The organism is Telluria sp. ZB2R32 (assembly GCF_059685715.1).
Genome location: NZ_JCASIG010000007.1, coordinates 1 through 56,022, shown reverse-complemented (window position 1 = coordinate 56,022; position 56,022 = coordinate 1). Strand labels below are relative to the sequence as shown.

The window sequence follows — 56,022 nt, the reverse complement described above, 5'->3', positions numbered from 1 at the left end:
CTGATGTCGCAAAGCAGGCCATTTTTCGCCACAGGCTTGTCCACTCTCTTTAAACATGCCAGGGGCACTTCATTTTATGAAAGGAACATCCCAATGAGCAAACGAGCTGTCATCGTCGTTGACCTCCAAAACGAGTATCTTCCTACCGGGAAGCTGGCGCTGGCAGGCATACACGACGCGTTGAACAATGCTGCACGTGTCATTGCCGATGCCAGAACCAAAGGTGACATGGTCGTCAATATTCGCCATGAATCCCCTGATCCGGACGTACCGTTCTTTAAGCGGGGGACGGACGGCGTCCAGATCCACGAGTCCGTCGCACCGGCGCAAGGTGAACCCGTCATCGTCAAGAATTTCCCGAATTCGTTTTTGAAGACCAACCTCAAGGAAATGCTCGAAGCAAAAGAAATCGAGGAAGTAACGGTCGTTGGCGCCATGAGCCATATGTGCATCGACGCGACGACACGTGCCGCCTCGGATTTCGGCTACAAGACAACGGTCGTGCACGATGCCTGCGCCACGCGCGACCTCGAGTTCCTCGGAGAGACCGTGCCGGCCGCGCAGGTCCACACTGCGCTCATGTCGGCGCTTGCGTTCGGTTATGCGTCAGTGGTCACGACCGACGAATACCTGGCGCGCTGATCAAGCGCCAGGACGTCCGGGGCGGGCGGGGCATGGGCTACTTGCAAGCCGATGCCTTGCTACGCAGCCGGTCGCGGTCCGGAATGCCGGCCTGGCCCCTTTCCTGCACCGTCTCCTCCGCCTTTTCCTTTGCAGGATCTTCCAGCGTTGCCAGGATGGGGCAGTCGGGCAGATCGTCGCCGGCACAACAACTGATCAGCTCTTGCAAGGTATCCGCCATCTCGCGCAAATGCCGGATCCTGTCCTCCAATTCCACGATATGGGCCTGGGCCAGGCGTTTGACGTCGGCGCTCTGGCGCGACCGGTCGTTCCACAACCCGAGCAGTTCACTGATTTCAGCCACCGAGAACCCAAGATCGCGCGCGCGCCGGATGAAGCGCAGGCGATGCACGTCGTTGCGGGCATAGGCCCGGTAGCCCGATTCGCTGCGCGCCGCGGGCGGAATGAGTGCGATGTCCTCGTAGTAGCGAATCATCTTTGCCGAGACGCCTGAAGCTTTCGATGCTTCACCAATGTTCATGTCGGTCTCCTTATGAGCGACTGGGTGGGGGTGCAAAGCCGCGCAGGCGCAGTGCGTTACCAAGCACGAATACGCTGGACAGTGCCATTGCGCCCGCAGCAAAAGCGGGCGACATCAGCAGGCCCCAGGCCGGGTAGAGCACGCCGGCGGCGACCGGGATGAGCGCCGTGTTGTAGGCGAAGGCCCAGAACAGATTTTGCCGGATGTTGCCGATGGTGGCCTTCGATAGCGCGATCGCATTCGGGACGCCCTGCAGGTTGCCCGACATTAGCACCACGTCGGCTGCTTCCATCGCGACATCGGTACCGGTGCCGATCGCCAGGCCAACGTCGGCCTCGGCCAGCGCCGGCGCATCATTGATGCCGTCACCGACAAACGCAACGGCACCATGTTCGGCCCGGAGCCGCTGGATCGCCTTCACTTTCCCCTCGGGCAGCACCTCGGCGACGACCTCGTCGATACCGAGGCTAGCCGCAATTGCCTTCGCCGTGCATTCGTGATCGCCGGTAATCATTGCCACCTTCAAGCCCAGCTGGTGAAGCGCAGCGATGGCGGCCGGGGTCGACGTCTTGACCGGATCGGCCACGGCGACGATGGCGGCCAAGCGTCCATCGATCGCAGCATACAGCGGAGACTTCGCTTCCCGGCCCAGCCTGTCGGCCGTTTTCCGGAAACGATCGACATCGATGCCCAGCAAGCGCATGTAGCGGTCGGCCCCCACCTCCACACGTGCGCCGTCGACGATGGCGCGAATACCCATGCCCGTCACGGAATCGAATCCCGTTATCGCAGGGAGATCGATGCCTTCCCGCTCGGCGGCCAGCGCGATTGCGCGGGCGATCGGATGCTCGGAACGCGACTCTGCCGCTGCAATCATTGCCAATACCGGCTTGCGTTCGAATCCAGCAGCCACTTCCAGGTCGGTCAGCGCTGGCCGGCCCTCGGTCAGCGTACCGGTCTTGTCGATCGCCACGACCCGGGCGTCCTTCAGGAGTTGCAGGGCTTCGCCTTTTCGGAACAGCACACCGAGCTCCGCACCACGCCCGGTCCCGACCATGATCGAGGTCGGCGTCGCCAGTCCCATCGCGCAGGGGCAGGCGATCATCAGCACCGCCACGGCGTTGACCAGGGCAAAGCTGAGCGCCGGCGAGGGACCGGACGTGAGCCAAACAAGGAAAGTGATAAGCGCGGCAAGCATCACCGCCGGCACGAACCACATGGTGATTTTGTCGACGACCGCCTGGATCGGCAGCTTCGAGCACTGCGCCTGTTCGACCAGGCGGATGATCTGGGCGAGGACGGTTTGTCCGCCGACGGCCGTGGCGCGCAGGGTCAATGCACCTTTCTGGTTGACGGTTCCGCCCACCACCGCACTGCCCTGATTTTTCCTGACCGGCACCGGTTCGCCGCTGATCATGGATTCATCGACGTAGCTTTCCCCCTCCGTCACCTCGCCATCGACCGGAATGCGCTCGCCTGGACGCACCTCGATTCGGTTGCCCGCTGCCACATCGCCGATCGGAATATCGGTCGTGCCTCCGTCGCGCACCACGTGGGCCAGCTTCGCCTGCAGGCCCATCAGCCTCCCGATGGCCTGTGAGGTACGGCCTTTTGCCTGAACTTCCAGGAAGCGGCCGAGCAGGATCAGCGCAACGATGACGACAGCCGCCTCGTAGTAGACGTTGACCGTACCCGCCGGCAGCAGGCCAGGTGCGAAGGTGGCGACGATCGAGTAGCCATACGCTGCCAACGTACCGACCGCGACGAGCGAATTCATGTCCGGCGCAAGCCGCAGCAGTGCCGGTAAACCCTTTATGTAGAAGCGACGGCCAGGAACCAGCAGCACCAGCGAGGTCAGGAGGAACTGGAAGGTCCAGCTCCGTCCTTGACCGATGTTTTCCATGACCCAGTGGTGCAGGGCCGGAATCAGGTGCGAGCCCATTTCGAGGATGAAGACGGGCAGGGCCAGCGCCGTTGCAAGCAGCAAATCGCGCCTGAGCGCCAACCGCTCCCCATCATTCCTGGCCGAGGTGCCGCCCTCAGGAGCGCCTGCAACAGGATCGAGCAAACGCGCTTCATAGCCGGCCTTGCCAGCTGCCGCCAGCAGCGCGTCAGGCGCCGCCATGCCGCGAACCGTAGCGCGTCCGGTTGCCAAGTTGACCGTTGCCTGTGCCACACCCGGGATTGCCCGGAGTGCACGCTCGACCCGCCCGACGCAGGAAGCACAGGTCATGCCCTCAACAGAAAGCTCAACCGTCTGCGGGGGAACCTCGTATCCCGCCTTCTCGATTGCCTGCACCAGCGCCACGCGGTCGACTGTACCGTTCCCGCTCGGCCGGACTTCGGCCCGTTTCGTGGCGAGGTTGACCGTGACGCTCCCGACACCTTCGACTTTCCGAAGCGCCGCTTCGACACGTCCGACGCAGGAAGCGCAGGTCATGCCCTCGATCGGCAGACTCAGGGCTGGCCTACCAGTACCTGACAACTGTTTGCTTGTGACGCTCATGCTTCGATCCTGTATATGTGTTCGACTGACTGCCAGCGTACACATTCCCATCGTGGGAAGGTCAAGCGGAAGTATGGCGACATCACGAGATGAGTGCTGCGCTGCGTCACGCCCTGAAGGTGCGTGTTATCTTGTTAACACCTTGGTTCGCGGACCTGGCAATCTGGCCGGGCACACCCGCGGCGCACACTCACCTTCAGGAAGACGAGCATGCAACAACTTTCCCCAGCCGGGCAGCAGATCATCGACGGCATCGCCCAGCGCTATGGGTACAGCACGGAAGCAGTCCTGAGCATGCTGCAATCGGTCATCAACGGCAATGGCAGCATGGCCCAGTTCAACCATCCGGAATTCGCCGGCTCCGGCCAGTGGATGCGTGGCGGCATGACGATGGTGTCGGACATGTTCAACAACAACCTCAAGAACACCATCAACAACCTGTGTTCCGAACTGGCGCAACTGGTGGCGACGCAACCGGATCTGATCAGGAGCGGCAGTTTTCAATCGCAAAGCCAGGGCGGGCAGCAGCAGAACAGCTATGCCGGCGGTGCGCCTGTCAGCGGTGCAGCCAGCAGCGGCGCGAGCCTGTTCGTCGCGCCGGCCTCCGGCAGCGGCGACTGGTGGGGGCCCGACCTGCGCTGGCCGAACAGCACCGGCGCGCAGAACGGCGTGCGCTACGCCTACTTCGCCCAGGCGCGCCGCCTGGCGATCGAGGTCAATGGCAGGGTCACGATCTACGACACGCAGGACCATCAGATCGGCGGCTTTTCGCAGCAGCAGTCGTATGGCGGTTCGCTCAGTTTTAATAGCCAGTACGGCCTGGTCGACGTGGCGCGCCTGCCGGTCGTGTCGGTCGACGGCGTGGCGCCAGTTGCGGAAGCGGGCCAGGCAGCGCAGCCGGCCCCGGCGTCAGCCCCGGCCGCCGCGCAGCCGTCCAATCCGGGCATGGCGGGCGACCTCGACATTTTCGCGACGATCGACAAGCTGGCCGAACTGCGCAGCCGGAACATCCTGACCGACACGGAATTCGAGACCAAGAAGGCGGAGTTGCTGGCGCGTTTGTAAGCGGTCTCTGGGTTCAGACACGTAAGGTGGGCGGCTGCACCCGGGTGGGGGCTCGGTCGCTGCCTGATTGCCGCCCACGCGTTCAACCACACTCTGAAACTTCGCGACGCATCACCGGCTGGTTGAACGCGTGGGCGGCGCACACGCCGCTGGTCCGAAAACTGGAGAGGTGCAGCCGCCCACCTTACGGGTCCGCGCTTCTCAAGCCGCGCCCGGCAGCGGCAGCGGCGTCACCGTCACCTGCACGTCGAGCTCCTGCTGGCCGCCGCCGAGCACGATGCCGCGCATCGGGGTGACGTCGCTGAAGTCGCGCCCCCAGCCCAGCGTGATGTGTTCGTGCTGCACCAGGCAGCGGTTGGTCGGGTCGAAATCGACCCAGCCCAGCGCCGGACAATACACCGACACCCAGGCATGCGAGGCGTCGGCGCCGATCAGGCGCGGCTTGCCGGCCGGCGGGTGGGTCAGGATGTAGCCGCTGATGTAGCGCGCCGGCAGGCCGAGGCTGCGCAGGCAGCCGATCATCAGCTGGGCGAAATCCTGGCAGACGCCGCGCCGGATGCGCAGCACCTGTTCCAGCGGCGTCGAGATGTCGGTCGCCTTGACGTCGAATTCGAAATCGTCGAAGATCCGCTGCGTCAGGTCGAGCGCCGCGTCGAGCTGCGGCCGGCCCGGCGTGTAGCTCAGGCGCGCATAGGCTTGCAGCGCCGGGAAGCAGGTGACGTGGGGCGAGGCGTACAGGTAGCGGCAGGCTTCCAGCGTCGCCGCGCTTTTTTCCTTGCCCATCATGTCGCGCAGGCTTTCCCACGGCAGCGTGCCGGCGATCTGCGCCAGGGTCGGGCGGGCGCGCAGGGCGACCGTCGATTCCGCATGCACCAGCAGGCTGTCGTGCGGCACGGTGATCGACACGTGGCGGGTGCCGTTGCCGAAGTAATCGACGCCATCCCGGCTTTCGTTGACGGCCGGATCGAGCCAGATCAGGTGCGATTCGGTCTGCTGGAACGCGAACGAACGCGGCGTCAGGTGCAGGTATTGCTGCGACAGGCTGACCGAGCTCTGGTAGTTGTAGCGGGTTTCATGCACCACGCGATAGCGCGCGCACACCGCGGCGCCCGTCGCAAGATCGGTCATGATGAGTGGTTCCTTTGCTGGCCATGGTCGGTATAGCTGAAAAATTGTACGCTGATCTGCTCCGACAGGGCCGCGCTGGCCAGCTCGATCCGGTTCAACAAATCGCTCAGTTTGGTATTGCCGTGCTTGAGGTCGGCGTCGGGCTGCAGCGCCAGCACTTCTTCCCTGAGCGGCGCCAGCAGGTCCGCGCCGCAGGGGCCGTGGATCTGCGCGACCTTGTTCAGGGTGCGCAGGATGCCGTCGAGCTGGAACAGCACCGAGCGCGGATTCGATTCGTCGCACAGCAGCAGGTCGAGCACCGGCAGCCACTCGGGCTGGGCGCGGTAACGCACGCGGTAGGTGATGCTGCTGTCGGACAGGTCGAGCAGCCAGTCGAGGCTGCCGTTCGGGTCCATCGCCAGCGCGCGCTGCAGCGCCAGGCTCTGGAATTGCAGCCGCTCGAGGCGGCGCCCGAGCGACATGAAGCGCCAGCCGAGGTCGCGCGTCATGCCGTCGAGTGCGAAGCCGGCCAGCGTCATCAGCGCGCTGGCGGCGTCGTCGAGGATCGTCATCACTTCCGACTGCGACGGCCGCTTGCCGGGCAGGGCGGCCGGCTGCGCCATCCGGTGCAGGGCGCGCCAGTTGTCGGCCGAGAAGCGTTCGTGCAGCTGGCCGGCGATCCGGTGCAACTGCTGCTGTTGCATGGCCAGGCCGGGAACGGCGGGGGACACCACCGCCTGCAGCAGCGCCGACTCGATTTCGGCATCGGTCGGGGGAACGACGGGCGGAGCACCCGGCGCATCCGGCTGCGGCTCCGCGTCGACCAGCTGGAACCAGCCGCACAGCGCCTCGACCGTCGCCCATTCCGCGCCGCGCTGCTCGACGGGCACGTTGAACAGGATCGTGAGCGCGACCCGCAGCAGGCGGCAGATATTGTCGCAGCGTTCGGTATGGCGCCCGAACCAGAGCAGGTCTTCCGCCACCCGGCTCGACAGGTTGGTGTCTTCGCGCACCAGGTCTTCGGCCCGGATGCTGTGTTTTTGCAGGCGGTGCTGTTCCACCCCGGCGCAGGCCTGCACCCAGGTGTCCTTGCTGGCGCCGCCGCGCTGGATCGTCAGCACGCGCGCATCGGGCCCGGTGGCGACCCGGGTCAGGCCACCCGGCATCACGACGTAACCGTTCGGGGTGGCGCAGGCGAACACGCGCAAGCCGATGGCGCGCGCCTGCAGGCCAGGCACCGCGCCGGCGATCGTGCCCGATGCGGCGGTATCGGTCCACACCGGCGCCTGCGACAGCCGCACCACTTCCTGCGCGATGTAATTGTTCGGGTTGGCGCGCAGCTCGGCGATGAAGGCAGCGCGCGCATCGCCGCTCAAATCCTGGCCGAACACGGAAAACGGCCGCAGCTGCGAAAAGCTCGGTTTGATGACCAGCCGCTCCAGCCTGGCGATGACGGCTTCCAGCGCCGGCGCTTCGCCGCACCACCAGGTGGCCACCGACGGCATTTTCAGGGGTTCGCCCAGCAGCCGCCGCGACAGCGCCGGCAGGAAGCCGAGCAGGGCGCCCGATTCGAGCAGGCTCGAACCGAGACTGTTGGCGACCAGCACATTGCCGCGCCGGGCGGCCTGCGTCAACCCCGCCACCCCCAGCATCGAGCCTTGCAGTTCGAGTGGATCGCAGGCTTCGTCGTCGACCCGGCGCATGATCACGTGCACCCGGTGCAGGCCAGCCAGGGTTTTGAGGTAGACCACGCCGTCGCGCACGGTGAGGTCTTCGCCTTCGACCAGCGGCAAGCCGAGATAGCGTGCCAGGTAGGCTTGTTCGTAATAGGTTTCGGTGCTCGGACCCGGGGTCAATACCACGATCAGCGGCATCTCTCCCTCGCGCAGCGGGCTGGGCGCATCGCCCCTGGCCGCGCACAGGCGTCCCCAGTGCACCAGGCTGTCGTGCATGGTGCGGAAAAACCCGGCGGGCGAGCGCACCTTCAGTTCGCGCAGCAGGTCGGGGAAGATCGGCGTCAGGATGGAGCGGTTTTCCAGCGCATAGCCGGCGCCCGACGGCGCCTGGGTGCGGTCGGCCACCACCCACCAGCGGCCATCGGGTGCGCGCGCCAGGTCGACCGCATAGAAATGCAGGGCGACGTCGTCGTGGTGGCGCATGCCGTGGCAGGGGCGCAGGAAGCCGGCGTGGCCGTGGATCAGCGCCGGCGGCAGCAAGCCTTCGCGCAGCATGTCCTGCTTGCCGTAGACGTCGCCAAGGATTTTATTAAGCAAGGTGGCGCGCTGGACCACGGCCGCCTCGATGCCGCTCCATTCCTCGTGCGGCAGGATCAGCGGCAGCGGGTTCAGGTCCCAGGGACGTTGCGTGCCCACGGCGTCGATCTGGACGTTGTAGGTCACGCCGTTTTCGCGGATCTGGCGCTGCACCATCTCCGTGCGCTGGCGCATCACCTCGGGCGCTTCGTGCTCCAGGCTGGCGAGCAGGGCGCGCCAGTGCGCGCGCGGCACCCTGGCCGCGTCGAGCATTTCATCGTAGCCATCCGGCGCGGCCAGATAGCGGGCTAGTAGTTGATCAGGCATGACGCGCGCAGCTGGGCAGTGGGAACGGAACGATACGTCAATACGGCTGCCAGCGCAAATCGAGCGTCATCGGGAAGCTCGGATTATGCTCTTCCTTGTACACCGTCATCGGGCCGGGCGTATGGCCATGCGGCCAGAAACGCGCGAAGCGGCGCGCCTCGGCCGCATTCGCATTCACCGGCGAACCGGTTTCGTTGCGCCCGCCCGGATGCACCACGTGATAGGTGCAGCCGCCGATCGAGCGGCCGTTCCAGGTGTCGACCAGGTCGAACACCAGCGGCGCCTGCACGCCGATGCTCGGGTGCAGGGCCGACCACGGGCTCCAGGCGCGGAAGCGCACGCCGGCCACGTATTCGCCGGGAATGCCGGTCGGATGCAGCGGCAGCATGCGGCCGTTGCAGGCGACCACGTGGCGCCCGTCGGTCAGCCCGCGCACCCGCAATTGCATCCGCTCGACCGACGAGTCGACGTAGCGTGCGGTGCCGCCGCCGGTGACTTCCTCGCCGAGCACGTTCCACGGTTCGATCGCCTGGCGCAGCTCCATCTCGACGCCTTCGTAGACGACGGTGCCGAAGCGCGGGAAGCGGAATTCGATGAAGGGCTCGAACCAGTGGTCTTCGAACGCATAGCCGGCAGCACGCAGGTCTTTGGCCACGTCGCGGATGTCCTGGGCGACGAAATGCGGCAGCATCCAGCGGTCGTGCAGCGCGGTGCCCCAGTGCACCAGTTTGGCGTTGAAGGGCTGGTTCCAGAAGCGCGCCACCAGTGCGCGCAGCAGCAGCATTTGCAGCAAGCTCATGCGTTCGTGCGGCGGCATCTCGAAGGCGCGGAATTCGACCAGGCCGAGGCGGCCGGTCGGGCCGTCCGGCGAATACAGTTTGTCGATCGAGAACTCGGAGCGGTGCGTGTTGCCGGTCAGGTCGACCAGCAAATTGCGCAGCAGGCGGTCGACCATCCACGGCTTGTCGCCCGGGTGCATGGTCGGCAGCACCTTGTCCATCTGCTGGAAGGCGATCGCCAGTTCGTACAGGTTGTCGTCGCGCGCTTCGTCGACCCGCGGCGCCTGGCTGGTCGGTCCGATGAAGGTGCCCGAGAACAGGTACGAGAGGGCCGGATGCACCTGCCAGTAGGTGATCAGGCTTTTCAGGAGGTCCGGGCGGCGCAGCATCGGGCTGTCTTCGGGCGTGGCGCCGCCGAGGGTGGCGTGGTTGCCGCCGCCGGTGCCGGTATGGCGGCCATCGTGCATGAATTTCTCGGTCCCCAGGCGGGTCAGGCGCGCCTCCTGGTACAGGGTCGTCATGTTGGAGACCAGTTCGGACCAAGACGCCGCCGGATGGATGTTCACTTCGATCACACCCGGATCTGGCGTGACGCTGAGCAGCTTGATGCGCGGATCGCGCGGCGGCGCATAGCCTTCGAGGCGCAGCTTCATCTGCAGCTTGGCGGCGGTGTTTTCGATCGCCGTCACCAGCGCAAGGTAATCCTCGATGCGTTTCAAGGGCGGCATGAAGATGTACAGGCGGCCGGCGCGCACTTCGGCGCACAGCGCGGTATGAATGACTTCGCGCGCGCTTGGGTCGGCTGGTGCTTCGCGTTTTGCCACCGAGTTGGCAACGGCGTTTTTGGCTGCATTCGCCGCCATCTCGGCCGCTGCCGCCGCCGCCGGGTTGGCCGGTGGCTTGGCAGCCGCTTTGCCGCCTACGCCCAGGACCGGGCGCTTGTTCTTCTTGTCGTTCTCCTTTTGCCCATTGTCCTGCTTGTGCTTTTCCGCAGCCGGCAGCGCGCCGCGCGGTGCGAACGGGTCGACGTCGAACTCCGGATCGCGTTCTTCCGGCAGCACCCAGGGCAGCGTGGACAGCGGCAGGCGCAGGCCGATCGGCGAGTCGCCTTCGAGCAGGTACAGGTGCTCGCGCCGGATCGGCCAGGCCGAGGTTTGCCAGTTGGTGCCGAGCATGACGCTCGGGTCGTAATCCTTGGCTTTCAAAGGCAGTACGTAGCCGGCCACCGTGCCCAGGCCGCGCCCGAGCAGGCGCGCGAGGCGGCGCCGTTCTTCCGGCGCATTCAGGTCGGCCTGCAAGGGGTCGAGGTTGCGTGGCAGCGCCTCTTCGCGGCGCGCCTGCTGCAGCACGTCCTCGTAGGCGGGAATGGCGCTGCCGTCGGGCAGGCCGAGCATTTTCACCAGTTCCGTGACGAAGCGGCCGGCCTCATCGGGGCCATAGCCTTCGGCGACGTGTTCGTCCGAGAACAGGTTCGGATCGAACCACATCGGCTGGCCGTCGACGCGCCAGAAGATATTCAGCGCCCAGCGCGGCAGCGGCTCGCCCGGATACCATTTGCCCTGGCCGTAGTGCAGCATGCCGCCCGGTGCAAAATGGTTCTTCAGCCGGTGCATCAGGTTGCCAGCCAGCTCGCGCTTCTTGTCGCCGTGGGCGAGGGTGTTCCATTCGGGACCGTCCATGTCGTCGATCGAAACGAAGGTCGGCTCGCCGCCCTGGGTCAGGCGCACGTCCTGGCGTTGCAGGTCGGCGTCGACCTGCTGGCCGAGGCGGTCGATTTTCTGCCAGTCGTCTTCCGTATACGGTTTGGTCACGCGCGGGTCTTCGTGGATGCGGGTGACCGTCATCTCGTGGAAGAATTCGACCTCGGCCTTGTCGGTATAGCCCGTGACCGGCGCCGCCGACGACGGCATCGCCGTGCAGGCGAGCGGAATATGGCCTTCGCCGGTCAGCATGCCCGAAGTCGGATCGAGCCCGATCCAGCCGGCGCCGGGCACGTACACCTCGGTCCACGCATGCAGGTCGGTAAAGTCGACAGCGGTGCCGCTGGGGCCGTCGAGGGCTTCCTGGTCGGCGCGCAATTGAATCAGGTAACCGGACACGAAGCGCGCCGCCAGCCCGAATTCGCGCAGGATCTGCACCAGCAGCCAGCCGCTGTCGCGGCAGGAGCCCGAGCGCAACTGCAAGGTTTCTTCCGGCGTCTGCACGCCCGGTTCCATCCGCAGCAGGTAGCCGATGTCGCGCTGCAGGCGCTGATTGATGGCCACCAGGAAGTCGTTCGTTCCCATCGAATACTCGAGCAGATCACGGCGTGCCGCCGCTACCCATTCGGTGAGCAGCGGGCCGGGCGGCTCCATTTTCAGGTAGGGACTCAGTTCCGTCGTGAGTTGCTTCGGGTACGCGAACGGAAACGTTTGTGCATAGTCCTCGACGAAGAAATCGAAGGGATTAATGACCGTCATGTCGGCCACCAGGTCGACCGTGAACTCGAGCATGTCCGCTTTTTCCGGGAACACGAACCGGCCGATGTAGTTGCCGTACGGGTCTTGCTGCCAGTTGATGAAGTGGTTGTGCGGCTGCACCGTCAGCGAATACGACAGGATCGGGGTGCGCGCATGCGGTGCCGGGCGCAGGCGGACTTCATGGGGTGACAGGCTGACGAGACGGTCGTAGCGGTAACTGGTTTTATGGTGGAGTGCGATGCGGATTGCCATGCAAGACTGCCTTTCGATGTGGGCGCGATCGATGTGGGCGCGATCGGGTGGCGTAATGTAAATTAACGCAATTATATGAGCGCAATTATATGAACGTCATTTTATAGACGTAATGCTATCTATTTAAGCATGATTGCCCCTCCGATTCGATTGACTTGCCATTTGAACTATAGGCTGGCACGTTTCTTGTTAATATTCCGACATGGAGGAGACGATGCCGAACTTTTACGACGAAATGTATTCAAATGGGGAAACTGTACGGCCTCATTACACCGCGTTTGCCGAGTGGCTTGCGCAACAGCCGCCGAATCTGATCGAACAAAAAAGGGCGGAAGCCGAGCTGAACTTTCAACGCGTCGGCATCACGTTTGCTGTGTACGGCGACAATGCCGGCAAGGAGCGCCTGATCCCCTTCGATATCATTCCGCGCGTGATCAACGCCGCCGAATGGGCCAAATTGCGCGCGGGCCTGGTCCAGCGCGTCACTGCGCTGAACCGCTTCCTGCACGACGTCTACCATGACCAGGCCATCCTCAAGGCCGGTGTCATCCCGCGCGAGCAGGTGCTCAACAATGCGCAGTACCGGCCCGCCATGCAAGGCGTCAAGGTTCCGTCCGACATCTACGCCCACATTGCCGGCGTCGATATCGTGCGCGCGGGCGAGGGCGAGTTCTACGTGTTGGAAGACAACCTGCGCGTGCCGTCCGGTGTGTCGTACATGCTGGAAAACCGCAAGATGATGATGCGCCTGTTCCCCGAACTGTTCGCGCGCAACCGCGTGGCGCCGGTGGACCATTATCCCGACATGCTGCTCGACAATTTGCGCTCGGCGGCGCCGCAAGGCACCGACGATCCGACCGTGGTCGTCCTGACGCCCGGCATGTACAACTCGGCCTATTTCGAGCACGCTTTCCTGGCCCAGCAAATGGGCGTGTCGCTGGTGCAGGGGCAGGACCTGTACGTCGACGACGACACCGTCTACATGCGCACCACGCGCGGACCGCAGCGGGTCGACGTCATCTATCGCCGCATCGACGACGATTATCTCGATCCGCACGCATTCCGTCCGGAGTCCACCCTGGGCGTGCCGGGGCTGCTGCGCGCGGTGCAGGCCGGCCGGGTCGGCCTGGCCAATGCGATCGGCACCGGCGTCGCCGACGACAAGTCGATCTACCCGTTCGTGCCCGACATGATCGAGTTTTATCTGGGCGAAAAGCCGATCCTGAACAACGTGCCGACCTACCAATGCCGCAAGAAGGAACAGCTCGACTACACCTTGGCGAATTTGTCCGAACTGGTGGTGAAAGAAGTCCACGGCGCCGGCGGCTACGGCATGCTGATCGGACCGGCCTCGACCCAGGCCGAGATCGAAGCCTTTCGCGCGCGCCTGCTGGCCAATCCGGAAGGTTATATCGCCCAGCCGACGCTGGCGCTGTCCGCGTGCCCGACGTTCGTGGAAGCGGGCATCGCGCCGCGCCATATCGACCTGCGCCCGTTCGTCCTGTCGGGCAAGACGGTGTCGATGGTGCCGGGCGGACTGACGCGCGTAGCGCTGAACGAAGGGTCGCTGGTGGTCAACTCGTCCCAGGGCGGCGGGACAAAAGATACCTGGATATTGGAGAATTAGTATGTTGAGCCGCACCGCAGACCACTTGTTCTGGATGGCCCGCTATACCGAACGGGCTGAAAACACCGCGCGCATGCTCGACGTGCGCGTGCAGTACTCGCTGATGCCGCAATCGGCACAGGCCGAGCAGCAGGGCTGGCGCACGATGCTGGGCGTGTCCGAGCTGCAGTCGCAATTCGATGCCAAATATGCCTCGCTGACCCAGAAGGAAGTGCTCGACTTCATGGTGCGCGATCCGGACAACCCGTCCTCGATCGCCAGTTGCCTGCGCGCTGCGCGCGAGAATGCGCGCGCCGTGCGCGGTACCCTGACCACGGAAGTGTGGGAAATCGTCAACTCGACCTGGCTGGCGCTGCAGCAGCACCTGAAAAGCCGCACCTTCGAACACAACCCGGGCCAGTTCCTGGAATGGGTCAAGTACCGCTCGCACATGTCGCGCGGCGTTACGCTGGGCACCATGTTCCAGGACGAGGCATTCAATTTCATTCGCCTCGGTACCTTCCTGGAACGGGCCGACAACACGGCGCGTATCCTGGACGTAAAGTTCAGGTTCTTCGATTCCGATATCTTCGAGGACGGGGCAGAGGGGGAATTCTATTACCTGGGCGCGCTGCTGCGCTCGGTGTCCGCGTTCGAAACCTACCGCAAGGCCTACCGCGACGCCATCACGCCGAACCGGGTGGCCGAGCTGCTGATCCTGGAATCGAAGATGCCGCGTTCGCTCGTCGCCTGCCTGTGCGGCGTCGTCTCCAATCTGCAGGAAGTGCGCAATGATCAGTCGCACGAGACCGAGCGCCTGGCCGAGGAGCTGTATGCCAGGCTGCAGTCGGCGCAGATCGAGGACATCCTCGAAGAGGGCCTGCACCAGTTCCTGACGCGCTTCCTGGCCTCGATTGCGGAACTGGGCAACGGCATCGGCCGCGATTTCCTGCTGCCGGTGGCGCCGGAACTGCCGGAGGAAGCACCGGTCGAAGCGGCGCCAGCCGCATCGCAAAGTCAGACGCAGACCCAAACCCAGACCCAGACGCAGGTCCAGGCGGGTTGAACAGCCGACGCACCAGACGATGGCGCAGCGCACCGCGATGAGGAACGGCGGCGGCGTGTGCGTCGGCGTGGTGCGCCCATCCAGACATGGAAAGCGAGCCTGCCATGTGGCTGCGTACCAGTTGTAAGCTCACCTTTACCGTCCCCAGGCCGACGCCTTTCATCCTGATGCTGCGTCCGCGCAGCGGCGCGCAGCAATGGGTAGGGCGTGAAGCCTATACCTTGAACCCGAGCGTGCCGGTGCTCGAATTCACCGATGCCTACGGCAACCTGTGCCAGCGCCTGGTCGCGCCGCCCGGCGAATTCTCGATTCAGACCTCGGCCGACGTGATGACGGCGGATGCCATCGACGTCGCCCCCGGCGCACCCTTCGACGAAGTGCAGAATCTGCCCGACGGGGTGCTGACTTACCTGCTGCCCAGCCGCTATTGCGAATCCGAGCGCTTTCTGGACATGGCCAGCGGCATCGTCGCCGGCGCCGCCCCGGGATACGACCAGGTTGCCGCGATCTGCGACTGGGTCCGGCGCGAGGTACGTTTCGACTGCGCCTCGAGCCAGGGCCACATGGCGGCGACCGAGATCAACGCACGCCGCGAAGGCGTCTGCCGCGACCTGGCGCACCTGGGCATCGCCCTGTGCCGCGCCCTGTGCATTCCGGCACGCATGGTAGTCGGTTACCTGCATGGGCTGGCGCCGATGGACTTGCATGCCTGGTTCGAAGCCTGGGTGGGCGGCCGCTGGTACACCTTCGACCCGACCCAGGATGCCCCGCGCGGCGGCCGCGTGACCGTCGCCTATGGGCATGACGCCGCCGACGTGGCGATTTTTAATCAGTTCGGACCGGTACTGGCGCCGCACGAGATGCAGGTATCGGTCGAGCTGCTCGAGGCAGCGCCAGCCTGATTTCCTACAGTGCCGCCGGCGCTTTGATCTGCGCGCGCACCACCTTGTGCACGAATCCCAGCTTCTCCAGCACAGGTGTGCTGAGCGTAAATGGATACGAGTCCGGCATCCCGATGCTGCGGTTCAAGCTGTTGAGCACATAGGTCAGCGCGAACCAGTCATGGAGGATGTCGTCCAACGAGTCCGTCTTCGTGGGCAGCGTCACGCTGTCGAGCGCCGGTTCGTCCTTCTTGCGCGGATGCAATGCCAGGCCGCAGGAATTCGCCGTTTCCAGCGTATCGAGCATGTGCAGGTAATGGGCCCAGGTTTCGGCCCAGTCTTCCCACGAGTGCGAACTGGCGTAGGTACTGACGAAGCGCGACTCCCAGTCGGCCGGCGGACCGTCGCTGTAGTGGCGTTTCAGCGCGTCGCCGTAATCCTCGCGCTCGTCGCCGAACAGGGCGCGGTACTCGTCGATCCATTCGCTGTCGGCTACCAGCCGGTCGAAATAGTAGTGCCCGCTTTCGTGGCGGAAGTGCCCCAGCAGCGTGCGATAGCGCTCATGCATTTGCTCGCGCGTGCGTTCGCGCTCGGCCGGGTCGGCTTCGGCGATGTTCAGCGTGATCAGGCCGTTGTCGTGCCCGGTCATCACGCACTGGTCCGATACGCCGTCTTCCAGGAACTGGAAGGCCAGGCCCGTTTCCGGCTCGACTTCTTTCGACTTCGGCGTCAGGTTCAGCGTCGCCAGCGAAAACAGCAGGCGGCGCTTGGCCGCTTCCAGGCGCGACCAAAGAATGTGGTTTTTTTCCGACGTCAGCGCTGGAATGACGACCGTCAGCTGGCACGACTCGCACAGATCGTGCGGGTCGTCCGCCGGCAGCATCCAGTTGCAGACATTGTGTTGGACATAGTTGGCGCACTGCTTGTACAGCTTGCCCTCATCGTTGCGGTGCAGGCTGCGCCACTGGCCCGTTTCGGTCTGCTCGAAGGCGTTGACGCTGCGCGTGGCGGGCTGGTAGCCGAGCGTACTCTGGCAGTTGAAGCAGAGGGTGTTTTCAAAAAATATCTGGTGTGAGCACTTGTCGCAATGGAAGGTTTTCATGGTGATACGCCGGTAAGAGGAGGTAACAAGAGGTTGTCAGTGTTGAGCTATTAATAATTTAACAGCAAATCCAAACGCGAAACGCGCGTGTCGGACAACGCCTCATATCGTGCGCGTGCGCCGTACTACAGGCCGGCGGCATGGATGCCCCGCATGATCTGCACCCGGCGGGTGACGAAGCCCGACATGGGAGCGTCCTGTTAGAATTTGCGGCAACCTTCCGATGCCATTTGCAGGAGTACACAAATTCTACGTTTTATGATCAGAGCGGTAACCGGCAAGCCAAAGCTGACGCTTGCTGTCGTCTTGTTGGTACTGGCAGCCCTGGCCAGCACGATGACCTACGTCGGTTTCCTGGTCGTTGGCGTGCTGGCCGATTATCTCGGCACAGGCCGGTTCGCGGCAGGGTTGCTTCTTGGCGTGCTGTTGGCCAGGTTTCCCGCGATACGCAACGGCAAGCTGCGCCTTGTCGGCCTGTTACCGAAACCTGCCCGCCGGCCACTCATCGTGGCCCTGCTCGCACTTTGCCTGCTGACCCTGTTGTCGCGCGGCGAAATCGTGCCGGCACTGTTTACAGGGTTCGCTACGGTGTTTCTCCTGACCTTTCCCTGGCTGCGAAGGGCACTATTCGATCGCATGCTGTCGTCCGTCTTCAAATTCACGGGGCGCCCACATCCTCGCAAAGGCAGCGACGACATGGTGATCGAGGGTGAGTTCAGGGAAAAGAAAGACTGAGGTTTCCGGAAATGAAAAACGCCAACCTGCATGGGTTGGCGTGTTGTTTTATACACGGATTTTTAATCCTCTGCTGCCGCTGACGCGTGCGAAAAGGTGCGCAAGGCTTCGGCAGGAGGCTTACTTTTTCTCGGGATCGTGGCCCCAGTTCATCAGTGAATAGCGCCAATCGCTCGATGCCGGATCGCTCCTGGTAGGCCCCTGTGCCAGGTGTCGATGGATGTACCCGACCACCTTGCGCATGTGCGCGATGTCTGCCGCACTCAAGTCCTGAGCGGGCCGGTGCAACAGTTCGACGATGCGGCGTCCGGACTGGTGTCCGGTCGATTCGGCATTGCCGTGCTTCTGGCCGACACGCTTGGAATCGTCAGTGTCGAGCCACTTCTCCAGTTGGGCCGGCGTCATATTCACCGCCTCCTTGAACTCCGCGATTGTCTGACGTTGGGCTGCGTTCTCATCGTCGGTGCCTGCTTGTTTTGACATGCTTACTCCAATGGACATTCAGATTGGCATCGTTGTAGCACGAACGCTGTTTTTCCTGGCGCACCAGATTGTCTTAACAAACATCATGGTCGCTCAGGCGGCGACATTCCGACAATGGACCGGCCACGGACCGGCCGGTCCGCCGATCATCGGCCGCTTCCTTTCCCACACGGCGATGGCGATGCAGGGTACGGCCCTGACCAGGCCCGGCACGAGCACGATCGTGAGCAGGCGGGAGAATACAGCGCGAGGGCAGGGCTGGGCGACGAACGAACACCCAGGCGTGCGCCGCCGTCCCCGGCTGCCAGCCGCTTGTCGAGCCGCTTCATGAGCTCCTTTGCGCCAGGTGGTTCCCTGTTTGACCCAGTCGCTTTATTGAGCCAAATCGAATTCGCACATGTAATCAAAAGTATATTGGCTCGACAGGCTATGCGAAAACTCAGTGCCTTGCATCATTTCCTGCAAGATTTATGCATTTTTGCATTCCAGGCAATTCCGTTCTTCCCGCACCAGCCTGACGACTCGGTGAACATGCGCCGCGGTAAGCAAAAACCGACTTTGCAAAACCTACGCTACATGGAGGTAACATGAAAAGGCTTTTAGTGGGGTTGGCGGTAACGCTGTCAATGACCCTCGGTTCACAGGCGTTCGCGGTGGAATACGATGTTGCGAAAAAACAGTCCGACGGGACCGAGTTCAAGGTGGATCCGTACTGGCCCAAGGTATTGCCGAACAAATGGCTGCTTGGCCAGGTGGCCGGCGTGGCGGTCGACCGTCGCGACCACATCTGGATCATCCAGCGTCCAGGTTCGCTCACCGAGGATGAGGCCGGTGCGGCGCAGACCCCGCCGCGCTCCGACTGCTGCCGGCCGGCGCCGTCGGTCATGCGCTTCGACCGCGAAGGCAACCTGCTCGCCGCATGGGGCGGGCCGGCCGACCCGGGCTTCCTGACCACCCGCTGCACGCCGGCGATCGGCTGTGAATGGCCGACCAACGAGCATGGCATCTTCGTCGACCATAACGATAACGTGTGGATAGCCGGAAATGGCGCGGGTAACCACCAGGTGCTGAAGTTCAGCCGTGACGGCACCTTCCTGCTGCAGATCGGCAAGGCCGGCCTGACCGGCGGCAGCAATGCCACCACTGGCGGCCTGAACGGTACTCCCTTGCTGGGCCAACCGGCCGACATCGAGGTCGATCCGGTCACGAACGAAGCCTACATCGCTGACGGCTACCAGAACAAGCGCGTGCTGGTGGTCGACGCCACGACCGGCCGGTACAAGCGGCACTGGGGCGCCTACGGCAGTGTGCCGAACGACGTCGCACCTGGTCCGTACGACCCAAGCGCTGCGCCGGCCCGCCAGTTCCGCAATCCGGTGCACTGCGTACGGATCGCAAACGACGGCCTGGTGTATGTGTGCGACCGGGTCAACAACCGGATCCAGGTGTTCCAGAAAACCGGCACCTTCGTCAGGGAGTTCTTCGTTGAACGCGATACGCTGGGCAACGGCAGCACCTGGGACCTCGACCTGTCGGTCGATCCGCGCCAGCGTTATCTCTACAATGCTGACGGCGAGAACAACAGGGTCTGGATCCTCAACCGGCAGTCGGGCGCAGCAGTGAACACCTTCGGCCGTCATGGGCGTTATGCCGGCCAGTTCCACTGGATTCACAACCTCGCAAGAGACTCGAAAGGTAATATCTACACTGCGGAAGTTGATACCGGGAAGCGCGCGCAGAAATTCGTTCCTGCGCACGACCATCACGGTCGCGACCATAAGTGATCTGTATGTTCTATTCCTGCATGCCTCTTAGCTGCAGGGCAAAAAGGGCGCCGCGCGCGCCCTTTTTTGCCGCCTGGGCGGGGCCGATGTACCTGTGGCAGCGTTTGACCTTCATGGTTTTGGCGCTCGGCGCCCTGCTTTTTTGCTGCCCCACCGCACTTGCCCACGACATTCCGGACGAGATGCGGGCCCACACCTTCGTCAAGGCCGAAGGTAAGCGCTTGCATGTGCTGGTGCGCATGCCGCTCGCGCTATTGCTTAATATCGACCTTCCGAAAAAGGGGCCGGGCTATATCGACCTGGCGCAGGTCGAGCCGGGCCTCCAGCGCGCCATCGTCGCTGCCGGCAAAGGGTTCGAACTGACCGAGGACGGCCAGAGGCTCCCCATGGCGCGTGGCATTGCCCGCATTTCCATGCCGGACGACCGTTCGTTCGACAGTTTCGATGCCGCGCGTGCCCTGCTGACCGGTCCCAGGCTTCCGGTCGACAGCTACGTGTTCTGGAACCAGGGTTATTTCGACGCCTGGCTCGAATACCCTATCAAGTCGGCCAAGTCCAGTTTCGCGCTTGACTTCAAAGTGGCGCCAGGGCTGAAGGACCGGCTCAAGTTCGACCTGCGCTACGTTGCGGACGACGGCACGGTGCGTGCGTACGACCTGCATGCCGGCGCCGGCATGACCGCGCTCGATCCGAACTGGCACCAGGCGGCGTGGACTTTTGTCAAGTCCGGTTTCGAGCACATTCTGGACGGCGCCGACCACCTGCTGTTTTTGCTGTGCCTGATCCTGCCCTTCCGCAGGCTCGACTGGAAACTGGCCGGCGTCATCACCGCCTTCACTGTCGGCCATTCGCTCACCCTGATTGCCGCCGCCTACCAGATGGTACCGATCGGTACATGGTTCCCGCTGTTGATCGAATTCCTGATCGCAGCGTCGATCCTGTACATGGTGGTGGAAAATGTCCTCACGCCGAACCTCAGGCGGCGCTGGCTGTTCAGCGGACTGTTCGGGCTGGTGCATGGCTTCGGCTTCTCGTTCCTGCTGCAGTCGAAGTTGCAGTTTGCCGGCTCCCACCTGCTGGTATCGCTGCTGGCGTTTAACGTCGGCATCGAACTGGGCCAACTGCTGGTGCTGGTCATTGCCATGCCGCTGATCGTGCTGTTGTACCGCTGGCGCCCTGACAGGGAGCACGCCATTACCGCGATTATCTGTTTGCTGATCGGACACACGACCTGGCACTGGATGGGTGAACGCTACACCGCACTGCGCGAAGCTGACTGGCAGCCGGGCAGCGACATGCTGACCCAGCCGCCCTTCCTGATCGCGCTGGCGGTTGCCCTGCTGCTGGCCGCCGGATGGACGATGCGGCGGCGGCGCCTGCGCAAGCAAGCGATTGAACGCATGGGCTACGCCACCAAGCCGTCCACCACGACAGTGTAGGGAAGGCGCCTTGTTTGCCAGACACAAGGATTGCGGAATCCACAAACAAAAACGCCCACTTGCATGAGTGGGCGTTGCGTGAACAATGTTCTTGGTGGCCCGGGGCGGAATCGAACCACCGAGACAAGGATTTTCAACACGCTGCTCCAGCTGCCTGCGCTGACCAGGGCATATACAGGCCAACGTCCTTGCATTGCCGTCGTCATGCATCATTCGTGTCCACTCATCGGCCACATCATGGCAAGGGGGCGAGCGGGCTGCAGCACGCGACGGTCGATCCTAGCCTGCGGCGATCGCGCGCAAAGTAATGCCGGTGATATAGGCGCCGTACGTGCCCAGCGCATAGCCCAGCACGGCGAGCAACACCCCGACCGGCGCCAGCGCAGGGTGGAAGGCGCTGGCCACCACGGGCGCCGATGCGGCGGCGCCGATGTTCGCCTGCGAGCCGACCGCCATCATGAACAGCGGCGCGCGGATCAGCTTGGCCATCAGGATCATCAAGCTGCCATGGAAAGCGATCCAGATCAGGCCCAGCAGGAACAGCCACGGGCGGTCGAGCAGAGCGCTCAGGTCCATCTGCATGCCGATCGTCGCCACCAGCACGTACAGCATCGCGCTCCCGATGCGCGAGGCGCCGGCGCCTTCATAGGTGCGTGCCTTCGTGAAGCTGAGCAGCAGGCCGATGGTAGTGGCGATCACGACTATCCAGAAAAAGCCGGAATTCAGGCTGTAGTCCTGCAGGCGCCACTCAGCCGGTAGGGTATTGACCCACGCCACCAGCAATTGCGACAGGAAATGCGCCAGCCCGGTCGCGCCCAGGCCGAAGGCCAGGATCACCATGAAGTCAGTCAGGGTCGGGATGCGCGCGTGCTGCGCCTGGTATTGCTCGATGCTGTCGCGCAGGCGGTTCAGGGCCGTCAGGTCGGCGCCGGTCCAACGGTCGAACACCTGGGCGCGGCTGGCGAGGAACAGCAGCACCGCCATCCAGATGTTGCCGATCAGCACATCGACAGCGACGAACTGGCCGAACATGGTCGCGTCGACGTCGAATACTTCGCGCATGGCAGCCTGGTTGGCGCCGCCGCCGATCCAGGATCCGGCTACCGTGGTCATGCCGCGCCAGGTGTCGCCGGCGACCGTCTCGGGATGAATGACGCGCATCGCTTCGAACGCTACCAGGGCACCGAGCATGACCCCGGCGGTGCCGGTCAGGAACATGATGATCGCTTTCGGGCCGAGCCGGACGATAGCCTTGAAATCGATTGCCACGCACAGCAGAACCAACGAGCTGGGCAGGAGGTAGTCGCGCGCCACCGGATACAGCTTCGAGGCCGCGCCGTCGATCACGCCCAGCGTATTGAGCAGCGAAGGGAGCAGGTAGCACAGCAGCAGGGCCGGCACGTAGCTATAGAACTTCTTCCAGAACCCGTCCTCGCGTGAGGCGGTCCAGAGTACGCCGCCGAGGATGGCGGCCAGCATGCCGAGGACGACGGCGTCGTTGGTGATCATGGGGACAGGCGGCATGCGGACTCCAGGTTACGCGTCGGAACGGTGCCGGCTTACAGCTCGGCAATCGAGAAGCCGCGAGTATGGCCGGGCTCATCCACAGCGTCAATGCGGGCCGCAAAAACAAAACGCCACCCGAAGGTGGCGCGTTTTGCCGTACTGCCGAATTCCTGGTGGCCCGGGGCGGAATCGAACCACCGACACAAGGATTTTCAATCCTCTGCTCTACCAACTGAGCTACCAGGCCAAGGCGGCGAATTTTAGCATAAACTCGCTGCTCGTCCATAGTTTCTTGCATTAAAAACTTCAACCGGCGTGCTGCATGCGCCGCCAGCGCGCCGGCGAGGTGCCGGTTTCGCGTTTGAAGGCGCGCGCAAAGGCGGCTTCGGATTCGTAGCCGACCTCCAGTGCGACCGCGGCCACCGGGGCGCGCCCGCCACGCAGCAGGCCGGCCGCCGCTTCCATGCGCCAGCGCGCCAGGTATTGCATTGGCGGCTGGCCCAAGAGGCGCAGGAAGCGGGCGCAGAAGACCGAGCGCGACAGGCTGGCCGCGCGCGCCAGGTCGTCGATGGTCCAGGGACGGGCCGGGGCGCGGTGGATCAGGGCCAGGGCGCGGCCGATCTGGTGGTCGCGCAGGCCGGCCAGCCAGCCGGTGCTGCCCGCCGGCAGGCATTCCAGGTAGCGCCGCAGGGCATCGATGAACATGGTTTCGCTGGCGCGTTCGAGCAGGGCGGCGGCGCCCGGCTGGCCGCGGTTGGCGCGCAGGGCCAACTGGCCCAGTTCGCTGTGCGCGGTCACGCCCTTCGCGGCCGGCAGGTGCAGCAGGCGCGGCAGCGAGTCGAGCAGGGGATTGAAGGGGTGGCGGTCGCAAGAGAGGAAGCCGCAGACCAGCACCGTGTCGCCCGCCGCCGCGGCTTCGCCCCAGGAAAATTCGTACTGCGAATGAAACACGACAGGGATCGGTTTCGGTGCGTCGCGCGTGGCCGCCACCCAGGCCGGGTCGATGCGCGCCGGCTGGCGTGCCGGGTCGTTCGAAAGCACGTGGCCGTCGCCGTGCGGCAGGATGACGACATCGCCGGCACGCATGCGCACCGGCTTCAGGCCCGCCACGCAGGCCCAGCCGTCGCCCTTGGTCAGCACGTGGTATTCCATGACATGCTCGGCGTCGGGGAACAGCAGGCAGCCGAGTTCGCGCATCGGCGGCGCCTCGACCGACCAGATGCTGGGAAAGCTGATCTGGTAGAAGACGGCGCCGCGCAGGCGCACCGAACGCAGCACGTCGGAGAGGGTGTCGGTTTGCATGGCGTGTCAGGATGCACGGGCAAAGCGCGCCGACGCCCGGTCAAGCGGGCGTTTGCCGCGCACACCATACTCAAAATCTTCGCAACGCGGTTTTGAGATGGAAGGATGACACCATGGACAAGACAACGCAATCGACCCCGGGCGTAGCCTCCGGACGCGGTGCAGCGCAGCCGGACTATGCCGCCATCAAGGCGCGCCAGCAGGCGGCCTGGGCCAGCGGCGACTTCGCCATCATCGGCGTGACCTTGCAGATCGTCGGCGAGACGCTGGCCGAGGCCGCCGACATCCGCGCCGGCGAGTCCGTCATCGACGTTGCCGCCGGCAACGGCAACGCCTCGCTGGCGGCGGCGCACCGGATGGCGCGCGTCACCTCGACCGATTACGTGCCGGCCCTGCTCGAGAAGGGCCGGGCGCGCGCCGCCGCCGAGGAGCTCGACATCGCATTCCAGGTGGCCGATGCCGAGAACCTGCCGTTCGGGGACGGCAGCTTCGACGTCGCGCTGTCGACCTTCGGCGTGATGTTCGCACCCGACCACCGGCGCAGCGCGGGCGAATTGCTGCGCGTGGTGCGCGCGGGCGGCCGCATTGGCCTGGCCAGCTGGACGCCCGACAGTTTCGTCGGCCAACTGTTCAAACTGGTGGGCAAGGCGGTGCCGCCGCCGGCGGGCGTGATGTCGCCGCTGCTGTGGGGCAGCGAGGCGTACCTGGGCGAACTGTTCGGGGAAGCGTCCGCCGACATCCGCACGGCACGCCGCAGTTTCACCTTCCGCTACGCGTCGGCCGCACACTGGCTGCAGGTGTTCCGCGACTATTACGGTCCCGTAAACAAGGCCTTCGGCGCGCTCGACAGCGATGGCCAGGCGGACCTGGAGCGGGAGATCCTGGCGCTGCTCGAACGCACCAATACGGATGGCAGCGCATCGATGGTGGTGCCGTCGGAATACCTGGAGGCGGTAATCGTCAAGCGCAGCGCCTGAGCGGGTGCGCCAAGGCGGCACATTAAAAGAAAACCGGGCGGAGACTCGCGTCGTCCGCCCGGTTTGCGCTACTGCTCAGCTGTTACGCTGCTCGAATTACCAGCCCAGATCCTTCAGCAGTGGCAGCGTCAGGTCTTTCGGCGGCGTCACTTGCAGGGTCAGGTCGGCGCTGATGTTCGGTTCCATCAGCTGGTTCGGGAAGGCCGAGACGTCCCAGTGCGAGACCGACGAGCCGCCGATCAGCGGGTTCGGCGTGTACAGCAGCGGACGGCCAGCCAGGTCGGCGCCGGCCTTGCGGGTCGGGTCGACGGCCAGCGAGGCGATCACGGTGCCAGGGGCGCTGCGCGTACCGTATTTCACGGCATTGGCGACGGCCGCCTTCAGGGCTGCGCCATCCTGCATGGTCACGCCGACCGATGGGATGCGCACGGCTGGATCGGCGCCGCCCGGGGTGAAGGTGCCGGCCACGTTGTTGACCAGGATGGCGCCGACTGCACCGGCGTCCTGCGCATTGATCACCTTGACGGTGAAGTTGCAACCGCCGCGGTCGATGATCGCCACCTTGCCGCGCACGGCCGCTGCGTTGGCCGCGTTAAACGGCGAGCAGGCATTGCCGAGTTCACCAGCCTGGGTCGCCACGGTGGCCAGCGCGCCGAGCTTGCCGGGGACCGGGGTCGGGCCGAACGGCGAAGCGCTGTACAGCGCGTCTGGCAGGGTGCCTGCCGGGCTGCTTGCTTTCACGATCGGCAGCGGGGCCAGGGTGATGGCAGCGCCGGTGACGGCGTTCGGGCCGGTCCAGGCCAGTTGCAGCGGGTTGATGGCCGACAGGCGGCGCTCGTTCGAGGTCATGTTCAGCCAGCTCTTCTGGGCCGTGTTGTCGTACATGAACTCTTCCCACACGCTCGGCAGGCCGCCGTTGGCGACGTAGGCGGTGCCGGCGGCGTTGATGCGGTAGCCGTTCGAGGTGTTCACGCTGACCACCGAGAAGCCCAGGCCGTGGCCCAGTTCGTGCAGCAGGGTGGCGGCGAAGTTCACCTGGGTGCCGGCATTGCCGTCCAGGCCCAGGTAGAACGGGCTGCCTTCGAGGCAGCCTGGCTGGCCGAGGCGGGCATTGAACTGGGTCTTGATGTCGACGTTATCGTAGCCGGTGGTGTCGGGCTGGCCCGCGCTCAGGTTGGTGCCGGCGAGCTTGTTGGCCAGCGCTTGCGGATACCAGGTGCCTGGTTTGCCGCCCGGGAAGTCGTGCCAGATGTTCCAGGCCGAGGCGCTGCCCAGGGTAGCCGAGGTTGCCGTGCAGGTCAGGTTTTCCCACGCGGCCGAGACGACGATCTCGACGTTGCTCGTCAGGTTCTGTTCCCAGATGTCGGCGACGGCGCGATAGACGTTGAAGCGCTGCTGGCCGAGCGTCGTGCCCATATTGCCGCCGACCGGGGCGACAGGGGTCGGATCGTTGAAACCGACGCCGGCCGCGTCGCGGCTCTGGATGCGGATGGTGGCGGCTTCTGCGGCCAGGCAGGACAGGGCGCAGGCGGCGGCGATCAGCGAGCGCACGGCGTTACGCGAAAATTGATTGGTGCGCATGTTTACTCCGTTTCAACCTTGTTGGTGTGGACGTGACCGACGGTGGCAGCGGACTTGGCCGCGTCGTGCGAGTCGAAGCATTGCATTTCGATGCTGCCGTCGGCTTTGCGGACGGCAACGGACGAGGTCACGAACTCGTCGGTCAGGCGGGCGCCGCGAGCGCCGCTGACGTGGAATTTCTGCAGTGGCGTTTGCGGTGCGATGCGCGCCGAACGCAGCTGGTTCGCTGCCTGCGCGCGCAGTGCCGTCGCTTCGGCGGCGGTGGCGTTGCGCAGCTTGCCGGTGTCGGCGTCGCGCACGACGGTCAGCGATTCGTTCGACTGGAGCGGCGCTTCCTGGGCGACGGCGGACTGGCTGACGAGGCCCAGCAGGGCCAGGGTGATGCCGGCGGCGCACAGCAGGCGCTGGCCGGACTGATATTTCTGGGACATGACTATCTCCTGGTATTGAGGTATGCGAAGCGCGTTGCGCTTCGGCTTGGTAGAACCGTATCGATCAGCCGCGCTTGCGGCGGCGCGACATCGCCAGGCCCATCACGCCGGCGAACAGGATGGCCATGGTGGTTGGCTCGGGAACATCGGCGGCAGTCGGGATGGCATCGATGCTCAGGGTGTCGATGCCGACATAGTTGGCGAGATCGGCGCTGCCGGTGTATTGCAGGGCGAAGCGGGCGTTGCCGCCGGCAGCGACGTCGAAGGCATAGCGCATCCAGCCGTCGGTGCCGATGGTCACTGGAGTCGACATCGAGAACGCACTCAGGTCGCTGCTGCCGTTGCTGAATCCGAACGAGAGCTGGTCGCTGAAACCGGCGTCGGCGCCGGCGCGCAGCCAGAACGAGACGGTCGCGCCGGTCGCACCGGTCGAAAACTCCGGCGTGATCAGCCAGTTGTTGATGATGCCGCCAGGCGCGGCGTTGTTGTAGTTGGCGGCAGCATAGCTGCCGGCTTCGCCGCTATGGGCAGGGAAGATGCTTTCGACGCCCTGGAACCAGCCGGTGCTGCCGACCGGATTGCTGGTATTGCTCAGAACCCAACCCTGGGAGGACAGGTTGGCGACGTTGTCGAACCCTTCGGACAGCAGGGATGCAGCCTGGGCCGACAGTGCCATGCCGGAAAATGCTAATGCAACAAGTGCTTTCTTCATCATCTGATCCACCTCCATAGTTTTAGACGTTGGGACAGCGCTGAATTTCGAGTTATGCGTTTTGCGCTGCCTCAGTGTTTCGCGGCAATACTGCTAACCGACGCAGCACAGTATGCATTTACTGTGCCAAGAAACTATGTCGTTGATTTCCAAGAAGAATATTTATCAGACGAAAATTTTTGTGAGAAATTGTAAGAATATCCGACAAAGCGGCGACATCCAGTTACATGTTGCACTAATTTGGTGCAAATATCACAACTTTGCGTTACTTTCTATTCGTTCAGGCAATGATTTCAGCCAGGGCTGCAACCCATCGATTGCCTCTTCCTTCGACTTCGCTTCGATTTCGATCCAGGGGGCTGTGGCGTAACAGCCGGGCATGGTATCGATCAGGTCGGCATGCTGGCGGTCATTGAAACCGCTGCGTCCGTTCGAGATATGGACCAGCTGGTGCGCCGGATCGGCCCAGGTGGCGCGTGCTTTCAGCAGCATTTCTTCCACGCTCGGATGGTCGTAGCTGGGCAGGTCTTCGTGCACGATGTGGTGGTGGGCATCGAACACCATCGGCACGCCACTCCTCAGGCAGATTTCGTGAATTTCGGCGGCGCTGTACGCATATTCGTCGTTCTCCAGGCCGAGCCGGCAGCGGATCGCATCGGGCAGGGTGGCGATGCACTTCACTAGTGCATCGGCCCGGTTGGCCTTGCCGCCGTGGATCTCGAGCAAGGCCCAGGGCGAGCGCGGCTGGGCCAGCAAATCCATGATGTCGGCGTGCATTTGCAGGATTTTGATGCTGTTGGCGACCACGTCGGGCGAATCGGAACTGAGCACGACGAACTGGTCCGGGTGCATCACCAGGCGGATGCCGGCTTCGAGCGCCCGTTTGCCGGTGCGCGCCAGGCTGGTGGCCAGCGTCTGCAGGATCGACAGCCCTTCGGGCGTATCGGCAAACGGAAAGATCGAGGAGGGCAGGCGGTACAGCGAGATGCCGTGCTGCGCGCAATAGCGCATGGCGGCATCGAGCGTCTGCAGGTTGTCCCGATAAATGTCTTCCAGAATCTTGTTCTGGGCATCAGGCGATTGCGCATGCAGGCGCGTGCGCGTAACGGTGCGGTAGCGGATGTCTTTTGAAACGGTAATGCAGACCAGACCCAGATGCGGCATGCGAACCTCGCGTAATCAGTGAACAAGAAGTGAAGAAAAGTATATGCCCAAGGCATAGATGCCCGGATTCAGTTGGCGTATGGAATTAGCAGCATTAGAAAGCGAAACGCCACCACCCGGCAGCGCGGGTGGTGGCGTTCCTGGTGCCGCTGTCGCGTTTGCCCACGCCATGCGCAACCTCCAGCAATGTAAGACGCGTTATCGGGATTGTCCAATGCGTGGCGCGTATAATCGGAAATCAATGGGACAACCTCGGGACATCAGCCATGACTTCTCCGCAAAAAAAAGAACAGGACCGCATCATGTACCGCAGCGGCGCCGCCGCCCGGCTCGCTGGCCTGCCGGTGGAAACCCTGCGCATCTGGGAGCGCCGCTACCGCCTGTCGGACGCCGAGCGCTCCGAACACGGCCAGCGCCTGTACTCGGCCGAACAGGTGGCACGGCTGAGCCTATTGAAACAGCTGGTCGACCAGGGCCATGCCATCGGCGTGCTGGCCGGCCTGGCGCGCGAACAGTTGCAGGCGATGCTCGCGGCCGGCGCCGGCGATCCGCGCGCCTCCGCGGCGCCGGTGCGCATCGTGCTGGTCGGGCCGAGCCTGGCGCGGCGCGTGGCGGCCGAACGCCAGGGACTCGGTCTGGAAGTGCGCGCCAGCTGCCTGCGGCTCGATCAGGTGGCCGAGCTGGCCACGCCCCATGACGCGCAGGTGCTGGTGGTCGAACTGTCCGAACTCGACGACAGCGCCTTGCCGCTGCTGGCGGCGGCGCGCGAGACGGTGGGCGCGGTGGGTGTCGCAGCCACTGTGGTGCTGTACCGCTTCTGCGCCAGCGCCACCATCCGCGCGCTGCGCGCCCAGGGTTGCCTGGTCGCGCGCGTGCCGGCCGACCTCGGGGAACTGGCGCTGCTGTGCCGCTCGGCGCTGGCCGGACAGCGCCTGCAGGTGCAGGGCACGGAGGCGCCCGCGGTGACGCCGCCCCGCTTCGACGACGAAGCGCTCGCCACCATCTCGGCCGCGGGCGACCGCGTCAGCTGCGATTGCCCGCGCCACCTGACCGAACTGCTGCTCATGCTCGGCAGCTTCGAGCGCTACAGCGCCCAGTGCGCCAACCGCAATCCGGAAGACGAACTGCTGCATACCCGGCTCGAACTGGCGGCCGGCCAGGCGCGCATGGTGCTCGAAGGCGCCCTGACCGACCTGGCGGTAGCGGACGGCTTGCCGCTGCCGCCGCCGCGCGACTGAGAATGCAACGTTTGCCAGGCCCGTGCCCCATGGCCGTTCCGTAAGCCACGCACTCGCGCTATGATGAACTCATGGACATCATTCGACGGCTGATCGCCTCGCTCGCGCTCAAGAAAGACATGCAGGCCAAGGGCCGCTCAGCCGTGCCATCCGAGGTGTCGCCCGATGCCGACAGCCGCGCAGCATGGCAGGGACATGCTGCCCGATGACCCGATGCAGCCCTGGCGCAATTACGCCATCGGCGCAATCGCGCGCGCGACAACGCTCGACCAGCTGGGGCTCCTCGTCGTCGACCGTGACGGTTATATTCGCGAAGCCGCGCTCGATGCTTGCGCGCGCCATGCGCTGCCCGGCGTGCTGCCGCTCCTGGTCGGGCGCCTGAACGACTGGGTGCCGCAGGTGCGCGCCGCGGCGCAGCGTGCGCTCGCGGCGATAATCCCGCTTGCATCCCCATCCGAACTCCTCGCAACGCTGCCGGAGGTCTACCAACTGGCGCTGGCGTCGCGGGCGCAGCACGCGCACTGGATCGCCAGTTTCGAGGGGATCGTGCTCGCGCGTGTCGACCCGGCCGATCTGTTGCAGGCGGTTCGCCAAGGCGAGGCCAAGGTCGCACGCGCGGCCTTTCGCTTGTTGGCCGGCAGCGGCACGTCCACTCCCGCCGCGCTGTTCGAAGCGGTGCTCGAGGCCCGGCCCGACATCGTCCTCGCCACCCAGGCCTTCGATCACGTCGACGCCGCCGGCGTCGTGCTCGACGAAGCGCTGCTGGTGCGCGCGCTGGGCATGCGGGTGCCGGCGCTGCGCGCCCGTGCCTTGCAGGCGCTGATCGCGCGCGGCCGCACCGACCATGTTCAGCAGGCGCTGTTTGCATCTCACGCGCGGGTGCGCGCGGTTGCCGTGGCTTGGCTCGGCACGCAAGGCACCGACGTCGGCCGCATGTATCTGGAAAAACTGCGCACGCCAGGCGCACCGGCGGCGCTCGTCGCACTGTGCCTGGCCGGGCTGGGGCTGCTGCGCAGTCACGGTTGCCTGGACGAGGCGCTGGTCTGGCTCGACGATGGCCATGTGTCGATACGGGCAGCGGCGGCAACGGCGTGGTTCCAGCTGGCGCCGGATGCGAAGGACGCGATCGCGGCGCGTATGCTCGACGATCCGTCGCCGCGCCTGCGCAAGTTCGCCCTGGAACTCGTGCGCAAGCATGGCGCGTATGTGCCCTTTGCGCATGCGCGCACGGTATTGTTGCGGCATGGGGACGACAAGCGCTTGCTGGCATTTGCCGCGCTCGACCCCTGGAACTGGCTGGAAACGATCCTGTCGCTTGCCGCCGATTTGCAGGCCGATCCGCAGGCCGATCCGGCGCGCCGCCAGCGCTTGCAATCCGAACTCTGGGCCTGGTTAGGGCGCAGCGGCCGCGTCTACAGCGCACCGGACGCGGCACAGCGCAGCCGTCTTGCCACGCTGCTGCATGGCGAAGCATTCCAGGAGCTGGCTGCACGGCAGTACTGGGGTACCTCGCCAATACAGGCGATGCTGGAACAATTCGGTTTTAAGCTCTGCTAGGGCTGCGCCGGGCCGCCGAAGTTTTTTGCCGGCGCGGGCTTGTTTGCTATGCTAACGGCTATCCGCACCGGACGCCCGGTGCTTTTATATATATGGAGCGCCAACAATGGCATCGTTGCAGGACCAATTCCTCAAAGCCGGCCTGGTCAATAAAAACAAGGCAAAACAGGTTCAGCAGGACAAGAGCAAGCAAAAGAAGATCGAACGCCGCACCGGCACCGAATCGGTGGACGAGGCCAAGCTCGCCGCCGCCGAACTGCAGCGCAAGAACGCCGAGCGCGCGCGCGAACTGAACGCCCAGCGCGACGCCGCCGCCCAGCAAAAGGCGATCATGGCCCAGATCGTGCAACTGGTGCAGAAGAACCGCCAGAGCAAGGGCAACGGCGACGTCGCCTACAACTTCACCCATGGCACCAAGATCGAACGCATCCACGTCTCGAATGCGGTGCAGGAACACCTGATGGCCGGTCGCCTCGTTATCGTGCGCCTGGGCGATACGACCGAACTGGTACCGCGCGTCATCGCCGACAAGATCGCCGAACGCGATGCCTCGCTGGTGGTGCGCGTAAAGAAAGCCGAGACTGCGGTCGAGGAAGACGATCCGTATGCAGCCTTCAAGATTCCGGACGACCTGATGTGGTAAGCGCCGGCAGCGCGCCGCGCTGTCGGGTATCCGTGGTCAAATGAGGCTCCGCTAACTTTTCGGAGCCATCATGACGGACACATTCAAGGCCGGCGACAAGGTGCAATGGCATTCGCCGCAAGGCACCGTGCACGGCACGGTCAAGAAGAAACTCACCGCGCCCACCGAGATCAAGGGCCACCACGTCGCCGCATCGAAAGACAATCCGGAATACCTGGTCGTCAGCGACAAGACCGGGGCAGAAGCGGCGCACAAGGGCAGCGCGCTGAAGAAGGCATAAATCTTAAGATGCGCTTCATCTTGCCGGCCCATGCTGGCGGCTTCTGACCGCCACATACAACATCCTCATGCGCATCCTGCTGGTCGAAGACGACACCTCCCTCGGCGACACCATCCACGCCTGGCTGCGCCTGGACGGCCACGCGGTCGACTGGGTGCGCCGCGGCGATTCGGCGCAAACTGCCCTGGCGACTCACCATTACGATTGCGTGCTGCTCGACCGCGGCTTGCCCGGCCTGTCCGGCGACGCATTACTGGCCGCCCTGCGCACGGCCGGCAACACGGTGCCGGTGATCCTGATCACTGCCTTCAATGCGCTGGCCGACCGCGTCGAAGGGCTCGACCTGGGTGCCGACGATTACCTGGTCAAACCATTCGAACTCGAAGAGATGTCAGCGCGCATCCGTGCCGCCGTGCGCCGCGGCGCCAGCCAGGCCAGCAATGCGCTGACGCACGCCGGCATCGCGCTCGACCTCGAGACGCGCCAGGCCAGCCTGCACGGCGAACCGGTGGCACTCACCAGCCGCGAATACCACGTGCTGTACGCGCTCTTGCTGCGCAAGAACGGCATCGTCACCCGCGCCCAGATCGAGGAAAGTTTATATGGCTGGGGCGACGAGGTCGAAAGCAATGCCATCGAAGTCTATATCCACAATCTGCGCAAGAAATTCGGCAGCGACAGCATCGTCACCGTGCGCGGGCTCGGCTATCGCTTGAAACAAGATGACGCAGGCTGACGCGGCGCGTCCCTGGTCGCTGCGGCGGCGCCTGCTCGCCGCCATCCTCGCCGCCAGTACCGTGCTGTGGCTGGGCAGCCTGGGCACGTTGACCGTAATCGCCTGGCAGGAAACCGGCGAGGTGTTCGACGATGCGCTCGAAGAGTCGGCGTACATGCTGATGGCGGCCACCACCGACCTCGACGCGCGCGGCCTGCTGGCGCCCTTGCCGACCGAGCGCGGAGAGCACGTGCGCAAGGTCGACATGCAATACCAAGTGGTCGCCGCCGGCCGCGTGCTCCAGCGCAGCGCGGGCGCGCCATCGTCTCCGTTCGTCGGCAGCTTTGACGACGACAGCGGCTTCACCGATCTCGACGTCGACGGCGACCGCTGGCGCGTCTTCGTCGTGCGCGACGAGGCGCGCCGCTTCGAGGTGCAGGTCGGCCAGCAAGCCGACAAGCGCTTCGATATCCTGGAAGAGCTGGCCGACATATTGTGGCTGCCGGCGCTCGGTTTTCTCGCGCTGCTGGCGCTGGTCTGCTGGTGGCTGATCGGGCGGGTGCTGACACCGCTGCGCCGCACCGCCGCCGCCATCGGCGCCAAGACCCCGGATGACCTGGCGCAGGTGGCGACCGCCGGCCAGCCGCGCGAACTGCTGCCCATCGTCGGCGCCCTCAACGATGTCTTCGTGCGCCTCGACACCGCCTTGCAGGCCGAGCGCCGCTTTACCGCCGACGCCGCCCACGAACTGCGCACGCCACTGGCCGGGCTGCACATGCACGTGCAGCTGCTGCAGCGCCAGCATCCGGCCCTGGCCACTTCCTTCCAGAAGCTGCGCCAGGACATCGCGCGCCTGACGGCGCTGGTCGACAGCCTCCTGACGCTGGCGCGCCTCGATCCGCTGGCGCGCACGCAACTGGGCCGGCAGGCGGTGGCGCTGCCGCCGCTATTCGAACAGTTGCAGGGTGAGTACGCCGCCGAGGCGGCGCAACGCGGCATCGCGCTGTCGCTGCGCTGCGCGCTCGACGCGGTCGTGGCCGACCCGCACATGCTCGGCATCGTGCTGCGCAACCTGCTCGGCAACGCGCTGCGCTATTGCCCCGCCGGCAGCCGGGTCGAGATCGTCGCCGAGCGTCATGCCGGCCGCGACCGGATCGCCGTGCGCGACGACGGCCCCGGCGTCGACGCCGCCAGCCGCCGGCGCCTGACCGAACGTTTCTTCCGGGTGCTGGGGCAGGAAGAGGGCGGCAGTGGACTCGGTTTGTCGATCGTCCAGCGCATCGCCGACCTGCACGGCATCGCCCTCGGCTTCGGCCCCGGCCTGGACGGGCGCGGGCTGGGGGTGACGCTCGACTGGCCGCTGGCGGGTGCTTCTTAAGATCGCATTAATGTCCGGCCGGTCTAATGTGTCTGTGCCGGCTGACATCCATGCGGCCATCCACTCATCAAGACAAAGGATCGACCATGAAACGCTTCTTCCAGATTTCCTCCATCGCCACCCTCGTCGCCGCCTCGGCCTTCGCCATCGCCCAGCCCACCGGCTACACGGGCCCATCGAACAAGGCGGCACCGTCGGCAGCGAACTCGGCTGGATACGCCGGCCCAACCAGCGTGCCGCTGATGACCGCCAAGGCCCTGCTCGACAGCGGCAAGGACGACCAGTACGCGCGCCTGCAAGGCAAGCTGCTCAGCCACAAGGGCGGCGAAGACTACGAATTCGCCGACGCCAGCGGCAAGATCACGGTCGAGATCGACGCCAAGCACTTCCCGGCCGGCGTCACCATCGACCACAACACCCTGGTCGAGCTGACCGGCGAGTTCGACAAGGAGACGTTCGGCGAATCGAGTTTCGACGTCAAGCAGTTGAAGGTCGTAACCAAGTAAATGTGGGAGTAGGGGCGTCGTTCCCTCAATGGTGCATCGGCGTCCCGGCTACCGCCTGCCCCGGCTGGTCTGGCCGGAATGCCCGCTCGCCCGCGGCGGTATCCTGGAAGCTCTCGAACTTGGCCACCTTGCCGTCGCGCAGCGTGAACACATGCACCCACGGGCTGTCGTAGCTGCGCCCGGTCTGCTTGCACAGCCAGGTCGCTTCGCCGGTAACGACCACCTTGTCGCCTTCGGCAATGAATTCCTTCGGCTCGAAGCGCAACGCCTGCGCCTCGGCGTCGAGTGTCTGGAAAAACCGGGCGATCTCGGCCTTGCCGTTGTGGCGGCCGGCGAAAGGAACGTATTCTGCGTCGGGTTCGATCCAGAGTGCGTCGTCGTGATAGCGCTCCAGCAGATGGGGAATATCTCCGGCCTGGAATAGTTGGTAGCCTTCGATCACGATCCGCTTGTTGTCCTGTGCATTCATGGCAGCCTCCTCGTGCGTCGGCCCGCCGGCAATCGCGGACGCGCATGCCACGGCGTGTCGATCCTTTGAGCCTAGTGCGCGCAATGGGAAAGTCAAGTCACGCTCCATGGCAGGCCTTTGGCAAGGCGCTTATTGCCAGTATTCAAAAAAGCGTCGCAGGCGCGCAAATCGGCGATCCCGGCAATGCAGGATTCATTGGTCCAGCACAAGCGTCGGCGCAATTCCGGGCTGAGCGCTACTGTGCGCGCCATTCGCCACGCATGATTGAGCCCTTTTTTCGACAACGACCCTGACACCGTCAATGGTGACAGATGCGGGTTCTTGTCCTTCAATGGAGACTCCATGCGATTTGCATTAGAAAACAATGTGTCGGCTGACAGCATACGGCGGCTGTCGCACAGGTTCTTGCCGGTTGTGATGCTGTGGTTGGGAGCGGTGAGTGGGGCGGCCGCGCTGCCGGCGTCCGGGCAGGCGACTGGTGGATACGACAGCCGGCACACAAGCTACCGCGTGATCAACCTCGGTCCGGGCACGATCGCCGCTTACCCGGCCATCAACGCCAGCGGGCAGGTGGCGTATTCGCTGGTGATGGGCGGGCGTACGTCCGGTTTTTTCTATGACGGCAAGAGCGTCAGGAATATCGCCGGGCCGGGCGGCGCTACTGTCCGCGTGGCCGGGCTGAACGACGCGGGACAGATTGCCGGCACCGCGCTGAACGGCAAGGGCGTCGAGAGCGCCTTTGTCTGGAGCGTGGGTGGCGGCATGCTCGACCTTGTCGCCCAACCGGGCCAGGGCCGCTCATATGGCATGGCGATCAACAACCGCGGCGTCGTCACCGGCGCGTTCAGCCGTTCGGCGGACGGTGCAGATCGCGCGTTTCGCTGGAGCCTCGCCAGCGGGCTGGAAGACCTGGGCCCGGGGTCCGGCGCACCCGTGCCTTCTGCCGGCAGGATACTCAACGATGCCGGCCTGATCGCTGGCGTCGGCACGATCGACGACGAAACGACACGCGTGTTCGCCTGGACGCGCGCACGCGGCATGGTCGACATCGACACGCTGGGCAGCGTCGAGTCGACGCCGGTGGCGGTCGGCGCGCAGGGCGAGGTGGCCGGCAATCGCCTGGCGTCGCTGGAGGACGGCGGCGATCGTCCGTTCTTGTGGACGAGCGCCGGCGGGATGGTGGACCTCGGGATCGGCCGCGGCAGCACGGCCTGGGTGAGCGCGATGACGCCCGGGCTGCATATCGCCGGTGGCATCGGTTTTCCGGATGGCCGCCATCGCGCCATGTCATGGACGCGCCGTACCGGCATGCGCGAACTCGGCACGCTGGGCGGCAGGTCGTCGGTCGCGCGGGCCGTCAATGCTGCCGGCCAGATCGTCGGCTATGCCGAGGACAGGGCCGGCGCCATGCGCGCCTTTGTGTGGCGTGCGGACAGCGGCATGCTCGACCTGAACCGCTTCCTGCGCCATGCGCCGCCCGGCCTGGTGCTGGACCACGCGCTGGCGATCGGCGACGGCGGCGCGATCGTGGCCAGCTCGAATGCGGGATTGGTCCTGCTCAGGCCGGATCATGGACGCGGCAGCGGGCATGTCCTTGGTCCGATCGTGGCGCCACGCAGCGCCAGGGTCGGGGTGCCGCTGCAAGCCAGCGTGGGCTTCATCGATGACGACCGGACCGGCACGCGCAGTGTCGACTGGTCGTGGGGCGACGGCAGCGGCGGGCCGGCGCGCACGATCAATGAACGCAGCGGCATTGGCAGCGCGAGCGCCAGCCACAGTTTTCATGCGCCGGGCACGTACACGGTCACGGCGACGGTGGTGGACCGCGAGGGACGCAGTACCACCGTCAGCCATGAGGTGGTGGTGAGAGCGACCGCTGCGCGGCCGGCAGGGTGAGGGTATTACTTCGAATAAAAGAGCAGGCCAACAACAAAAACGCCACCCGAAGGTGGCGCTTTGCTGTACTGCTGAATTCTTGGTGGCCCGGGGCGGAATCGAACCACCGACACAAGGATTTTCAATCCTCTGCTCTACCAACTGAGCTACCAGGCCAAGAGAGGCACGATTATAGCCAGCCGGCGGCGGCTCCGCAAGTCCCGGCTGCAACTTTCTTCGCAGGCTGCGTTCGCGGCGCCTGAAGTGCGCTTTGAACATGCCGCTATAATGCCTGGCATGACGACCCCAATTTCCTCCTCCGCACAGCACCGCAGCGACGTCTGCATCGTCGGCAATGGCGCCATCGCCAAGACGGCGGCGCTCGGCTTCGCCCAGGCCGGGCACAGCGTCACGCTGCTGGTTCCCGCCAACCAGACCGACAGTCCGGTCGCCGTCAGCGGCGGCGAACGCCAGTGGGACGTGCGCGTGTACGCACTGAACCACACGGCGCGCAACCTGCTGGCGTCGCTGAAGGTGTGGGATGCGCTCGACGCGGACAGGGTGGCGCCGGTCGATGCGATGGCGGTCAATGGCGACGGCAAGAACGGCGGCAGCCTCGGCTTCGATGCCTTCGGGGCGCACACCGGGGCGCTGGCCTGGATCGTCGAGGACAGCAATTTGAATGGGGCACTCGACGCGGCGCTGAAGTTCGCCCACAAGGTCGAGATCGTCAAGGGTTGCGGCAAGCGCCTGGCCTGCGGGCCGGAAGGCGCGGCGGTCGAACTGGACGATGGCCGCCGCATCGATGCGAAGCTGGTCGTCGGCGCCGACGGCCGCGATTCCTGGGTGCGCGGGCAGTGCGACATCGGGATCGATTACCGTTCGTATCACCAGAAAGCCATCGTCACCAATTTTTCCTGCGAAAAGCCGCACCACGGCGTCGCCCACCAGTGGTTCACCTGCAGCGACGGCGTCATCGCGCTGCTGCCGTTGCCGGGCAACCGGGTGTCGCTGGTCTGGTCGGCGCCGGAAACCCTGGCCGCGACCCTGATGGAAGAATCGATGGGCGAACTCGCGGTGCGCCTGTGCGAATACGCCGACGCGGCGCTCGGCACCCTGCGTCCGCTGCAGCCGGAGGCGGTGAAAGCGGTGCCGCTGGCGCTGGTGCGCCCGCATGCGCTGACGGCGCCGCACGTGGCCTTGATCGGCGACGCCGCCCACGCCGTGCACCCACTGGCCGGTCACGGCATGAACCTGGGCTTCGGCGACATCAACGATCTGCTGCGCGTGGTGGCGGAACGCGAAGAGCACCGCGCCATCGGCGACGAGCGGGTTTTGGCGCGCTATGCACGGGCACGCAAGGAAGATGTGTTGTTAATGCAACTGGCCACCGACGGACTCGAGCGCTTGTTCGGTGCCAACCTCGAGCCTTTGCGCGTTGCCCGCAATTTGGGATTAAACTTGCTCGATAAGTTGCCTTTCATTAAGCGCCGCCTGATGGCGCACGCCATTGGTCAGTAATTTTTTAGGGAATCATAAGTAATGTTGAAAACCAAGATCGCCGTGCTGGCGGCGACCGGCCTGATGGCGTCGTGCGTAGGGGCCGAGAATACGGTCGAAGCGAATATCCGCAAGAACATCGAGCCGCGCCTGGGCGGCGCCAAGATCGATTCGATCACTGAAACCCCGTACGGCGGCCTGTACGAACTGCGCATCGGCGGCGACATCCTGTATGCGGACAAGAAGGGCGACTACCTGTTCATCGGCCAGGTCTACGAGGCGAAAACCTCGCGCAACATCACCAAGGCGCGCGTCGACGACCTCAACAAGATCAAGTTCTCCGACCTGCCGCTGGCCTCCGCGCTGAAGCAGGTGAAGGGCGACGGCAAGCGCGTGATCGCCGTCTTCGAAGACCCGAACTGCGGTTACTGCAAGCGCCTGCGCCAGACCACGCTCAAGGAAATCGACAACGTCACCATCTACACCTTCATGTACAACATCCTGTCCGAGGATTCGTTCACGAAGTCGAAGAACATCTGGTGCGCGCCGGACCGGGTCAAGGCCTGGGACGACTGGATGATCAACGGTAAAGTGCCGCCGACGACGCCCAACTGCGAGACCCCGAACCAGAAGATCGTCGAACTGGGCCAGAAACTCAAGATCCAGGGCACGCCGGCGATCTTCTTCACCGACGGCACCCGCATCCCGGGCGCGGTCGACCTGGCCGGACTGGAAGCGAAGCTGGGCTCGATCAAGTAAGCCACCCTGCGTCGTCCAGCTGAACATGGTCCTGCTGAACGCCCGCGCATGAACGCGGTCGGCATCCTGCTGGCGGCGGGCCGCGGGCGCCGCTTCGATCCGCTCGGCGCGCGCAACAAGCTGCTGCAACCGCTCGCATCCGGCGAACCGGTGGTGGTGGCCAGCGCGCGCAATCTCCTCTCCGTTCTTCCCCGTGTAATCGCCGTGGTGCCGCCGCAGGATGGCGGCGTGGCCGCTGCATTGTCCGCACTCGGCTGTGAAGTCACGCTGTGCGGGCAAGCCGACAGCGGCATGGCCGCCTCGCTGGTGCGGGCGATTACGCATTCGCTGCCGCAGGCCGATGCCTGGCTGGTGGCGCTGGGCGACATGCCGTATGTGGCGCCTGCCACCTTGCGCATACTGCTCGCCGCGCTGGAGGAGGGCGCTGACATTGCCGCACCCGTGTTCGCCGCGCGGCGCGGTAATCCGGTGGCGTTCGGGGCGGTGCACCTGCCGGCGCTGCTGGCGCTGCAGGGCGAGCATGGGGCGCGTGCCTTGCTCAAGTCGGCGCCGGTGGTGGAAGTCGCGGTGGATGATCCTGGCATCCTGCGCGATATCGATACGCCTGACGATTTAACGTAGCGTGGTCGGCTCCACCCTGTTGGCTGATCATCGTTGACTGTGGCGCCGCCCACGCGTTCAAGCGGCTCCCGAAACCGCGCGACGATGCGTACGTGCGTTGAACGCGTGGGCGGCGTCGAAGCCGCGTCTGATCATGGTGCCGGGTGGAGCCGCCCACCTTACGTCGAGCTGCACGCTTACCGTCCAGTAGGGTGGTCGGCTCCACCCTGATGGCTGATCATCGTTGACGCTGGCGCCGCCCACGCGTTCAAGCGGCTCCCGAAACCGCGCGACGATGCGTACGTGGGTTGAACGCGTGGGCGGCGTCGCAGCCGCGTCTGATCATGGTGCCGGGTGGAGCCGTCCACCCTACGGCCTGCTGCACATGGAACGGCTACCCGCCGTGGCTGGAGTCAGTCTGTACGAATCCGTTACACTACGAGAATCGCCCGACTCACTTCGCCACCATGAAAAAACCAGCCCAGAAAAAGCAGCCCGCGATCCACTACACCATCGTGCCGAAAGACCTGGCCGGCCATCTGTTCAACGTGACCGTCACCGTGCCGGCGCCAGCGCCGGACGGGCAGGTGTTCGCGCTGCCGGCCTGGATCCCGGGCAGCTACATGATCCGCGAGTTCGCGCGCAATATTGTGCGCATCCGCGCCGAGTCGAACGGCGCCACCGTCGCGCTCACCAAGCTGGACAAACATTCGTGGCGCGCGGCGCCCGTCGACACGGCGCTGACGCTGCACTACGAAGTCTATGCCTGGGACCTGTCGGTGCGCGCCGCCCACCTCGACCAGACCCACGGCTTCTTCAACGGCACCAGCGTGTTCCTGCGCGTGCTCGGCCAGGAAGCGGGCGCCCATGAAGTCGACATCCAGCGACCGGGCGATGCGCTGGCCAAGACCTGGCGCGTAGCCACCGCGATGAAGGAACTGGGCGCCAAGCGCTACGGCTTCGGCACCTATGTGGCCGCCAACTACGACGAGTTGATCGACCATCCGGTGGAGATGGGCGACTTCGCATTGGCCAGTTTCAAGGCGCACGGCATCCCGCACGACATCGTCGTCACCGGGCGCGTGCCGAATCTCGACATGGCGCGCCTGCAGGCTGACCTGAAAGCCATCTGCGAAGCGCAAATCACGCTGTTCGAGCCGGAGACCAACCGTGCACCGGTCGAGCGCTACGTGTTCATGACGATGGCGGTCGGCGACGGTTACGGCGGCCTGGAACACCGCGCCTCGACGGCCCTGATCTGCGCCCGTGGCGACCTGCCGTGCAGCGCCACGCCGCAGCCGGGCGAGCCGGGCGAGGGCTACCTGAAATTCTTGGGACTGTGCAGCCACGAGTACTTCCACACCTGGAACGTCAAGCGCATCAAGCCGGCCGTGTTCGCGCCCTACGATCTGCAAGTGGAGAACTACACGCCGCTGCTGTGGCTCTTCGAAGGCTTTACCAGCTATTACGACGACCTGATGCTGGTGCGCGCCGGGATCATCGGCGAGCCGACCTATTTCAAGCTGCTCGGTAAAACGGTCGGCAGCGTGCTGCGCGGCAGCGGGCGCCTGAAGCAGAGCGTGGCCGATTCGAGCTTCGATGCCTGGAGCAAGTACTACCGCCAGGACGAGAATTCGCCGAACGCGATCATCAGCTATTACAGCAAGGGTTCGCTGATCGCGCTGGCATTCGACCTGACGATCCGCGCGAAGACCGGCGGCGCGAAGACGCTGGACGACGTCATGCGCGCGCTGTGGCAGCGCTACGGGCGCGATTTCTACCCGAGCGTCGGGCGCGGCGTCACCGAAGCGGAGGTGGAAGCGCTGTTCGACGAAGTCAGCGGCCTGAAACTGCGCAACCTGTTCGACAAATTCGTGCGCGGCACCGACGACCTGCCGCTGGCGAAACTGTTTGCACCGTTCGGCATAAAACTGGTCGACGAGCGCAAGAGCGGCAAGCCGTCGCTCGACGCCGGCATCGGCCGCGACCCGCTCGGCGCCAGGCTGACGCAGGTGCACGAAGGCGGTGCGGCGCACCAGGGCGGCCTGTCGGCGCTCGACGTCGTGATCGCGATCGACGGCTTGCGCGTGAACGGCAACCCGTCCAACGTCGAAGCGCTGCTGGCGCGCTACCGCGTGGGCGACAAGGTGACGCTGCACGCCTTCCGCCGCGACGAATTGATGGCCTTCGAGGTCACGCTGCAGGGCGACCGGGTGCCGGGCGTCACGCTGTCGCAGGCGGTGGCCGGCAAGAAGTCGTCGGCGCTGCCGCGTCCGAGCGCAGCCTGATTTCCATCCGTTTTCAGAAGAGGTCTTCATTGAAACAGCTTGCCGCAGCCATCCTCGCCCTTGCGGGTCTTGCCACCTTGCCGGCCCTGGCCCAGCTTCCCGCACCCGTGAAAAACGATGTCGCGACGCGCGTCAACGGCATGTATCCCTGGCTCGATACGGTGTATAAAGACCTGCACGCGTATCCCGAGATCGCCTTCCAGGAAGTGCGCACCGCGGGCAAGCTGGCCGGCGAAATGCGCAAGCTCGGTTTCCAGGTCACGGAAAAGGTCGGCAAGACCGGCGTGGTCGCCGTCTATAAAAATGGCGCCGGGCCGACGGTGCTGGTGCGTACCGAACTCGATGGCTTGCCGATGGAGGAAAAGACCGGTTTGCCCTACGCCAGCCGCGCGAAAGCCACCAGCGACGGGCGCGAGAGTTTTGTCACCCACAGCTGCGGCCACGACATCCACATGGCGAGCTGGCTCGGCGCCGCGCGCACGCTGGTAGAGTTGAAAACCCAGTGGCAGGGCACCCTGGTCTTCATCGCCCAGCCGGCCGAGGAAACCGTGTCGGGCGCGAAAGCGATGCTGGACGACGGCCTGTTCACCCGCTTCCCGAAGCCGGATTATGCTTTTGCGCTGCATTCCTGGCCGCTGGCGCACGGCACGGTCGGCTACAACACGGGCGCGGTGTCGTCGAACTCCGATGCGATCGAGATCGTGTTCAAGGGACGCGGCGGCCATGGCTCGGCGCCCGACAAATCGCTCGACCCGATCACGATTGCCGCGCGCTTCGTCGTCGACGTGCAGACGGTGGTCTCGCGTGAAAAGGATCCGAAGGAATTCGGCGTGGTGACGATCGGCGCGATCCAGGGCGGCACGGTCGGCAACATCATCCCCGACAGCGTGCAGGTGCGCGGCACCATCCGCTCCTACAGCCCGGCCGTGCGGGCAAAGTTACTGGACGGCGTGCGCCGTGTGGCGAATGCCTCCGCGGCGATGGCGGGCGCCCCGGCGCCGGACGTGCAGCTGATCAGTGGCGGCGCCGCGATCGTCAACAGCGAAGCGCTGGTCACCAACACCGAGGCGGTGTTCAAGGATGCCTTCGGCGAGGCCAACGCCCAGCGCATGCCGGCGATGACGGCGAGCGAGGATTTTTCGCAGTTCGTGAACCAGGGCGTACCGTCGATGTTCTTCTTTACCGGCGTGTACGACCCGCAGGTGGTCGAAGAAGCGGCGCGCGAAGGCGGCAAGCCGATCGCGTTCAACCATTCGCCGTTTTATGCGCCGGTCCCGGAACCGTCGATCAAGACGGCGGCGCAGGCGATGAGTCTGGCGGTGTTGAATGTGATGGCGCGGTAGGGCGGTGCGGTTGATTCAATGTATGAAGGCGGGCATGCCCGCCCTACGGTGAACGAATAAACGTAGGGCAGGCATGCCCGCCGTTTCGTATCCCGACATACCCGACGATCGCCATTTGCCGCACCGATTGAAAACCCGTCACTGCGGCCCCGCCAGCGACCGCAACTGAAACCGGTACTGGTGATCGAACAAGAAGGTCTCCGAAAACGTCAGCGCCCGCGTATGCGTCGCCAGCAAATTGACCGGCGGCGGCAAGCGCCCGGTGCGCCGCATCGACGCCAGCGCCACCTCGGACGCATCCGGATCGCGCGAGCGCTGCACCGCGACATCCTGCAATTCGCCATCCTCGCCCACCGTGATGTTCACGACCACGATTGCCGGCAGCATCGGCGGCAGGCGTCCGCTGAAGGTCTGGCCGCTGTTGGCGCGCATGACGTGCTGCGCCACTTCGGCCTTGTAGGCATCGAGCGTGCGCGATGGCGGCGCCACCGGGGCGACAGTTTTGGGAGCAGGAAGAATGGCGGCGACGAGGCGCTTGGCCGTGGAAGCGACGGGCTGGACCGTGCTGCATCCGCCCAGGGCTGCCAGTAGAAGGAGGAGAGCGGCCCGGGTGCGGATGGAAGTGATCATGTTAGTTGAATAATCGTCGAAGTTCGTCGCCAGGGCTGGCCGCACGCATGAAGGCTTCGCCCACCAGGAACGCGTGCACGTTCGCTTCGCGCATGCGCCGTACGTCGTCCGGCACCATGATTCCCGACTCGGTCACGACCAGCCGCTCGCTGCCGATGCGCGGCAGCAGGCCGATGGTCGTCTCCAGCGAAACCTCGAAGGTGCGCAGGTTGCGGTTGTTGATGCCGACCAGCGGGGTTTTCAACCGAAGCGCCGCGGTCAACTCATCACCGTCATGTACTTCGACCAGCACATCCATGCCAAGTTCCTGGGCACAGGCTTCCAGCTCCGCCATCAGGCCATGGTCGAGCGCGGAGACGATCAACAGGATCGCATCGGCGCCCATGGCTCGCGCTTCGTACACCTGGTACATGTCGACAATAAAATCCTTGCGGATCACGGGCAGGTCGACGGCTGCACGCGCCTGCTTCAGGTACTCGACGCTGCCCTGGAAAAAGTTCACGTCGGTCAGTACCGACAGGCAGGCAGCGCCGCCTTCGGCATAGCTCTCCGCGATGTCCGCCGGACGGAAATCCGCGCGCAGCACGCCTTTCGACGGCGACGCCTTTTTGACTTCGGCGATCACGCCGGCGCGGCCGGCGGCGATGTGTTTGCGCAGGCTCGCCTCGAAGCCGCGGACGCCGGCGCGCAGGGCGGCGTCGGTTTCGACCTCGCGGCGCAGGCTGGCGATATCGCGGTGGCGTTTGGCGGCCGCCACTTCGTCGGCTTTGACGGCCAGGATCTTGTTCAGGATGTCGGACATGGCTACCTTATGCGCCCGCGCCCAGCTGGCGCGTGACGTTCACGAATTGTTCGAGCTTGGCCATGGCCGCGCCGGACGCGATGGTCAAACGTGCGCGCGCCAGGCCATCCTCGATCGACGATGCCACGCCCGCCGCATACAGCGCGGTGCCGGCGTTCAGTGCCACGATGTCGGTGGCCGCGCCCGCTTCGCCGCGCAGCGCTTCCATCACGCGCAGCTTCGATTCCTCGGTGTTCGCCACTTTCAGGTTGCGGCTGGCGATCATCTGCAGGCCGAAGTCTTCCGGGTGGATTTCGTATTCGCGGATCTCGCCGTTCACCAGTTCGCCGACCAGGGTACCGGCGCCGAGCGAGACTTCGTCCATGTTGTCGCGGCCCCAGACCACCATCGCATGCTGGGCGCCGAGGCGCTGCAGCACGCGCACCTGGATGCCGACCAGGTCGGGGTGGAACACGCCCATCAGGATGTTCGGCGCGCCGGCCGGATTGGTCAGCGGCCCGAGAATATTGAAGATGCTGCGCACGCCCAGTTCGCGCCGCACCGGCGCCACGTGGCGCATGGCCGCATGGTGGTTCGGTGCGAACATGAAGCCGATGCCGGTCTGCGCGATCGATTGCGCGATCTGCTCGGGTTTCAAGTCGATGTGGGCGCCCAGCGCTTCGATCAGGTCGGCGCTGCCCGAGGAGGACGAGACGCTGCGCCCGCCATGCTTGGCCACGCGCGCGCCGGCGGCGGCGGCCACGAACATCGAGGCGCTCGAGATATTGAAGGTATTCGCGCCGTCGCCGCCGGTGCCGACGATGTCGAGCAAATGGGTGGTGTCGGCCATCGGCACCTTGGTCGAGAACTCGCGCATGACTTGCGCGGCGGCGGTGATCTCGCCGATGGTTTCCTTCTTCACGCGCAGGCCGACCGTCAGCGCCGCCACCATGGTCGGCGACACTTCGCCCGACATGATCTGGCGGAACAGGTGCAGCATCTCGTCGTGGAAGATCTCGCGGTGTTCGATACAGCGCAGCAGCGCTTCTTGTGGGGTGATCTTCATGGGCGTTCCAGTATGGATGATCGAGGAGCGAACGACGTTCAGCCTTCGAGGAAGTTTTTCAGCAGCGCGTGGCCGTGTTCGGAGAGGATCGACTCCGGGTGGAACTGCACGCCCTGGATGTCGAACTCCTTGTGGCGCACGCCCATGATTTCGCCGTCGTCGGTCCAGGCGGTCACTTCGAGGCAGCTCGGCAGCGAAGCGCGCTCGATCGCCAGCGAGTGGTAGCGGATCACGGTGAAGGGGCTCGGTAATCCCTTGAAGACGCCTTCGCCGGTGTGCGCGATCAGCGAGGTCTTGCCGTGCATGACCTGCTTGGCGCGCACGATCTTGCCGCCGAACGCTTCGCCGATGGCCTGGTGGCCGAGGCAGACGCCGAGGATCGGCAGCTTGCCCTGGAATTCCTTGAGCACGTCGACCGAGATGCCGGCGTCGACCGGTGCTTTCGGGCCCGGCGAAATGCAGATGCGCTCGGGGTGCATCCGGTCGATGTCGCCCAGCGAGATTTCGTCGTTGCGCACCGTGCGCACGTCTTCACCGAGTTCGCCGAAATACTGGACGATGTTGTAGGTGAAGGAATCGTAATTGTCGATCATCAGCAGCATGTCAAATCTCTCCATCCAGTCCGTCTTGCACCTGCTCGGCCGCGCGCAGCACGGCGCGCGCCTTGGCTTCGGTTTCCTGCCATTCCATCTCGGGAATCGAGTCGGCGACGATGCCGGCAGCGGCCTGCACGTAGAGGTTGCCGTCCTTGATCACGCCGGTGCGGATCGCGATCGCCACGTCCATCTCGCCGCCAAAGGAGAGGTAGCCGCAGGCGCCGCCGTAGATGCCGCGCTTCGTCAGTTCCAGCTCATCGATCACTTCCATGGCGCGCACCTTCGGCGCGCCGGTGAGCGTCCCGGCCGGGAAGGTGGCGCGCAGCACGTCCAGGTTGGACATGCCTTCCTTCAGCGCGCCCTCGACGTTCGAGACGATGTGCTGCACGTGCGAGTATTTTTCGATGACCATGCGGTCCGTCACCTTCACGCTACCGGTATCGGCGATGCGGCCGATATCGTTGCGTGCCAGGTCGATCAGCATCACGTGCTCGGCGATCTCTTTCGGATCGGCCAACAGCTCTGCCGCCAGTTCGGCATCGCGTTCCGGCGTGGCGCCGCGCGGGCGGGTGCCGGCAATCGGGCGCAGCGTGACCTTGCGTTCGCCGGCAGTCGACGTCTCGTTGCGCACCAGGATCTCGGGCGAGGCGCCGACGATCTGCATGTCGCCGAAATTATAGTAGTACATGTACGGGCTCGGGTTCAGCGAACGCAGCGAGCGGTACAGCGACAGCGGCGAATCGACGTAGGGCTTGCGGATGCGCTGGCCGATCTGCACCTGCATCAGGTCGCCGGCCATCACGTATTCGTGGGCCTTCGCCACCGCCTTCAGGTAGTCTTCCTTGCTGAATTCGCGCACCGCATCCGTGCGTACCGAAGCCGTCGTCACCGGCGCATCGACGCTACGGCGCAGCATCACGCGCAGGTCCTTCAGCCGCTGGCGCGCTTTCGAGAACGCTTCGGGCTTGCTTGTGTCGGCATACACGATCAGGTACAGCTTGCCCGACAGGTTGTCGATGACGGCCAGTTCTTCGGTCACCATCAGCTGGATGTCGGGCAGGCCGAGCGTGTCCTGCGGCGCCTTGTTCGCCAGCTTGCGCTCGATGTGGCGCACCGTGTCGTAGCCGAAGTAGCCGGCCAGGCCGCCGCAGAAGCGCGGCATGCCCGGACGCAGCGCGACCTTGAAGCGCGCCTGGTACGTTTCGATGAAGTCGAGCGGATTGCCCTCGTGGGTCTCGACGACGACGCCGTCCGTGACGATTTCGGTCAGGTTGCCGCTGCTGCGCAGCAGGGTCCTGGCCGGCAGGCCGATGAAGGAATAGCGCCCGAAGCGCTCGCCGCCGACGACCGACTCCAGCAGGAAGGTGTTCTTGCCGGTGTCTTGCGATTGCGCCAGCTTGAGGTACAGGGTCAGCGGCGTTTCCAGGTCGGCGAACGCTTCGGCGATCAGCGGAATGCGGTTATAGCCCTGGTTGGCCAGCGATTTGAATTCGAGTTCGGTCATGTTCTTCTCCGGGCCGCCAACGTTGGAGGGAGATGGGCGGCGGTGGTTCAAAAAACCTGCCGGTGCGCGTGCAGCCGGCAGCAATCAAGCGGGTTCAGTTGGCCCAGGATTGCCAGCGTCGCCACAGCCAGGCCTCGGGGGCGCGGGTGTGATCGGCGGTGTGTTTTTGAGTGAAGAACATGTATAGATGAGTTGGTTTAAGTGCAGTTAATCAGTATAGTTGAGCGTTGCTGTTGTGCGCACGAACGCGCTCGGCGGCATCGAGTAGCGAATTCACTATACCATCGGAATCGATGCTTTGCACAGGCCTCCCGTGGTTATAACCATATGGCACCGTGAGCACGAAGCAACGCGCCGCGCGCGCCGCCTCGGCATCGTTCGAGGAGTCGCCGATGGCGACCACCTGCGGCGGCGCCAGGTCGAAGTCCGCACATACCTGCAGCAGCGGCAGCGGATCGGGCTTTTTCTTCGGCAGCGAGTCGCCGCCATACACCAGCTCGAAAAACGTCGCGAGACCCTTCTGCGCCAGCAGCGGCGTGGCGAAGGCGATCGGCTTGTTGGTCACGCAGGCCAGGCGCAGGCCCATTTCCTTGAATGCCGTCAGCCCTTCGATCACGCCCTCGTACAGCCTGCTGCGCTGGCCGTTGATGGCGAGGTAATGGCGCTGGTAGTTCGCCATCGCCTCGTCGAACACGGCATCGATGCGCGCCGCGTCGTAGTCGAGCGCCAGCACGTCGCGGATCAGCTTTTCCGAACCCTTGCCGACCATCGGGTGGATGACGTCCTGCCCGATCGGCGCGAGGTCGAATTCGGCGCGCATGCCGTTCAGGGCCAGTTCAAAGTCGGGCACGGTGTCGAGCATGGTGCCGTCGAGGTCGATGATGGCGGCCTTGATCGCCGCCGACGTGCTACCGAAAGCGGCGCGCATTACTTGCCGACCGTGGCCAGTTCGGCGCGCATGGCGTCGATCACGGCCTTGTAGTCGGGCTTGCCGAAGATGGCCGAGCCGGCAACGAAGGTGTCGGCGCCGGCAGCTGCTGCTGCTGCGATGTTCTCGGCCTTGATGCCACCGTCCACTTCCAGCATGATGTCGCGGCCCGATTCATCGATCAGGCGGCGCGCGATCGCGATCTTCTTCAGCGCCTCGGGGATGAAGGACTGGCCGCCGAAGCCCGGATTGACCGACATAATCAGGATCATGTCGATCTTGTCCATCACGTGCTCGAGGTAGTGCATCGGCGTGCCCGGGTTGAACACCAGGCCGGCTTTGCAGCCGTGGTCGCGGATCAGCTGCAGCGTGCGGTCGATGTGTTCGGACGCTTCCGGGTGGAAGGTGATGATGTTGGCGCCGGCCTTGGCGAAGTCGGGAATGATGCGGTCGACCGGTTTCACCATCAGGTGGACGTCGATCGGCACCTGCACATGCGGGCGGATCGCCTGGCACACCAGCGGGCCGATGGTCAGGTTCGGCACGTAATGGTTGTCCATCACGTCGAAGTGGATGATGTCGGCGCCTGCCTCGACGACGTTGCGGACTTCTTCGCCCAGGCGGGCGAAATCGGCGGACAGGATGCTGGGAGCGATGCGGTAGATGGTCATGGGATTGCAGTGCGGTTGGGTGAAGCCGCTATTTTACGCCGGGCCGCGGTTGGGGCGCGCAGCCCGCGCTTTGCAGCCGGATTCCGCGTGGCGCGGTATCATGCCTTATCACGCACATGCGTCTCCACCAATAAGAAAGAGGGAAGCCGATGGCTGCCTACGATTTTACCGTTACCGTCCGCACCAAGTACCTGGCTGAGCAGAGCAAGCCGGACCAGGACGAATACCTGTTTTCCTATACGATCACCATCGTCAATAGCGGCGAAGTGCCGGCACAGCTGATTTCGCGCCACTGGATCATCACCGACGCCAACAACCGCACGCAGGAAGTGGCGGGCCTGGGCGTGGTCGGGCACCAGCCGCTGCTCAAACCGGGCGAGCAGTTCGAATATTCGAGCGGCACGCCGCTGGCCACGCCGCAGGGCTCGATGCACGGCGAGTACTTCTGCGTGGCCGAGGATGGTCACCGCTTCGAAGTCAGGATTCCCGAGTTCGTACTGACGGTGCCGAGCATGCTGCACTGATCAGGGTTCGCGCGGCGGCTCGGGCTGCTGGTCCTTTTCTTCGCGCAGCGGCCGTTTGCGCTCTTCCGGGCGGCCATGGAACATCGTCCACCAGACGATAAACACGAGCAGGAACAGCGCCACGCCCGCTTCCAGCATCAAGATCCACATAGACAGTCCTTATGCAAACGATACGCCGCAGTGTACCCGCTTCGCTCGCCCTGGTGGCCCTGCTGTTGACTGCCTGCGGCACGCCGCCAACGGCGCCACCGGCCAAACCGCAGCCTGCACCATCGCAGCGGCCCGACATCGTGATGCCGCCGCCGGTCGGCCCGGTCGGCATTCCGGCCGACGTGCCGAAGCCGCCACCGGTAGCGCCAATGACACCGGTCTCGTTCGATACGCTGCCCGGCTGGCAGCAGGACGACCTGCGCCAGGCCTGGCCGGCCTATCTCGCATCCTGCCGCGTGCTGGCGAAAAAACCGCAGTGGAGCGCGCCCTGTGCCGCCACGTCCACGGTCGATGCCGGCGACAGCGGCGCCATCCGGCGCCATTTCGAAACCTATTTCGTGCCGCACCAGATGCGTATGCCCGACGGTGCGGATACCGGCCTGATCACCGGCTACTACGAGCCGATGCTGCGCGGTGCGCGCAAACGCGGCGGTGCCTTCCAGACGCCGCTGTACCGGGTGCCGGACGATCTGATCACCGTCGACCTGGCCGCCGCCTACCCGACCTTGAAGAACATGCGCCTGCGCGGCCGCCTGGTCGGCAAGACCGTGGTCCCGTACAGCACCCGCGCCGAGATCGAACGTGCGCCCTTGAGCGGCAAGGAGCTGCTCTGGGTCGACGATCCGGTGGAAGCCTTTTTCCTGGAAGTGCAGGGTTCGGGCCGGGTACGCATCGACGAGAGCGGCGAAACGGTGCGCATCGCCTTCGCCGACCAGAACGGCCATCCGTATAAAGTGATCGGGCGCTGGCTGGTAGAGCAGGGGCAGTTGCCGGCCGACGGCGTCTCGGCGCAGAGCATCAAGGCGTGGATCGCGGCCAACCCGGCGCGGCGCCAGGAACTCCTGAACGTCAACCCGAGCTATATCTTCTTCCGCGAAGAGCGCCTGCCGGATCCGACAATCGGGCCGAAAGGCGCGCTCGGCGTGCCGCTGACCCCTGAGCGTTCGGTGGCGGTCGACCCGACCCAGGTGCCGCTGGGCGCGCCGCTATTCCTGTCGACGACTCACCCGACCACCAGCGCACCGATCCAGCGCCTGATGATGGCGCAGGACACCGGCGGCGCCATCCGCGGCGCGGTGCGGGCCGACTTTTTCTTTGGCTTCGGCGGGAATGCGGCCGAGTATGCGGGAAGGATGAAGCAGCGCGGGAATGTGTGGGTGCTGTTGCCTAAATAAGGCCTCAGTCATTTACATGGCGTAAGCGCGTCCCCGCCACAGCCGCTACTGCCAACACAATCGCCCCCGCCGCAATACACACCAGCCCGGTCCGCACACTGAAGCGTTCGGCCAGCGCACCCGCCGCCAGCGCACCGACCGGGGCGCTCGCCACCGTCAGCGAGCGCATCGTCGCCACCATCCGGCCCAGCACCGCGTCGGGCGTGACGCGCTGGCGCAGGGCGATGTAGGGCACGAAGAACAGGGTGGCGCCGCAATCGAGCAGGAACACCACGCCGCCATAGGCGATGGCGGTCGCCAGCGTGCTGCGGAGCAGCGAGGCGGGAATCGCAGGCATCAAGGCAAAGCCCAGTGCCGACACGCACAGGCCGACCAGGATCGCGCGTCCGGTGCCGTAGCGTTTCGACAGCGGCTTGACCAGGATCGAGCCGGCCAGGATGCCGGCACCGCCCAGCATTTGCGCCGTCCCCATCACGCCAGGCGCCAGGTTCAGTACGCGCGTGGCGAACAGCACGTGCAGCGCCAGGTAGCCGTAGAACAGGAAGTGCCAGGCGCCTGAAGTCCAGGCCAGGGTGCGCAGCACGCGCTGGCGCCAGACAAAGGCCAGGCCCTCGCGGATGTCCTGCAGCGGATGCGCGTTCGATGGCGCCGGCTGCGCTTCGCGCGCGCGGATGCGGCGCAGGTTCGCCAGCGAGACGACAAAGCCGGCGACATTGCACAGGATTGCCACCGGCGCGCCGAGCAACTGGACCATGGCGCCGGCCATGCCCGGCCCCAGCAGGCGCGCGGCCGATTCGGTGCCGGCCAGCCTGGCCTGGGCGTCGACCAGCCGCTCGCGCCCGACGACGAAGGTAAGAAAGACCTGCTCGGCACTGCCGCCGACCACCAGGCCGGTACCGAGCACGAAGCCGACCGCATACAGCCAGTGGATGGTCAGCGCGTCCAGCCACCAGGCCAGCGGCACGCTCGCCAGCGCGGTCGCCACCATCGCATCGCTGCACATCATGATCGGCAGGCGCCGGCAGCGGTCGAGCAGCACGCCGGAGGGCAGGCCAAACAACAGGAAGGGCAGGGACTCGAGTGCGGCGAGCGTGCCCATTTGCGCCGGCGTGGCATGCAGCATCAGCACCGCACAGATCGGCAGCGCGAGCAGGGTGATCTGAGAGCCGAACTGGGTGAGCGCACTGCTCAGCCAAAGGCGGCGGAAGTCGCTGCTGCGCAGCAGGCCGTCTTTGCTGAATCGGCCGAGGGTCTGGCGGAGGGTAGTGATGGCGGGCTCGTATGCGGCTTGCTTGAATCGCAATGATACCTGCCTTTCCCAGCCGTGGAGACGCTACAATCTCGGGCACATCAATCCCTATTATTAGAGGTGCCCCATGGAATACGCTGACCTGCTGATCGAAAACCACGGCAAAGTCGCCGTGATTCGCCTGAACCGCCCCAAGGCGATGAATGCGCTGAACGACAACATGATGAACGAACTGGGCGACGCCCTGTACAAGTTCGATGCCGACCCGGGCGTGAACGTCATCGTCCTGACCGGCAGCGAAAAAGTCTTCGCGGCGGGCGCCGACATCGCGGCCATGGCGAATTACACCTATGCCGACACCTACCCGGGCAACTACATCGGCCGCAACTGGGAACACATCCTGAACGTGCGCAAACCGGTGGTCGGCGTGGTGGCCGGCTACGCCCTGGGCGGCGGCTGCGAACTGGCGATGATGTGCGACTTCCTGATCGCCGCCGACAGCGCCAGGTTCGGCCAGCCTGAAATCAAGGTCGGCGTCACGCCGGGGGCGGGCGGCACCCAGCGCCTGCCGCGCACGATCGGCAAGGCCAAGGCAATGGACATGCTGCTGACCTCGCGCATGATCGATGCCGCCGAGGCCGAGCGCACCGGCCTGGTGTCGCGCATCTTCCCGGCCGATAAACTGATGGAAGAGGCGCTGGCCGTGGCCCAGACCATCGCCGAGATGCCGGTATCGGTCGCGATGGCGATCAAGGATTCGGTCAACCGCGCCTTCGAGACCACGCTGACCGAGGGCGTGCGCTACGAGCGCCGCTTCTTCCATGCCGCCTTCGGCACCCCTGCGCAGAAGGAGGGCATGTCCGCCTTCCTGGCGAAACGCAAGGCGAATTTCGAAGGGATGTAAGGTGCGCGCCCTGGCGCTGCGGATTGGGGCCGGCATTCTTGTAGTTGCTGCAGCGACGAGCTGCGGCTGCACGGCGCTGCCACCAATCGGACAGCGTACGGCCAGCGTGGCGCTGTCCGATACGGCGGATACGCGGCTGGGCCAGGCGATCGCGCCGCTGGCTGCAGAACATCCGGGCCGCTCCGGCATCCACGCCTTGTCCGACGGGCGCGATGCGTTTGCGGCCCGCGTCCTGCTGGCGCGCGGCGCCGAGCGCAGTCTCGACGTCCAGTACTATATATGGCGCAACGACCTCACCGGCACCTTGATGCTCGATGCATTGCGCAGCGCCGCCGCGCGCGGCGTGCGGGTCCGGCTTCTGCTCGACGATAACAATACCGCCGGCCTCGATCCGGTGCTGGCTGCGCTGGACCGCGATCCGAACGTCGAGGTCCGTCTGTTCAATCCCTTTGGTGCGCGCAGCTGGCGCAGTCTCGGCTACCTGACCGACTTCAGCCGCCTGAACCGGCGCATGCACAACAAATCCTTCACGGCCGATAACCAGGCGACGATCGTCGGCGGACGCAATGTCGGTGACGAGTACTTCGGCGTGGCGGGCGACATGCTGTTCGTCGATCTCGACGTGATGGCGGTTGGCCCGGTGGTGCAGGAGGTGTCGCAGGACTTCGACCGCTACTGGAACAGCGCCTCGGCGTATCCGGTCAGCGCACTGGTCGAGGCAGCGGAGGCTGAACCTGCTGCAGCGCTGGCTACGCGTGCGGCAGCGTTGCGTGCCGGCCCCGAAGCGCAGCGTTACCTGGACGCGATGCGCAGCTCTCCCTTCGTCGAACAGCTCACCGGGCGCCGTCTGCCGCTGGAGTGGAGCAGGACCGAACTGGTGAGCGACGATCCGGCCAAGGTGCTGGGCCAGGCGCCGCCGGATGCGCGCATGGTGGTCGATCTCGGCAAGCTGCTGGGCGAGCCGAAGCGGGAGGTCGACCTCGTGTCGCCATATTTCGTGCCGAGCAAGCGGGCGGCACAGGGGCTGGTCGATATCGCCGGGCACGGCGCCAAGGTGCGGGTGCTGACCAACTCGCTCGAAGCGACCGACGTCGCGGCAGTGCATGCCGGCTACGCCAAGTGGCGCCATGCATTGCTGCGCGCTGGCGTGTCTCTATATGAACTGCGGCGCCGCTGGGGACCGGAACTGTCGGAGAGCGGACGTGGGCGTTTCGGTAGTTCGGCTTCGAGCCTGCATGCCAAGACCTTTGCCGTCGATGGCCGCAGCGTGTTTGTCGGTTCCTTCAATATGGACCGGCGTTCGATCGACCTGAATACGGAGATGGGCTTCGTCATCGACAGTCCGGCCCTGGCGCAGCGCCTGAGCCACACCCTCGATGAGAGCATTCCGGGCGCCGCCTACGAAGTGCGGCTGGACGATGACGGCAAGCTGTACTGGCTGGAGCAGACGGATGGCAAGGTCCGCCGCCATGAGCAGGAGCCGGGCACCACGGTATGGAAGCGTGCCGGCGTAAAAGTGCTGTCGATTCTGCCGATCGACTGGCTGTTGTAAATAGTTCGCGGCAGGGTCTTGCGCAACTGCGCAGCCGTTTGCTATAGTTCGCCTCCTCGCAAAAACGACAACGAAATCAAGTAGTTGAAGATGCAACGAGAAGCCGCAGACTCTGCGGTGTAGCAAAAAAGAAGTTGACGAGAATCAGAAATTGCTTCATAATCTTCTTCCTCTGCTGCTGACAAACAAAACGATTTGTCGCTGACAGCAAAGTGCAGTACCGCCCTCGGCGGGAGCCCAAGTTCTTTAAAAATTAACAGTCGATAAGTGTGGGCGTTTGATGGAAGTGCCAGGAACTTCGGTTCTTGATTACTTAAATTATCAAATGTTCACAAAAGTATTAAGCGTTGTCTCAGCAATGGGATGACGGTCAGTATCTTGAGTGAGCGACCCCTTAGCAATA

51 protein-coding genes, 2 tRNA genes and 1 pseudogene are annotated in these 56,022 nt (G+C 64.8%); 28 read left to right on the top strand and 26 right to left on the bottom strand.

Features of this window, described 5'->3' with window-relative positions; translation table 11 throughout:
* Positions 1-93: 93 nt before the first annotated feature.
* On the top strand, positions 94-642 hold the full coding sequence (locus AC56LG_RS19705) for a cysteine hydrolase family protein (protein ID WP_497167766.1): 549 nt from the start codon (positions 94-96) through the stop codon (positions 640-642).
* A 139-nt stretch (positions 643-781) separates the two neighbouring features.
* On the opposite strand, the pseudogene cueR reads toward AC56LG_RS19705, so the two are convergent.
* A pseudogene (gene cueR, locus AC56LG_RS19700) lies at positions 782-1,162 on the bottom strand (Cu(I)-responsive transcriptional regulator); the annotation flags it as partial.
* A gap of 10 nt (positions 1,163-1,172) precedes the next feature.
* Positions 1,173-3,668: a heavy metal translocating P-type ATPase gene (locus AC56LG_RS19695; protein WP_497167765.1), complete on the bottom strand. Its 2,496-nt coding sequence runs from the start codon at positions 3,666-3,668 to the stop codon at positions 1,173-1,175.
* Between the two features lie 210 nt (positions 3,669-3,878).
* Here AC56LG_RS19695 and AC56LG_RS19690 point away from each other — a divergent pair, with 210 nt between their 5' ends.
* Positions 3,879-4,733, top strand: coding sequence for an SHOCT domain-containing protein (locus tag AC56LG_RS19690; protein ID WP_497167764.1), 855 nt, complete (start codon positions 3,879-3,881; stop codon positions 4,731-4,733).
* 201 nt (positions 4,734-4,934) lie between these two features.
* Here AC56LG_RS19690 and AC56LG_RS19685 read toward each other — a convergent pair whose 3' ends face one another.
* Genes AC56LG_RS19685 through AC56LG_RS19675 form a run of 3 tightly spaced genes read right to left on the bottom strand, consistent with a single transcriptional unit; the run spans position 4,935 to position 11,909 of the window.
* Positions 4,935-5,861, bottom strand: a complete 927-nt coding sequence (locus tag AC56LG_RS19685; protein ID WP_497167763.1) for a transglutaminase family protein — start codon at positions 5,859-5,861, stop codon at positions 4,935-4,937.
* The gene (locus AC56LG_RS19680) at positions 5,858-8,419 is read right to left on the bottom strand and encodes a circularly permuted type 2 ATP-grasp protein (protein WP_497167762.1); all 2,562 of its coding nucleotides are present in this window, start codon (positions 8,417-8,419) and stop codon (positions 5,858-5,860) included. The genes AC56LG_RS19685 and AC56LG_RS19680 overlap by 4 nt, the downstream gene beginning before the upstream one ends.
* 37 nt (positions 8,420-8,456) lie before the next feature.
* Positions 8,457-11,909 (bottom strand): transglutaminase family protein, encoded by a 3,453-nt coding sequence (locus tag AC56LG_RS19675; RefSeq protein ID WP_497167761.1) that lies wholly within the window; start codon positions 11,907-11,909, stop codon positions 8,457-8,459.
* A gap of 214 nt (positions 11,910-12,123) precedes the next feature.
* On the opposite strand from AC56LG_RS19675, the gene AC56LG_RS19670 reads away from it, so the two are divergent.
* The 3 genes from AC56LG_RS19670 to AC56LG_RS19660 all read left to right on the top strand — a co-directional run bounded on the left by AC56LG_RS19670 (position 12,124) and on the right by AC56LG_RS19660 (position 15,483).
* Positions 12,124-13,536, top strand: a complete 1,413-nt coding sequence (locus AC56LG_RS19670) for a circularly permuted type 2 ATP-grasp protein (RefSeq protein WP_497167760.1) — start codon at positions 12,124-12,126, stop codon at positions 13,534-13,536.
* Position 13,537: 1 nt separating this feature from the next.
* Positions 13,538-14,581, top strand: coding sequence for an alpha-E domain-containing protein (locus AC56LG_RS19665; RefSeq protein ID WP_497167759.1), 1,044 nt, complete (start codon positions 13,538-13,540; stop codon positions 14,579-14,581).
* Between the two features lie 104 nt (positions 14,582-14,685).
* Positions 14,686-15,483: a transglutaminase domain-containing protein gene (locus AC56LG_RS19660; protein WP_497167758.1), complete on the top strand. Its 798-nt coding sequence runs from the start codon at positions 14,686-14,688 to the stop codon at positions 15,481-15,483.
* Positions 15,484-15,487: 4 nt separating this feature from the next.
* Here AC56LG_RS19660 and AC56LG_RS19655 read toward each other — a convergent pair whose 3' ends face one another.
* On the bottom strand, positions 15,488-16,564 hold the full coding sequence (locus AC56LG_RS19655; RefSeq protein ID WP_497167757.1) for a zinc-binding metallopeptidase family protein: 1,077 nt from the start codon (positions 16,562-16,564) through the stop codon (positions 15,488-15,490).
* Between the two features lie 258 nt (positions 16,565-16,822).
* On the opposite strand from AC56LG_RS19655, the gene AC56LG_RS19650 reads away from it, so the two are divergent.
* Positions 16,823-17,299 carry an FxsA family protein gene (locus tag AC56LG_RS19650; RefSeq protein WP_497167756.1) on the top strand — a complete coding sequence of 159 codons (477 nt, stop codon included), beginning with the start codon at positions 16,823-16,825 and terminating at the stop codon, positions 17,297-17,299.
* A 120-nt stretch (positions 17,300-17,419) separates the two neighbouring features.
* On the opposite strand, the gene AC56LG_RS19645 is transcribed toward AC56LG_RS19650, so the two are convergent.
* Positions 17,420-17,782 (bottom strand): DUF3140 domain-containing protein, encoded by a 363-nt coding sequence (locus tag AC56LG_RS19645; RefSeq protein ID WP_497167755.1) that lies wholly within the window; start codon positions 17,780-17,782, stop codon positions 17,420-17,422.
* A gap of 327 nt (positions 17,783-18,109) precedes the next feature.
* On the opposite strand from AC56LG_RS19645, the gene AC56LG_RS19640 reads away from it, so the two are divergent.
* The 3 genes from AC56LG_RS19640 to AC56LG_RS19630 all read left to right on the top strand — a co-directional run bounded on the left by AC56LG_RS19640 (position 18,110) and on the right by AC56LG_RS19630 (position 21,005).
* On the top strand, positions 18,110-18,373 hold the full coding sequence (locus tag AC56LG_RS19640) for a hypothetical protein (RefSeq protein WP_497167754.1): 264 nt from the start codon (positions 18,110-18,112) through the stop codon (positions 18,371-18,373).
* Positions 18,370-19,566 carry an NHL repeat-containing protein gene (locus tag AC56LG_RS19635; protein ID WP_497167753.1) on the top strand — a complete coding sequence of 399 codons (1,197 nt, stop codon included), beginning with the start codon at positions 18,370-18,372 and terminating at the stop codon, positions 19,564-19,566. The genes AC56LG_RS19640 and AC56LG_RS19635 overlap by 4 nt, the downstream gene beginning before the upstream one ends.
* 86 nt (positions 19,567-19,652) lie before the next feature.
* Positions 19,653-21,005: a HupE/UreJ family protein gene (locus AC56LG_RS19630; RefSeq protein ID WP_497167752.1), complete on the top strand. Its 1,353-nt coding sequence runs from the start codon at positions 19,653-19,655 to the stop codon at positions 21,003-21,005.
* A 279-nt stretch (positions 21,006-21,284) separates the two neighbouring features.
* On the opposite strand, the gene AC56LG_RS19625 is transcribed toward AC56LG_RS19630, so the two are convergent.
* The 3 genes from AC56LG_RS19625 to AC56LG_RS19615 form a co-directional block, all read right to left on the bottom strand.
* Positions 21,285-22,529, bottom strand: coding sequence for a DUF819 family protein (locus tag AC56LG_RS19625; RefSeq protein WP_497167751.1), 1,245 nt, complete (start codon positions 22,527-22,529; stop codon positions 21,285-21,287).
* Positions 22,530-22,682: 153 nt separating this feature from the next.
* Positions 22,683-22,758 (bottom strand) — tRNA-Phe (locus AC56LG_RS19620).
* Positions 22,759-22,817: 59 nt separating this feature from the next.
* On the bottom strand, positions 22,818-23,813 hold the full coding sequence (locus AC56LG_RS19615; RefSeq protein ID WP_497167750.1) for an AraC family transcriptional regulator: 996 nt from the start codon (positions 23,811-23,813) through the stop codon (positions 22,818-22,820).
* 113 nt (positions 23,814-23,926) lie between these two features.
* Here AC56LG_RS19615 and AC56LG_RS19610 point away from each other — a divergent pair, with 113 nt between their 5' ends.
* On the top strand, positions 23,927-24,790 hold the full coding sequence (locus AC56LG_RS19610) for a class I SAM-dependent methyltransferase (RefSeq protein ID WP_497167749.1): 864 nt from the start codon (positions 23,927-23,929) through the stop codon (positions 24,788-24,790).
* 96 nt (positions 24,791-24,886) lie between these two features.
* Here the strand turns inward: AC56LG_RS19610 and AC56LG_RS19605 are convergent, their stop codons facing one another.
* The 4 genes from AC56LG_RS19605 to uvsE form a co-directional block, all read right to left on the bottom strand.
* Positions 24,887-26,371 (bottom strand): PA domain-containing protein, encoded by a 1,485-nt coding sequence (locus AC56LG_RS19605; protein ID WP_497167748.1) that lies wholly within the window; start codon positions 26,369-26,371, stop codon positions 24,887-24,889.
* Between the two features lie 2 nt (positions 26,372-26,373).
* Entirely contained in the window at positions 26,374-26,802 is a 429-nt protein-coding gene (locus AC56LG_RS19600; RefSeq protein ID WP_497167747.1) for a post-PEP-CTERM-1 domain-containing protein, read from the bottom strand.
* Between the two features lie 64 nt (positions 26,803-26,866).
* Positions 26,867-27,478, bottom strand: coding sequence for a choice-of-anchor J domain-containing protein (locus tag AC56LG_RS19595; RefSeq protein WP_497167746.1), 612 nt, complete (start codon positions 27,476-27,478; stop codon positions 26,867-26,869).
* 288 nt (positions 27,479-27,766) lie between these two features.
* A complete protein-coding gene (uvsE, locus tag AC56LG_RS19590) occupies positions 27,767-28,678 on the bottom strand; it encodes a UV DNA damage repair endonuclease UvsE (RefSeq protein ID WP_497167745.1) in 912 nt (303 codons plus the stop codon).
* A gap of 266 nt (positions 28,679-28,944) precedes the next feature.
* On the opposite strand from uvsE, the gene AC56LG_RS19585 reads away from it, so the two are divergent.
* The 8 genes from AC56LG_RS19585 to AC56LG_RS19550 all read left to right on the top strand — a co-directional run bounded on the left by AC56LG_RS19585 (position 28,945) and on the right by AC56LG_RS19550 (position 34,995).
* Positions 28,945-29,916, top strand: a complete 972-nt coding sequence (locus AC56LG_RS19585) for a MerR family transcriptional regulator (RefSeq protein WP_497167744.1) — start codon at positions 28,945-28,947, stop codon at positions 29,914-29,916.
* Positions 29,917-29,987: 71 nt separating this feature from the next.
* A complete protein-coding gene (locus tag AC56LG_RS19580) occupies positions 29,988-30,125 on the top strand; it encodes a hypothetical protein (protein ID WP_497167743.1) in 138 nt (45 codons plus the stop codon).
* Positions 30,112-31,473 carry a hypothetical protein gene (locus AC56LG_RS19575; protein ID WP_497167742.1) on the top strand — a complete coding sequence of 454 codons (1,362 nt, stop codon included), beginning with the start codon at positions 30,112-30,114 and terminating at the stop codon, positions 31,471-31,473. Before AC56LG_RS19580 ends, AC56LG_RS19575 begins: the two co-directional genes overlap by 14 nt.
* Before the next feature lie 106 nt (positions 31,474-31,579).
* The gene (locus AC56LG_RS19570) at positions 31,580-32,116 is read left to right on the top strand and encodes a DUF2058 domain-containing protein (RefSeq protein WP_497167741.1); all 537 of its coding nucleotides are present in this window, start codon (positions 31,580-31,582) and stop codon (positions 32,114-32,116) included.
* Between the two features lie 70 nt (positions 32,117-32,186).
* Complete coding sequence (locus tag AC56LG_RS19565) at positions 32,187-32,396, top strand: hypervirulence associated TUDOR domain-containing protein (protein WP_192051486.1); 210 nt, start codon at positions 32,187-32,189, stop codon at positions 32,394-32,396.
* A gap of 67 nt (positions 32,397-32,463) precedes the next feature.
* Positions 32,464-33,132 carry a response regulator gene (locus AC56LG_RS19560; protein WP_497167740.1) on the top strand — a complete coding sequence of 223 codons (669 nt, stop codon included), beginning with the start codon at positions 32,464-32,466 and terminating at the stop codon, positions 33,130-33,132.
* A complete protein-coding gene (locus AC56LG_RS19555; protein ID WP_497167739.1) occupies positions 33,119-34,489 on the top strand; it encodes an ATP-binding protein in 1,371 nt (456 codons plus the stop codon). The genes AC56LG_RS19560 and AC56LG_RS19555 overlap by 14 nt, the downstream gene beginning before the upstream one ends.
* Before the next feature lie 86 nt (positions 34,490-34,575).
* Complete coding sequence (locus AC56LG_RS19550; protein WP_497167738.1) at positions 34,576-34,995, top strand: YgiW/YdeI family stress tolerance OB fold protein; 420 nt, start codon at positions 34,576-34,578, stop codon at positions 34,993-34,995.
* A 25-nt stretch (positions 34,996-35,020) separates the two neighbouring features.
* Here the strand turns inward: AC56LG_RS19550 and AC56LG_RS19545 are convergent, their stop codons facing one another.
* The gene (locus tag AC56LG_RS19545; protein ID WP_497167737.1) at positions 35,021-35,464 is read right to left on the bottom strand and encodes a nuclear transport factor 2 family protein; all 444 of its coding nucleotides are present in this window, start codon (positions 35,462-35,464) and stop codon (positions 35,021-35,023) included.
* A 92-nt stretch (positions 35,465-35,556) separates the two neighbouring features.
* A complete protein-coding gene (locus AC56LG_RS19540; protein ID WP_497167736.1) occupies positions 35,557-35,796 on the bottom strand; it encodes a hypothetical protein in 240 nt (79 codons plus the stop codon).
* A gap of 10 nt (positions 35,797-35,806) precedes the next feature.
* On the opposite strand from AC56LG_RS19540, the gene AC56LG_RS19535 reads away from it, so the two are divergent.
* On the top strand, positions 35,807-37,360 hold the full coding sequence (locus AC56LG_RS19535) for a PKD domain-containing protein (RefSeq protein WP_497167735.1): 1,554 nt from the start codon (positions 35,807-35,809) through the stop codon (positions 37,358-37,360).
* A gap of 80 nt (positions 37,361-37,440) precedes the next feature.
* Here AC56LG_RS19535 and AC56LG_RS19530 read toward each other — a convergent pair.
* Positions 37,441-37,516 (bottom strand) — tRNA-Phe (locus tag AC56LG_RS19530).
* Positions 37,517-37,636: 120 nt separating this feature from the next.
* Between AC56LG_RS19530 and AC56LG_RS19525 the strand changes: the two genes are divergently transcribed.
* From AC56LG_RS19525 to AC56LG_RS19505, 5 genes are all read left to right on the top strand, one after another.
* Complete coding sequence (locus AC56LG_RS19525; protein ID WP_497167734.1) at positions 37,637-38,860, top strand: FAD-dependent monooxygenase; 1,224 nt, start codon at positions 37,637-37,639, stop codon at positions 38,858-38,860.
* Between the two features lie 21 nt (positions 38,861-38,881).
* Positions 38,882-39,598, top strand: a complete 717-nt coding sequence (locus AC56LG_RS19520; protein WP_497167733.1) for a DsbC family protein — start codon at positions 38,882-38,884, stop codon at positions 39,596-39,598.
* A gap of 48 nt (positions 39,599-39,646) precedes the next feature.
* Complete coding sequence (locus AC56LG_RS19515) at positions 39,647-40,219, top strand: nucleotidyltransferase family protein (protein ID WP_497167732.1); 573 nt, start codon at positions 39,647-39,649, stop codon at positions 40,217-40,219.
* A 446-nt stretch (positions 40,220-40,665) separates the two neighbouring features.
* Positions 40,666-42,486, top strand: coding sequence for a M61 family metallopeptidase (locus AC56LG_RS19510; protein WP_497167731.1), 1,821 nt, complete (start codon positions 40,666-40,668; stop codon positions 42,484-42,486).
* Between the two features lie 29 nt (positions 42,487-42,515).
* Positions 42,516-43,829 (top strand): amidohydrolase, encoded by a 1,314-nt coding sequence (locus AC56LG_RS19505; protein WP_497167730.1) that lies wholly within the window; start codon positions 42,516-42,518, stop codon positions 43,827-43,829.
* A 138-nt stretch (positions 43,830-43,967) separates the two neighbouring features.
* Here the strand turns inward: AC56LG_RS19505 and AC56LG_RS19500 are convergent, their stop codons facing one another.
* The 7 genes from AC56LG_RS19500 to rpe all read right to left on the bottom strand — a co-directional run bounded on the left by AC56LG_RS19500 (position 43,968) and on the right by rpe (position 50,005).
* Positions 43,968-44,459 (bottom strand): hypothetical protein, encoded by a 492-nt coding sequence (locus AC56LG_RS19500; RefSeq protein WP_497167729.1) that lies wholly within the window; start codon positions 44,457-44,459, stop codon positions 43,968-43,970.
* 1 nt (position 44,460) lies between these two features.
* Positions 44,461-45,261, bottom strand: a complete 801-nt coding sequence (gene trpC, locus AC56LG_RS19495; protein WP_497167728.1) for an indole-3-glycerol phosphate synthase TrpC — start codon at positions 45,259-45,261, stop codon at positions 44,461-44,463.
* A gap of 7 nt (positions 45,262-45,268) precedes the next feature.
* Positions 45,269-46,306, bottom strand: coding sequence for an anthranilate phosphoribosyltransferase (gene trpD, locus AC56LG_RS19490; RefSeq protein WP_497167727.1), 1,038 nt, complete (start codon positions 46,304-46,306; stop codon positions 45,269-45,271).
* 38 nt (positions 46,307-46,344) lie between these two features.
* Positions 46,345-46,908: an anthranilate synthase component II gene (locus AC56LG_RS19485; RefSeq protein ID WP_497167726.1), complete on the bottom strand. Its 564-nt coding sequence runs from the start codon at positions 46,906-46,908 to the stop codon at positions 46,345-46,347.
* Between the two features lies 1 nt (position 46,909).
* Positions 46,910-48,406 (bottom strand): anthranilate synthase component I, encoded by a 1,497-nt coding sequence (gene trpE / locus AC56LG_RS19480; protein WP_497167725.1) that lies wholly within the window; start codon positions 48,404-48,406, stop codon positions 46,910-46,912.
* A 211-nt stretch (positions 48,407-48,617) separates the two neighbouring features.
* Positions 48,618-49,334 (bottom strand): phosphoglycolate phosphatase, encoded by a 717-nt coding sequence (locus AC56LG_RS19475; RefSeq protein ID WP_497167724.1) that lies wholly within the window; start codon positions 49,332-49,334, stop codon positions 48,618-48,620.
* Complete coding sequence (gene rpe, locus AC56LG_RS19470) at positions 49,334-50,005, bottom strand: ribulose-phosphate 3-epimerase (RefSeq protein ID WP_497167723.1); 672 nt, start codon at positions 50,003-50,005, stop codon at positions 49,334-49,336. Before rpe ends, AC56LG_RS19475 begins: the two co-directional genes overlap by 1 nt.
* A 149-nt stretch (positions 50,006-50,154) precedes the next feature.
* Between rpe and apaG the strand changes: the two genes are divergently transcribed.
* A complete protein-coding gene (apaG, locus tag AC56LG_RS19465; RefSeq protein WP_497167722.1) occupies positions 50,155-50,529 on the top strand; it encodes a Co2+/Mg2+ efflux facilitator ApaG/CorD in 375 nt (124 codons plus the stop codon).
* Here the strand turns inward: apaG and AC56LG_RS19460 are convergent, their stop codons facing one another.
* Complete coding sequence (locus AC56LG_RS19460) at positions 50,530-50,679, bottom strand: hypothetical protein (RefSeq protein WP_497167721.1); 150 nt, start codon at positions 50,677-50,679, stop codon at positions 50,530-50,532.
* A gap of 11 nt (positions 50,680-50,690) precedes the next feature.
* On the opposite strand from AC56LG_RS19460, the gene mltA reads away from it, so the two are divergent.
* Entirely contained in the window at positions 50,691-51,914 is a 1,224-nt protein-coding gene (mltA, locus tag AC56LG_RS19455) for a murein transglycosylase A (RefSeq protein WP_497167720.1), read from the top strand.
* A gap of 4 nt (positions 51,915-51,918) precedes the next feature.
* Here the strand turns inward: mltA and AC56LG_RS19450 are convergent, their stop codons facing one another.
* The gene (locus AC56LG_RS19450) at positions 51,919-53,217 is read right to left on the bottom strand and encodes an MFS transporter (protein ID WP_497167719.1); all 1,299 of its coding nucleotides are present in this window, start codon (positions 53,215-53,217) and stop codon (positions 51,919-51,921) included.
* A gap of 73 nt (positions 53,218-53,290) precedes the next feature.
* On the opposite strand from AC56LG_RS19450, the gene AC56LG_RS19445 reads away from it, so the two are divergent.
* Together AC56LG_RS19445 and AC56LG_RS19440 are read left to right on the top strand one after the other, a co-directional pair.
* Positions 53,291-54,067, top strand: coding sequence for an enoyl-CoA hydratase (locus tag AC56LG_RS19445; protein WP_497167718.1), 777 nt, complete (start codon positions 53,291-53,293; stop codon positions 54,065-54,067).
* A 1-nt stretch (position 54,068) separates the two neighbouring features.
* Positions 54,069-55,619 (top strand): phospholipase D family protein, encoded by a 1,551-nt coding sequence (locus AC56LG_RS19440; protein ID WP_497167717.1) that lies wholly within the window; start codon positions 54,069-54,071, stop codon positions 55,617-55,619.
* The last annotated feature ends 403 nt before the right edge of the window (positions 55,620-56,022 follow it).

Bases quoted from the DNA above. Each gene is read 5' to 3' on its own strand.
- AC56LG_RS19565 (WP_192051486.1), top strand. From the start codon at position 32,187: ATGACGGACACATTCAAGGCCGGCGACAAGGTGCAATGGCATTCGCCG.
- rpe (WP_497167723.1), bottom strand. From the start codon at position 50,005: ATGACCATCTACCGCATCGCTCCCAGCATCCTGTCCGCCGATTTCGCC.
- AC56LG_RS19570 (WP_497167741.1), top strand. From the start codon at position 31,580: ATGGCATCGTTGCAGGACCAATTCCTCAAAGCCGGCCTGGTCAATAAA.
- AC56LG_RS19605 (WP_497167748.1), bottom strand. From the start codon at position 26,371: ATGCGCACCAATCAATTTTCGCGTAACGCCGTGCGCTCGCTGATCGCC.
- AC56LG_RS19560 (WP_497167740.1), top strand. From the start codon at position 32,464: ATGCGCATCCTGCTGGTCGAAGACGACACCTCCCTCGGCGACACCATC.
- AC56LG_RS19520 (WP_497167733.1), top strand. From the start codon at position 38,882: ATGTTGAAAACCAAGATCGCCGTGCTGGCGGCGACCGGCCTGATGGCG.
- AC56LG_RS19535 (WP_497167735.1), top strand. From the start codon at position 35,807: ATGCGATTTGCATTAGAAAACAATGTGTCGGCTGACAGCATACGGCGG.
- AC56LG_RS19445 (WP_497167718.1), top strand. From the start codon at position 53,291: ATGGAATACGCTGACCTGCTGATCGAAAACCACGGCAAAGTCGCCGTG.
- AC56LG_RS19635 (WP_497167753.1), top strand. From the start codon at position 18,370: ATGAAAAGGCTTTTAGTGGGGTTGGCGGTAACGCTGTCAATGACCCTC.
- apaG (WP_497167722.1), top strand. From the start codon at position 50,155: ATGGCTGCCTACGATTTTACCGTTACCGTCCGCACCAAGTACCTGGCT.
- AC56LG_RS19580 (WP_497167743.1), top strand. From the start codon at position 29,988: ATGGACATCATTCGACGGCTGATCGCCTCGCTCGCGCTCAAGAAAGAC.
- AC56LG_RS19550 (WP_497167738.1), top strand. From the start codon at position 34,576: ATGAAACGCTTCTTCCAGATTTCCTCCATCGCCACCCTCGTCGCCGCC.
- AC56LG_RS19475 (WP_497167724.1), bottom strand. From the start codon at position 49,334: ATGCGCGCCGCTTTCGGTAGCACGTCGGCGGCGATCAAGGCCGCCATC.
- AC56LG_RS19615 (WP_497167750.1), bottom strand. From the start codon at position 23,813: ATGCAAACCGACACCCTCTCCGACGTGCTGCGTTCGGTGCGCCTGCGC.
- AC56LG_RS19585 (WP_497167744.1), top strand. From the start codon at position 28,945: ATGACTTCTCCGCAAAAAAAAGAACAGGACCGCATCATGTACCGCAGC.
- AC56LG_RS19670 (WP_497167760.1), top strand. From the start codon at position 12,124: ATGCCGAACTTTTACGACGAAATGTATTCAAATGGGGAAACTGTACGG.
- AC56LG_RS19610 (WP_497167749.1), top strand. From the start codon at position 23,927: ATGGACAAGACAACGCAATCGACCCCGGGCGTAGCCTCCGGACGCGGT.
- AC56LG_RS19695 (WP_497167765.1), bottom strand. From the start codon at position 3,668: ATGAGCGTCACAAGCAAACAGTTGTCAGGTACTGGTAGGCCAGCCCTG.
- trpD (WP_497167727.1), bottom strand. From the start codon at position 46,306: ATGAAGATCACCCCACAAGAAGCGCTGCTGCGCTGTATCGAACACCGC.
- AC56LG_RS19575 (WP_497167742.1), top strand. From the start codon at position 30,112: ATGCTGCCCGATGACCCGATGCAGCCCTGGCGCAATTACGCCATCGGC.
- mltA (WP_497167720.1), top strand. From the start codon at position 50,691: ATGCAAACGATACGCCGCAGTGTACCCGCTTCGCTCGCCCTGGTGGCC.
- AC56LG_RS19640 (WP_497167754.1), top strand. From the start codon at position 18,110: ATGAGCTCCTTTGCGCCAGGTGGTTCCCTGTTTGACCCAGTCGCTTTA.
- AC56LG_RS19705 (WP_497167766.1), top strand. From the start codon at position 94: ATGAGCAAACGAGCTGTCATCGTCGTTGACCTCCAAAACGAGTATCTT.
- AC56LG_RS19630 (WP_497167752.1), top strand. From the start codon at position 19,653: ATGTACCTGTGGCAGCGTTTGACCTTCATGGTTTTGGCGCTCGGCGCC.
- AC56LG_RS19555 (WP_497167739.1), top strand. From the start codon at position 33,119: ATGACGCAGGCTGACGCGGCGCGTCCCTGGTCGCTGCGGCGGCGCCTG.
- AC56LG_RS19680 (WP_497167762.1), bottom strand. From the start codon at position 8,419: ATGCCTGATCAACTACTAGCCCGCTATCTGGCCGCGCCGGATGGCTAC.
- trpC (WP_497167728.1), bottom strand. From the start codon at position 45,261: ATGTCCGACATCCTGAACAAGATCCTGGCCGTCAAAGCCGACGAAGTG.
- AC56LG_RS19690 (WP_497167764.1), top strand. From the start codon at position 3,879: ATGCAACAACTTTCCCCAGCCGGGCAGCAGATCATCGACGGCATCGCC.
- AC56LG_RS19655 (WP_497167757.1), bottom strand. From the start codon at position 16,564: ATGAAAACCTTCCATTGCGACAAGTGCTCACACCAGATATTTTTTGAA.
- uvsE (WP_497167745.1), bottom strand. From the start codon at position 28,678: ATGCCGCATCTGGGTCTGGTCTGCATTACCGTTTCAAAAGACATCCGC.
- AC56LG_RS19625 (WP_497167751.1), bottom strand. From the start codon at position 22,529: ATGCCGCCTGTCCCCATGATCACCAACGACGCCGTCGTCCTCGGCATG.
- AC56LG_RS19675 (WP_497167761.1), bottom strand. From the start codon at position 11,909: ATGGCAATCCGCATCGCACTCCACCATAAAACCAGTTACCGCTACGAC.
- AC56LG_RS19665 (WP_497167759.1), top strand. From the start codon at position 13,538: ATGTTGAGCCGCACCGCAGACCACTTGTTCTGGATGGCCCGCTATACC.
- AC56LG_RS19510 (WP_497167731.1), top strand. From the start codon at position 40,666: ATGAAAAAACCAGCCCAGAAAAAGCAGCCCGCGATCCACTACACCATC.
- AC56LG_RS19460 (WP_497167721.1), bottom strand. From the start codon at position 50,679: ATGTGGATCTTGATGCTGGAAGCGGGCGTGGCGCTGTTCCTGCTCGTG.
- AC56LG_RS19500 (WP_497167729.1), bottom strand. From the start codon at position 44,459: ATGATCACTTCCATCCGCACCCGGGCCGCTCTCCTCCTTCTACTGGCA.
- AC56LG_RS19685 (WP_497167763.1), bottom strand. From the start codon at position 5,861: ATGACCGATCTTGCGACGGGCGCCGCGGTGTGCGCGCGCTATCGCGTG.
- AC56LG_RS19515 (WP_497167732.1), top strand. From the start codon at position 39,647: ATGAACGCGGTCGGCATCCTGCTGGCGGCGGGCCGCGGGCGCCGCTTC.
- AC56LG_RS19485 (WP_497167726.1), bottom strand. From the start codon at position 46,908: ATGCTGCTGATGATCGACAATTACGATTCCTTCACCTACAACATCGTC.
- AC56LG_RS19650 (WP_497167756.1), top strand. From the start codon at position 16,823: ATGATCAGAGCGGTAACCGGCAAGCCAAAGCTGACGCTTGCTGTCGTC.
- trpE (WP_497167725.1), bottom strand. From the start codon at position 48,406: ATGACCGAACTCGAATTCAAATCGCTGGCCAACCAGGGCTATAACCGC.
- AC56LG_RS19595 (WP_497167746.1), bottom strand. From the start codon at position 27,478: ATGGCACTGTCGGCCCAGGCTGCATCCCTGCTGTCCGAAGGGTTCGAC.
- AC56LG_RS19525 (WP_497167734.1), top strand. From the start codon at position 37,637: ATGACGACCCCAATTTCCTCCTCCGCACAGCACCGCAGCGACGTCTGC.
- AC56LG_RS19645 (WP_497167755.1), bottom strand. From the start codon at position 17,782: ATGTCAAAACAAGCAGGCACCGACGATGAGAACGCAGCCCAACGTCAG.
- AC56LG_RS19545 (WP_497167737.1), bottom strand. From the start codon at position 35,464: ATGAATGCACAGGACAACAAGCGGATCGTGATCGAAGGCTACCAACTA.
- AC56LG_RS19600 (WP_497167747.1), bottom strand. From the start codon at position 26,802: ATGTCCCAGAAATATCAGTCCGGCCAGCGCCTGCTGTGCGCCGCCGGC.
- AC56LG_RS19660 (WP_497167758.1), top strand. From the start codon at position 14,686: ATGTGGCTGCGTACCAGTTGTAAGCTCACCTTTACCGTCCCCAGGCCG.